This window comes from Olleya sp. AS48, from assembly GCF_038900355.1.
Lineage (GTDB): Bacteria > Bacteroidota > Bacteroidia > Flavobacteriales > Flavobacteriaceae > Olleya.
The window spans coordinates 57,672-115,342 of record NZ_JBBMRD010000004.1 but is presented as its reverse complement, the minus strand read 5'-3'; the positions used below and the strand labels follow the sequence as shown (position 1 = coordinate 115,342).

At 32.4% G+C, this 57,671-nt stretch carries 54 protein-coding genes (2 of these 54 cut by a window edge); 30 read left to right on the top strand and 24 right to left on the bottom strand.

Annotated elements, in window-relative coordinates:
- Positions 1-460, bottom strand: the 5' portion of a protein-coding gene (locus WNY60_RS06735; protein WP_342861920.1) for a hypothetical protein. It extends 218 nt beyond the left edge of the window; the window shows 460 of its 678 coding nt (coding positions 1-460); the start codon lies at positions 458-460; the stop codon falls past the left edge of the window.
- A 249-nt stretch (positions 461-709) separates the two neighbouring features.
- On the opposite strand from WNY60_RS06735, the gene WNY60_RS06730 reads away from it, so the two are divergent.
- The 17 genes from WNY60_RS06730 (at position 710) to WNY60_RS06650 (ending at position 16,502) form a co-directional block, all read left to right on the top strand.
- On the top strand, positions 710-3,256 hold the full coding sequence (locus WNY60_RS06730) for a hypothetical protein (RefSeq protein WP_342861919.1): 2,547 nt from the start codon (positions 710-712) through the stop codon (positions 3,254-3,256).
- Positions 3,257-3,267: 11 nt separating this feature from the next.
- Positions 3,268-3,654, top strand: a complete 387-nt coding sequence (locus WNY60_RS06725; protein WP_051437449.1) for a polymer-forming cytoskeletal protein — start codon at positions 3,268-3,270, stop codon at positions 3,652-3,654.
- Complete coding sequence (locus tag WNY60_RS06720) at positions 3,623-3,865, top strand: AtpZ/AtpI family protein (protein WP_191099556.1); 243 nt, start codon at positions 3,623-3,625, stop codon at positions 3,863-3,865. The genes WNY60_RS06725 and WNY60_RS06720 overlap by 32 nt, the downstream gene beginning before the upstream one ends.
- The gene (locus WNY60_RS06715) at positions 3,858-4,229 is read left to right on the top strand and encodes a DUF6168 family protein (RefSeq protein ID WP_342861918.1); all 372 of its coding nucleotides are present in this window, start codon (positions 3,858-3,860) and stop codon (positions 4,227-4,229) included. Before WNY60_RS06720 ends, WNY60_RS06715 begins: the two co-directional genes overlap by 8 nt.
- A 135-nt stretch (positions 4,230-4,364) precedes the next feature.
- A complete protein-coding gene (gene atpB, locus WNY60_RS06710; RefSeq protein WP_342861916.1) occupies positions 4,365-5,480 on the top strand; it encodes a F0F1 ATP synthase subunit A in 1,116 nt (371 codons plus the stop codon).
- Positions 5,481-5,520: 40 nt separating this feature from the next.
- Positions 5,521-5,709 carry an ATP synthase F0 subunit C gene (gene atpE, locus WNY60_RS06705; RefSeq protein ID WP_090837241.1) on the top strand — a complete coding sequence of 63 codons (189 nt, stop codon included), beginning with the start codon at positions 5,521-5,523 and terminating at the stop codon, positions 5,707-5,709.
- Positions 5,710-5,801: 92 nt separating this feature from the next.
- Positions 5,802-6,302 (top strand): F0F1 ATP synthase subunit B, encoded by a 501-nt coding sequence (locus WNY60_RS06700; protein WP_145004803.1) that lies wholly within the window; start codon positions 5,802-5,804, stop codon positions 6,300-6,302.
- 9 nt (positions 6,303-6,311) lie between these two features.
- A complete protein-coding gene (gene atpH / locus WNY60_RS06695) occupies positions 6,312-6,848 on the top strand; it encodes an ATP synthase F1 subunit delta (protein WP_292948715.1) in 537 nt (178 codons plus the stop codon).
- Positions 6,849-6,890: 42 nt separating this feature from the next.
- The gene (gene atpA / locus WNY60_RS06690) at positions 6,891-8,471 is read left to right on the top strand and encodes a F0F1 ATP synthase subunit alpha (protein ID WP_145004797.1); all 1,581 of its coding nucleotides are present in this window, start codon (positions 6,891-6,893) and stop codon (positions 8,469-8,471) included.
- Positions 8,472-8,575: 104 nt separating this feature from the next.
- Positions 8,576-9,436 carry an ATP synthase F1 subunit gamma gene (gene atpG, locus WNY60_RS06685; protein ID WP_145004794.1) on the top strand — a complete coding sequence of 287 codons (861 nt, stop codon included), beginning with the start codon at positions 8,576-8,578 and terminating at the stop codon, positions 9,434-9,436.
- Positions 9,437-9,552: 116 nt separating this feature from the next.
- Entirely contained in the window at positions 9,553-10,026 is a 474-nt protein-coding gene (locus WNY60_RS06680) for a hypothetical protein (protein ID WP_145004791.1), read from the top strand.
- Between the two features lie 64 nt (positions 10,027-10,090).
- Positions 10,091-11,518, top strand: a complete 1,428-nt coding sequence (locus WNY60_RS06675) for an oligosaccharide flippase family protein (RefSeq protein ID WP_339807560.1) — start codon at positions 10,091-10,093, stop codon at positions 11,516-11,518.
- A 41-nt stretch (positions 11,519-11,559) separates the two neighbouring features.
- Positions 11,560-11,994 carry a dUTP diphosphatase gene (gene dut / locus WNY60_RS06670; protein ID WP_145004786.1) on the top strand — a complete coding sequence of 145 codons (435 nt, stop codon included), beginning with the start codon at positions 11,560-11,562 and terminating at the stop codon, positions 11,992-11,994.
- A gap of 85 nt (positions 11,995-12,079) precedes the next feature.
- The gene (locus tag WNY60_RS06665) at positions 12,080-13,099 is read left to right on the top strand and encodes a sugar phosphate nucleotidyltransferase (RefSeq protein WP_342861914.1); all 1,020 of its coding nucleotides are present in this window, start codon (positions 12,080-12,082) and stop codon (positions 13,097-13,099) included.
- Between the two features lie 29 nt (positions 13,100-13,128).
- The gene (locus tag WNY60_RS06660) at positions 13,129-14,493 is read left to right on the top strand and encodes a tetratricopeptide repeat protein (RefSeq protein WP_145004780.1); all 1,365 of its coding nucleotides are present in this window, start codon (positions 13,129-13,131) and stop codon (positions 14,491-14,493) included.
- On the top strand, positions 14,493-15,266 hold the full coding sequence (locus WNY60_RS06655; RefSeq protein WP_342861913.1) for a DUF4292 domain-containing protein: 774 nt from the start codon (positions 14,493-14,495) through the stop codon (positions 15,264-15,266). The genes WNY60_RS06660 and WNY60_RS06655 overlap by 1 nt, the downstream gene beginning before the upstream one ends.
- Positions 15,267-15,269: 3 nt before the next feature.
- Positions 15,270-16,502, top strand: a complete 1,233-nt coding sequence (locus WNY60_RS06650; RefSeq protein ID WP_145004774.1) for a peptidoglycan DD-metalloendopeptidase family protein — start codon at positions 15,270-15,272, stop codon at positions 16,500-16,502.
- A gap of 53 nt (positions 16,503-16,555) precedes the next feature.
- On the opposite strand, the gene WNY60_RS06645 is transcribed toward WNY60_RS06650, so the two are convergent.
- Together WNY60_RS06645 and WNY60_RS06640 are read right to left on the bottom strand one after the other, a co-directional pair.
- On the bottom strand, positions 16,556-17,065 hold the full coding sequence (locus WNY60_RS06645) for an acyl-CoA thioesterase (protein WP_028282450.1): 510 nt from the start codon (positions 17,063-17,065) through the stop codon (positions 16,556-16,558).
- A gap of 134 nt (positions 17,066-17,199) precedes the next feature.
- Complete coding sequence (locus WNY60_RS06640) at positions 17,200-18,135, bottom strand: SPOR domain-containing protein (RefSeq protein ID WP_342861912.1); 936 nt, start codon at positions 18,133-18,135, stop codon at positions 17,200-17,202.
- Between the two features lie 106 nt (positions 18,136-18,241).
- Between WNY60_RS06640 and dprA the strand changes: the two genes are divergently transcribed.
- Positions 18,242-19,345, top strand: coding sequence for a DNA-processing protein DprA (dprA, locus tag WNY60_RS06635; protein WP_145004768.1), 1,104 nt, complete (start codon positions 18,242-18,244; stop codon positions 19,343-19,345).
- An 8-nt stretch (positions 19,346-19,353) separates the two neighbouring features.
- On the opposite strand, the gene trpS is transcribed toward dprA, so the two are convergent.
- Positions 19,354-20,322, bottom strand: a complete 969-nt coding sequence (gene trpS, locus WNY60_RS06630; protein ID WP_342861911.1) for a tryptophan--tRNA ligase — start codon at positions 20,320-20,322, stop codon at positions 19,354-19,356.
- A gap of 78 nt (positions 20,323-20,400) precedes the next feature.
- On the opposite strand from trpS, the gene WNY60_RS06625 reads away from it, so the two are divergent.
- Positions 20,401-21,138 carry a lysophospholipid acyltransferase family protein gene (locus WNY60_RS06625; RefSeq protein ID WP_339807568.1) on the top strand — a complete coding sequence of 246 codons (738 nt, stop codon included), beginning with the start codon at positions 20,401-20,403 and terminating at the stop codon, positions 21,136-21,138.
- An 82-nt stretch (positions 21,139-21,220) separates the two neighbouring features.
- On the opposite strand, the gene WNY60_RS06620 is transcribed toward WNY60_RS06625, so the two are convergent.
- The 4 genes from WNY60_RS06620 to recA form a co-directional block, all read right to left on the bottom strand.
- Positions 21,221-22,777 carry a hypothetical protein gene (locus tag WNY60_RS06620; protein ID WP_342861910.1) on the bottom strand — a complete coding sequence of 519 codons (1,557 nt, stop codon included), beginning with the start codon at positions 22,775-22,777 and terminating at the stop codon, positions 21,221-21,223.
- The gene (locus WNY60_RS06615; protein WP_145004756.1) at positions 22,777-23,319 is read right to left on the bottom strand and encodes a sigma-70 family RNA polymerase sigma factor; all 543 of its coding nucleotides are present in this window, start codon (positions 23,317-23,319) and stop codon (positions 22,777-22,779) included. Before WNY60_RS06615 ends, WNY60_RS06620 begins: the two co-directional genes overlap by 1 nt.
- A gap of 29 nt (positions 23,320-23,348) precedes the next feature.
- Positions 23,349-23,753, bottom strand: coding sequence for a hypothetical protein (locus WNY60_RS06610; RefSeq protein WP_145004754.1), 405 nt, complete (start codon positions 23,751-23,753; stop codon positions 23,349-23,351).
- 100 nt (positions 23,754-23,853) lie between these two features.
- On the bottom strand, positions 23,854-24,858 hold the full coding sequence (recA, locus tag WNY60_RS06605; protein ID WP_145004751.1) for a recombinase RecA: 1,005 nt from the start codon (positions 24,856-24,858) through the stop codon (positions 23,854-23,856).
- A 431-nt stretch (positions 24,859-25,289) separates the two neighbouring features.
- Here recA and WNY60_RS06600 point away from each other — a divergent pair, with 431 nt between their 5' ends.
- From WNY60_RS06600 to WNY60_RS06570, 7 genes are all read left to right on the top strand, one after another.
- On the top strand, positions 25,290-26,354 hold the full coding sequence (locus WNY60_RS06600; protein WP_339807571.1) for a rhodanese-related sulfurtransferase: 1,065 nt from the start codon (positions 25,290-25,292) through the stop codon (positions 26,352-26,354).
- 189 nt (positions 26,355-26,543) lie between these two features.
- Complete coding sequence (gene ricT / locus WNY60_RS06595; RefSeq protein ID WP_342861909.1) at positions 26,544-27,911, top strand: regulatory iron-sulfur-containing complex subunit RicT; 1,368 nt, start codon at positions 26,544-26,546, stop codon at positions 27,909-27,911.
- On the top strand, positions 27,898-28,380 hold the full coding sequence (locus WNY60_RS06590; RefSeq protein ID WP_342861908.1) for a gliding motility lipoprotein GldH: 483 nt from the start codon (positions 27,898-27,900) through the stop codon (positions 28,378-28,380). Before ricT ends, WNY60_RS06590 begins: the two co-directional genes overlap by 14 nt.
- Before the next feature lie 15 nt (positions 28,381-28,395).
- The gene (locus tag WNY60_RS06585; protein ID WP_145004739.1) at positions 28,396-30,756 is read left to right on the top strand and encodes a transglycosylase domain-containing protein; all 2,361 of its coding nucleotides are present in this window, start codon (positions 28,396-28,398) and stop codon (positions 30,754-30,756) included.
- 88 nt (positions 30,757-30,844) lie between these two features.
- The gene (locus tag WNY60_RS06580; protein ID WP_145004736.1) at positions 30,845-31,546 is read left to right on the top strand and encodes a CoA transferase subunit A; all 702 of its coding nucleotides are present in this window, start codon (positions 30,845-30,847) and stop codon (positions 31,544-31,546) included.
- A gap of 12 nt (positions 31,547-31,558) precedes the next feature.
- Positions 31,559-32,215 (top strand): CoA transferase subunit B, encoded by a 657-nt coding sequence (locus tag WNY60_RS06575; protein ID WP_145004731.1) that lies wholly within the window; start codon positions 31,559-31,561, stop codon positions 32,213-32,215.
- Complete coding sequence (locus tag WNY60_RS06570; protein WP_342861907.1) at positions 32,215-32,841, top strand: hypothetical protein; 627 nt, start codon at positions 32,215-32,217, stop codon at positions 32,839-32,841. Before WNY60_RS06575 ends, WNY60_RS06570 begins: the two co-directional genes overlap by 1 nt.
- Before the next feature lie 283 nt (positions 32,842-33,124).
- Here WNY60_RS06570 and WNY60_RS06565 read toward each other — a convergent pair whose 3' ends face one another.
- Positions 33,125-34,813: an ABC transporter ATP-binding protein gene (locus WNY60_RS06565; protein ID WP_342861906.1), complete on the bottom strand. Its 1,689-nt coding sequence runs from the start codon at positions 34,811-34,813 to the stop codon at positions 33,125-33,127.
- Between the two features lie 182 nt (positions 34,814-34,995).
- Between WNY60_RS06565 and WNY60_RS06560 the strand changes: the two genes are divergently transcribed.
- Positions 34,996-37,650, top strand: coding sequence for a GEVED domain-containing protein (locus tag WNY60_RS06560; RefSeq protein ID WP_342861905.1), 2,655 nt, complete (start codon positions 34,996-34,998; stop codon positions 37,648-37,650).
- A gap of 91 nt (positions 37,651-37,741) precedes the next feature.
- On the opposite strand, the gene WNY60_RS06555 is transcribed toward WNY60_RS06560, so the two are convergent.
- The 14 genes from WNY60_RS06555 to hemA all read right to left on the bottom strand — a co-directional run bounded on the left by WNY60_RS06555 (position 37,742) and on the right by hemA (position 51,594).
- The gene (locus WNY60_RS06555; RefSeq protein ID WP_339807576.1) at positions 37,742-38,455 is read right to left on the bottom strand and encodes a 3'-5' exonuclease; all 714 of its coding nucleotides are present in this window, start codon (positions 38,453-38,455) and stop codon (positions 37,742-37,744) included.
- Between the two features lie 6 nt (positions 38,456-38,461).
- Positions 38,462-40,672, bottom strand: coding sequence for a S41 family peptidase (locus WNY60_RS06550; protein WP_342861904.1), 2,211 nt, complete (start codon positions 40,670-40,672; stop codon positions 38,462-38,464).
- Positions 40,673-40,745: 73 nt separating this feature from the next.
- Entirely contained in the window at positions 40,746-41,903 is a 1,158-nt protein-coding gene (locus tag WNY60_RS06545; protein ID WP_342861903.1) for a serine hydrolase, read from the bottom strand.
- A gap of 52 nt (positions 41,904-41,955) precedes the next feature.
- On the bottom strand, positions 41,956-42,474 hold the full coding sequence (locus tag WNY60_RS06540; RefSeq protein ID WP_145004711.1) for a DUF4442 domain-containing protein: 519 nt from the start codon (positions 42,472-42,474) through the stop codon (positions 41,956-41,958).
- A complete protein-coding gene (locus WNY60_RS06535) occupies positions 42,474-42,947 on the bottom strand; it encodes a methylated-DNA--[protein]-cysteine S-methyltransferase (RefSeq protein ID WP_342861902.1) in 474 nt (157 codons plus the stop codon). Before WNY60_RS06535 ends, WNY60_RS06540 begins: the two co-directional genes overlap by 1 nt.
- Before the next feature lie 3 nt (positions 42,948-42,950).
- Complete coding sequence (locus WNY60_RS06530; protein ID WP_145004705.1) at positions 42,951-44,024, bottom strand: hemolysin family protein; 1,074 nt, start codon at positions 44,022-44,024, stop codon at positions 42,951-42,953.
- Positions 44,025-44,054: 30 nt separating this feature from the next.
- Positions 44,055-45,044 carry a porphobilinogen synthase gene (hemB, locus tag WNY60_RS06525; protein WP_342861901.1) on the bottom strand — a complete coding sequence of 330 codons (990 nt, stop codon included), beginning with the start codon at positions 45,042-45,044 and terminating at the stop codon, positions 44,055-44,057.
- A 7-nt stretch (positions 45,045-45,051) separates the two neighbouring features.
- Positions 45,052-45,441: a YchJ family metal-binding protein gene (locus WNY60_RS06520; RefSeq protein WP_342861900.1), complete on the bottom strand. Its 390-nt coding sequence runs from the start codon at positions 45,439-45,441 to the stop codon at positions 45,052-45,054.
- A 1-nt stretch (position 45,442) separates the two neighbouring features.
- Positions 45,443-46,345, bottom strand: a complete 903-nt coding sequence (hemF, locus tag WNY60_RS06515) for an oxygen-dependent coproporphyrinogen oxidase (RefSeq protein WP_342861899.1) — start codon at positions 46,343-46,345, stop codon at positions 45,443-45,445.
- Positions 46,335-46,874, bottom strand: coding sequence for a GNAT family protein (locus WNY60_RS06510; RefSeq protein ID WP_342861898.1), 540 nt, complete (start codon positions 46,872-46,874; stop codon positions 46,335-46,337). Before WNY60_RS06510 ends, hemF begins: the two co-directional genes overlap by 11 nt.
- Positions 46,874-47,626: an EI24 domain-containing protein gene (locus WNY60_RS06505; protein ID WP_342861897.1), complete on the bottom strand. Its 753-nt coding sequence runs from the start codon at positions 47,624-47,626 to the stop codon at positions 46,874-46,876. Before WNY60_RS06505 ends, WNY60_RS06510 begins: the two co-directional genes overlap by 1 nt.
- A 30-nt stretch (positions 47,627-47,656) precedes the next feature.
- Entirely contained in the window at positions 47,657-48,682 is a 1,026-nt protein-coding gene (gene hemE / locus WNY60_RS06500) for a uroporphyrinogen decarboxylase (RefSeq protein WP_292948782.1), read from the bottom strand.
- Between the two features lie 79 nt (positions 48,683-48,761).
- Positions 48,762-50,339, bottom strand: coding sequence for a hydroxymethylbilane synthase (hemC, locus tag WNY60_RS06495; protein WP_342861896.1), 1,578 nt, complete (start codon positions 50,337-50,339; stop codon positions 48,762-48,764).
- Positions 50,332-51,594, bottom strand: a complete 1,263-nt coding sequence (gene hemA / locus WNY60_RS06490; protein WP_145004678.1) for a glutamyl-tRNA reductase — start codon at positions 51,592-51,594, stop codon at positions 50,332-50,334. The genes hemC and hemA overlap by 8 nt, the downstream gene beginning before the upstream one ends.
- A 195-nt stretch (positions 51,595-51,789) precedes the next feature.
- Here hemA and WNY60_RS06485 point away from each other — a divergent pair, with 195 nt between their 5' ends.
- Entirely contained in the window at positions 51,790-52,683 is an 894-nt protein-coding gene (locus WNY60_RS06485; RefSeq protein WP_145004675.1) for an AraC family transcriptional regulator, read from the top strand.
- A 37-nt stretch (positions 52,684-52,720) separates the two neighbouring features.
- Here the strand turns inward: WNY60_RS06485 and WNY60_RS06480 are convergent, their stop codons facing one another.
- Complete coding sequence (locus WNY60_RS06480) at positions 52,721-56,203, bottom strand: TraB/GumN family protein (protein WP_342861895.1); 3,483 nt, start codon at positions 56,201-56,203, stop codon at positions 52,721-52,723.
- Between the two features lie 152 nt (positions 56,204-56,355).
- Here WNY60_RS06480 and hemH point away from each other — a divergent pair, with 152 nt between their 5' ends.
- The gene (gene hemH, locus WNY60_RS06475; RefSeq protein WP_342861894.1) at positions 56,356-57,387 is read left to right on the top strand and encodes a ferrochelatase; all 1,032 of its coding nucleotides are present in this window, start codon (positions 56,356-56,358) and stop codon (positions 57,385-57,387) included.
- Positions 57,387-57,671, top strand: partial view of an MATE family efflux transporter gene (locus WNY60_RS06470; protein WP_342861892.1) — the beginning only. It continues 1,056 nt past the right edge of the window; only the first 285 of its 1,341 coding nucleotides appear in the window; the start codon lies at positions 57,387-57,389; the stop codon falls past the right edge of the window. The genes hemH and WNY60_RS06470 overlap by 1 nt, the downstream gene beginning before the upstream one ends.

Here is a 57,671-nt window from a genome sequence, read left to right as displayed (position 1 = left end):
CTACAAATTCCTCTGACTCAATTATTATGTTTTCAATTAAAACACCATTACTTGCCAATGCGTTAAACTCAACTTTATTATTACTAAGTCTATTATTTTTTCTTAATAAAATAGTATCATCACTTTGATCTAACTTAATTAGTAAACCAGTTTCATTATTTCCAATAGCAACCTCCTCGTAAGATAGGCTTCTATTGTTATAATCTACATCTAAGTTATACTCAAGTGTTAGGTCTTTATTATTTTTCTGTAATATATTATTATTTACTTGGTAAATAAAATCACCTAAATAAATTTTATCATTAGAACCGTTTCTTTGATTAGTGAAATCTTGTTGATTTTCAATTTCAGATTTTAAAGATTCTTTTGAAGTTATTTCCTCTCTTTCACAAGATTGGAAAAAATAACTAGTAAAAAGTATAGCTAAAAGCATTACTAAATTTGATTTGGTTTTTTTCATGTTTTTTAAAATTGGTTTGATAATTAATTTGATATAGTTGTACACTATTTGATAGAGCTAATCAAAAAAAAAAAAAATGAAAAATCAAAACCAAAGTGAATTTATTTCTATTCAGTTAAAAACTAAACACTAGAAATTTTAAAAAATTAATCTATTAAAAAAAAGATGCTTATTTTTACGCACCTGTCAATAATTATAAATAATAATTATGGCATTAATTAGTTATGTATTACACTAAATACAACCGCATTGAGAATAGCATTAAAAATTTGTATAGTTTCTGGTTTGATCTTAGCAACAATTACTAGTTGTTCAAGAAAAAAAAACAGTTTTATAAATCGTAATTTTCATGCAGTTACTGCAGAGTATAACGCTTTGTTTAATGGTTACGAGGCTTTAAAACAAGGACAAAACAGTCTTAACGAAGGTTATAAAGACAATTATTGGGACATCTTACCTGTCGAGCGTATGCAAGTTAGTGATGAGATTGTTTTACCAGGACAATCAAAAAACGAAAGTTTTACTAAAGCAGAAGAAAAAGCGGTAAAAGCCATCCAAAAACATGGGATGAATATTCAAGGTAAAGAGTATAACCCTCAAATTGATGAAGCCTATTTATTGTTAGGAGAAGCTAGATATTTTGATCAACGCTTTGTGCCAGCTCTAGAAGCTTTTAATTACATCCTTTACAAATATCCTGCTTCAGATAAAATAAACACTGCAAAGGTTTGGCGAGAAAAAACTAACATGCGTTTGGATAATGACGAGTTAGCCATTAAAAATCTAAAACGTCTAATAGAACAAGAAGAGTTAGAAGGTCAAGAACTAGCGGATGCGACGTCCATTTTAGCACAAGCCTACATCAATACTAAAGCTTTAGATAGTGCTTTAACGCAAATTAAAATTGCAGCTAAAGCAACTAAAAATAATGACGAAAAAGGACGTTTTGGTTTTATAACAGGACAACTATACAACGTACTTACTTACAAGGATAGTGCAAATATTGCATTTGACGAGGTTATAGATTTAAACCGAAAAATTCCACGTCGTTACTTAATGGCTGCACATGTTGAGAAAGCTAAAAACTTTGATTACGATAAAGGCGATAAAATTGCATTTTTAAAGTACCTAACCAAATTAGAAAAAGACCGAGAAAATCGTCCGTACCTAGATAAGATATATCACCAAATTGGCGAGTTTCATTTAACTAATAAATCGGATTCTTTAGCAGTAGTATATTACAATAAATCACTAAGAGAAAAATCTACAGATAAAATTTTAACAGCCAAAAACTACGAAACTCTAGGCGATTTTTATTTTGATAGAAATAACTATAAAGTAGCAGGAGCTTATTTTGATAGTACAATGACTAGTATGGTTGAAAACAGTAAACCTTACAGAACCATTAAGCGTAAACGCGAAAACTTAGATGATGTTATTTATTATGAAGGCGTAGCCGAAGTTAATGATAGCATACTTAAACTAGTTAGCATGTCTGATGCAGATCGTGTCACATTTTTTACAGACTACACCAACAAGCTTAAGATAGAAGCTGAAAAAGAAAAAGAACGTTTAGAAATCGAAGCTAGAAAAAAAGGATTAGCAACAACAAATACGCCAACAAATAATGTCACTAAGCCAAGAGGTGGATTACCAGGTGTTGGTAGTAATTTTTATTTTTATAACCAAAGCACAGTTGCTTATGGTAAAAACGAATTTACGCGTATTTGGGGAGACCGTAAAAATCAAGACGATTGGAGATGGTCATCTGCAAGCGGAAACGCAATTGGCAATCAATCCAATTCTGATATAGCAGCAGTTTTAGAGCAAGATCAAGAGTTTTTAGATCCGCAATTTTATATAGCGCAAATCCCTACAGCACAAAAAGAACTTGATAGTTTAAAAAAGGATCGTAATTATGCCTATTATCAGTTAGGTCTGATTTATAAAGAAAAATTTAAGGAATATAATTTGTCTAAAAGCAAGTTTTTAAACCTGTTAGCTAGTAATCCTGAACAAAAATTAATTTTACCTTCTAAATATAACTTATATAAAATATATGAGATTTTAGGCGAAAACGACGAAGCACAAATCACCAAAACAGATATTATAGCCAACTATTCAAGTTCTAGATATGCCGAGATTTTGAAAAACCCAGAATTAGCAGCAACTAGAGACAAAAGTAGTCCGGAAAGTCTATATGAAGCAACCTATAAATTACTAGAAGAACAAGATTATGCTCAGGTCATTGAAAAGTCAAATAAATATATTAAGTTTTTTGATGGCGAGCCAATAGTAGCAAAATTTGCACTTTTAAAAGCAACAGCAAATGGTAGGTTAAATGGATATCAAGCCTACGTAGATGGACTTAATGACGTAGCATTAGCTTATGCAAACATGCCAGAGGCTATTAAAGCGGAAGCTATAGTTAACAGCTTAAAATCTGTAAGTGATAAAACGTTTAAACCAAATACGGAGTCTACGTCCTTTAAAGTATTGTTTCAATTTGAAAAAAATAACACTGAAGCGATAGCTTCATTTAAAAAAATGTTAGACGAGGTAACCCCTAAAATTCAATATTATAATTTATCCACATCTGTAGATGTATATAATCCAGAAATCTCTTTTGTGGTTGTTCATGGTTTAAAAAGTGTAGATGGTGCAAAAGGATTTGCAGATATATTAAAGGCAGAAGATAAATCTAAGATAGATAGACCTTATTTTGGAATTTCTTCTGACAACTATCAAATTCTTCAAATACATAAAAATCTAAACCAATATTTAGAAAATCAATAATTTCCCTTAAAATGAAAAAAAAGCAACAAGAGCAATTTTCTATTCAAAATATAATAGCAAAAGGTACTAAAATAGTAGGAGATTTTTTTAGTGAAGGAGACTTACGTGTGGATGGATTAATCGAAGGTAATGTTGAGGCGTCTGGTAAAGTAGTCATTGGTAAAGAAGGCGAAATAAAAGGGACTCTTAAATGTAGTAACGCTTATTTTGAAGGAAAGCTAACTGGAGCTTTAGAGTTAACCGAAACCTTAACTTTAAAGTCTACAGCGCATATAGAAGGTGAAGTAGTCACACAAAAACTGGCTGTAGAACCTGGAGCAACATTTAATGTATCGTGTGTTATGAAAACGACTGTAAAAGATATAAATGGCGGATCAAAAACAAAAAAAACAGCTTAATCCATATATTAGGTTTACATCTATTGCCATACAAATGGGTTTGACTATTTGGTTAGGTAGCCAATTAGGTAGTTGGTTGGATAGCAAATATGGCGATGGTAGTCAATTATATTTTAAAATAATTACATTATTATCTGTTTTTATTGCAATGTACGCTGTAATCAAGCAAGTTGTTAAAATAACTAACGATCAAAAGACTAAAAATGAATAAACGCATACTATATGTAGTTGTTATAATATTAGTATTATTAGCAGTTGCTTACAACCTTCAAAATTATCTAACAGAAGATAATCTACCTTACTCGTTACAAAAACTATATTTATTTCATGGTATAGCAGTATTGATAGTATATCTAAGCATAGAGTTTATTTACGATAAAATGCCCAATCAAATAGGTGCAGCATACCTAACAATGATGTTTTTAAAAATAGGAATTTTCATACTATTGTTTAAATCCACGATATTTACTGAGCAAGATTTAGCGATACAACATCGCTTAGGATTATTAATTCCATTTTTTTTATTTTTAATAGTAGAGGCTGTTTGCATAGCAAAATTATTAAAAAGTAAGTAAGTGCTTGAAATAAAGAATAATAGTGGTTATTAAAACCTTAAAAAAAATCTAATTAAAAAAAGCGTTTACCTTTTTAAATTATTACTTACATTTGCACAAAATTTACAGACCATAAATTTATTAGTTACAAAAAGTATGATGTTGGCAAAAAAATCTATCAATTTTATAGCGATATTAGTTCTGACTTTATTTTCAGTGTCCTCTTATGGAAGTGATGATAAGCAAGAACCAGGAAATCCGGTGAATACTGCTCAAGAAATTAAAGAGTATATCAAACATCACTTAAAAGATTCTCATGACTTTCATTTGTTTACACACAATGAGTCTGGAACGCCTATCAGTTTTCCATTACCAGTTATCGTTTGGACTAAAGATGGTTTAAAAACATTTATGTCTTCAGCATTTCACCATGATGATAGTGGAAGTGTAATTGTAGAAAAAGGAGACACACGTTTAGTAAAGCTACATAGTAAAATTTACGAGTTAGATAATGGCGCAACAACAGTAGCTTTTGATGATGCACACCATCCAACAAATGCGCATAAAGTTATAGATTTTTCAATTACAAAATCTGTATTTGGAATGTTGTTAACTGGAGTGTTAATGCTATTAGGTTTTACAGCGTTAGCAAGAGGATACAAAAAAGGACACGCTGTGCCAAAAGGATTTAGTAGAGTTTTAGAGCCTTTAGTAATATATGTTAGAGATGATATTGCTAAACCAAATATTGGAGAGAAAAAGTACCGTAAGTTTATGGGCTTTTTATTAACTGTATTTTTCTTTATCTGGATCTTAAACTTATTAGGATTAACGCCAATTGGGTTTAATGTTACAGGTCAGATTGCAGTAACAGCTTGTCTAGCAATTTTTACAGCAGTTATATATTTATTTAGTGGAAGTAAAGACTTTTGGAAACACACCTTATGGATGCCAGGAGTACCAGTAATTTTACGTCCAATATTAGCAGTAATAGAGTTAATAGGTTTTGTGTTAATTAAACCTTTCTCATTATTAGTGCGTTTATTTGCAAACATGACAGCAGGTCACTTTGTGGTAATGAGCTTAATAGCATTAATGATAACAATGAAAGAATCATTTGGAGCTGTTGGATCAACAGGGATGTCTTTAGTGTTAGCTTTGTTTATTTCGGTTATTGAAATTTTAGTAGCCTTTTTACAAGCGTTTATTTTCACGATGTTATCATCGTTATTTATAGGAATGGCAGTCGAAGAACACGACGATCATCACTAACAAGAATTTGTTTAATTAATATTTATAAAACCAAATTAGTATGTACAATTTAATTGGAGCAGGATTAATCGTAATCGGTGGAGGAATCGGATTAGGTCAAATTGGAGGAAAAGCAATGGAAGGTATTGCTCGTCAACCAGAAGCAGCTGGAAAAATCCAAACTGCGATGATCATCATCGGAGCCTTATTAGAAGGTTTAGCATTCGGTGCGTTAATCTTAGGAGCATAATCCTAAAACAAAAAGAAACAGCTTTCTGCAACGGTTGGTTGCAGGAACTGTTTTAAATTAAACAAACAAAGAATTACAGTAATCTATATAGTATGGAAACTTTATTAAATGACTTTTCGGTAGGTTTATTCATTATGCAAGGTGTTATCTTAATAATACTAATTGTATTAATGAGAAAATTTGCATGGAAACCTATTTTAGACGCTTTACAAACTCGTGAAGACGGTATACAAAATGCTTTAGACTCAGCTGAAAATGCTAAGCTAGAAATGCAAAATCTTCAAGCAGATAACGAGAAGTTATTAAAAGAAGCACGTGCAGAGCGTGAGTCTATGCTTAAAGAAGCAAGAGAGTTGAAAAACAAAATGATCGAAGACGCTAAAACGGAAGCTCAAGCTCAAGCAAACAATATGATTGCTCAAGCACAAGCAGCTATTGAAAGCGAAAAGAAATCAGCTATGGCAGAATTAAAAAATCACGTAGCAGGATTATCTTTAGACATTGCAGAAAAAGTAGTACGTCAAGAATTATCTAACAAAGACAAACAATTAGAGTTAGTTGAGTCTATGTTAAATGATGCTAAATTAAACTAAGTTTAAGTTATGGCAGGAGAAAGAGCAGCAATACGTTACGCAAAAGCAGTTTTAAGCTTAGCTACAGATAATAATACAACAGACGTTGTAAACAATGACATGGAGCTAATTAATAATACAGTAGCGCAAAGTAAAGATTTAAAAGATATGCTTTACAGTCCTGTAATTAGTTCTAGCATTAAAAAATCTGCATTATTAGAAGTTTTTAAAGGTATTAATCCAGCAACGGTAAACCTTATAGATACTCTAATTACAAACAAACGTACAGATTTATTACCAGAAGTAGCTTCAAAGTTTATAACTTTATTCGAGCAACAAAAAGGTAGTCAAATTGCTACAGTTACAACAGCAGTTCCTTTAACAGAAGCTTTAGAAGCTAAAGTTTTAGCAAAAGTTAAAGAACTTACAGGTAAAGATGCAGCAATAAAAAATATAGTAGATGAAAGCATTTTAGGTGGTTTCATTTTACGTGTTGGAGATACGCAGTATAATGCTAGTATCGCTAACCAATTAAGCAAGTTAAAAAGAGAATTTACAATAAACTAAGACTTACCCTGAGTTTGTCGAAGGGTCTAAATATCAATAAAGATGGCAGAAGTAAAACCAGCTGAAGTATCAGCAATCTTAAAACAACAACTTTCAGGTTTTGAAGCTAGCGCTTCATTAGACGAAGTTGGAACAGTATTAACAGTAGGTGATGGTATTGTACGTGCTTACGGATTAGCTAACGCACAATATGGTGAGTTAGTAGAATTCGATGGTGGTTTAGAAGGTATCGTACTTAACCTTGAAGAAGATAATGTAGGTATTGTACTTTTAGGAACTTCAGTAGGAGTTAGAGAAGGATCTACAGTAAAACGTACTAACCGTATTGCTTCTATTAAAGTAGGAGAAGGTATTGTTGGACGTGTCGTAGATACACTTGGTAACCCAATTGATGGTAAAGGACCAATCACTGGAACAACTTATGAGATGCCTTTAGAGCGTAAAGCACCGGGAGTTATCTACAGAGAGCCAGTAACTGAGCCATTACAAACAGGTATTAAAGCAATTGATGCTATGATCCCAGTTGGTAGAGGTCAACGTGAGTTAGTAATTGGTGACAGACAAACAGGTAAGACTGCAGTTTGTATTGATGCTATCTTAAACCAAAAAGAATTTTTTGATGCAGGTGAGCCTGTATATTGTATATATGTTGCAGTTGGACAAAAAGCGTCAACAGTAGCACTTATCGCTAAAACTTTAGAAGAAAAAGGAGCTTTAGCCTATACTACAATAGTAGCTGCAAATGCATCAGATCCTGCTGCAATGCAAGTTTATGCACCTTTTACGGGAGCTTCTATTGGAGAGTATTTTAGAGATACTGGTAGACCAGCTTTAATTGTATTTGATGATTTATCAAAACAAGCTGTTGCTTACCGTGAGGTATCTTTATTATTACGTCGTCCACCAGGACGTGAGGCGTATCCTGGAGATGTATTTTACTTACACTCAAGATTATTAGAGCGTTCTGCAAAAGTTATTAATAATGACGCGATTGCTAAAGAGATGAATGATTTACCAGAATCATTAAAACCAATCGTAAAAGGTGGTGGATCTTTAACTGCATTACCAATTATTGAAACACAAGCAGGTGACGTATCAGCATATATCCCAACTAACGTAATTTCTATTACAGATGGACAAATCTTCTTAGATGGAGATTTATTTAACTCTGGTGTACGTCCAGCAATTAACGTAGGTATTTCTGTATCTCGTGTAGGAGGTAATGCACAGATTAAATCAATGAAAAAGGTATCAGGTACTTTAAAGTTAGATCAAGCACAATATCGTGAGCTTGAGGCGTTTGCTAAGTTTGGTTCAGATTTAGATGCAGTAACTTTAAACGTAATTGAAAAAGGTAAACGTAACGTAGAGATCTTAAAGCAAGGTCAAAACGATCCATTTACTGTTGAGGATCAAGTAGCAATCATTTATGCTGGATCTAAAAACTTATTAAAAGACGTACCTGTAAATAAAATTAAAGAATTTGAAAGAGATTATCTTGAATTCTTAAATGCTAAGCACAGAGGTGTTTTAGATACTTTAAAAGCAGGTAAATTAACTGACGAGGTTACAGATACACTTATCGCTGTATGTAAAGACCTTTCAGCTAAATATAGAGCATAACAATTATAAATTTATAGTTATAGATTAGTCGTCTATAACTATAAATTTGAATTATTAAACTAATGTCACTCGGAGCGTGTCGAAGAGTCTTTATAATATAAAGAATGGCTAATCTAAAAGAAATACGTAATAGAATATCTTCAGTATCTTCAACGATGCAGATTACTAGTGCCATGAAAATGGTATCTGCTGCTAAGTTAAAGAAAGCTCAAGATGCTATTACTGCTATGCGTCCTTATTCAGATAAGTTAACTGAACTTTTACAAAGTTTAAGTGCAACTTTAGATGAAGATGCTGGAAGTAAATTTGCAGAACAACGCGAGATTAATAACGTTTTAATCGTATCTATAACTTCTAATAGAGGTTTATGTGGTGCTTTTAATTCTAACATTATCAAGCAAACACAACACTTGATTTCTAATGTCTATGCAGGTAAAAAAGTATCTGTCTTAGCTATCGGAAAAAAAGCGAATGATGCATTTGCTAAAAAAGGAATTGTAATTGGTAACCAAAGTGCCATTTATGACGACTTAACCTTTAACAGTGTTGCAGATATTGCAGAAATGTTAATGGATAAATTTACTAAAGGCGAATTTGATAAAATCGAAATCGTTTATAATAAATTTAAAAATGCAGCAACACAAGAAGTAATGACGGAACAGTTTTTACCAATTGTGCCGATAGAAGGTGAAGCAGATAACAATTCTGATTATATCTTTGAACCATCTAAACTAGAAATAGTTGAAGAACTTATACCTAAGTCTTTAAAAACGCAGTTATATAAAGGAATTAGAGATAGTTTTGCTTCAGAGCATGGTGCACGTATGACTGCTATGCATAAAGCAACAGACAACGCAACAGAGTTAAGAGATCAACTTAAGTTGACATATAACAAAGCGCGTCAAGCAGCAATTACTAACGAGATTTTAGAGATTGTTGGTGGTGCAGAAGCATTAAATAACTAATACAATTTTTCTACTTTAGTAGAATGTTTTATACATTAAAACCTTATTCAAATTGGATAAGGTTTTTTTTATGGAATAGCTTTTGATTAATTACCTTTATACAAATTCCTACAATTATGAAATTTATACAGTATTTAAGCCTTTCGATAGTATCAAGTTTTTTATTTATGCAATGCTCTAGCGCACAAAAACTTCAAAAGGAAGCAGCTTTTCAAACAGATAAAGCCTACTATCAAAAATGGGTAGCAGGTCTTAAGGATGGTGGTTCTGGTATAAATGTGTTTATTCCTATAGACTCTAATTCTAAAAATTTAAAATTAGACAGTTTATATTTTAGAGGACATATAGTAACCTTACAAACTAAACCTAATTTTCCTGATTTATACATTGGACGTATAACAACTAATGCCAATCAGCCAAAAGATTATAGTGTAGATACATCAGATATTCCTTTTGACTTAAAGGATAACGAAGCAGTAGTTAGCTATACAGAAAATGGTACAACTAAGTACTTAAAGATTGAGAATCTAGTCGAAAAACAAATGGAGCAATACCCAAGTGCACCACCAAGAAATCTGAATAAACAATAATAAAGCTTAAACCTTATTTTTGTTAACTTCACACGGACTCTTATAATTCAAATTGTAATATACCTTGAGCGTACTAAAAAAGTTTTTTAAAGACACTATAATTTATGGTTTAGCAACTGTATTACCTCGTCTTATGAATTTTGTTTTAGTGCCTCTTCACACAGGTAACTTAAAAACCACAAGCTTTTCTGATAACACAACCTTTTATATTTACGCTTCATTTTTTAATGTGTTGCTTACCTATGGAATGGAAACAGCTTTTTTTAGGTTTTTTACAAAATCTAAAGAAAAGGACAAGATATTTTCTACTACATTTATCAGTTTAGTTGTTACTACTTTTTTGTTTTTAATAGCGATGCTACTTTATAGTCAACAACTATCTAGTATGTTTGGCATTTCTCAAAAATACTTTAATTTATTAATTGGTGTCATTGTGTTAGACACATTGGTAGTGGCTCCTTTTGCGTATTTACGGGCAACAGGACGACCAATTAAATTTGCAGCAATTAAAATTAGTAACATATTAATTTATGTTTTGCTTAATTATTTTTTCCTTTGGTGCATTCCAAAATTTAATATGTCTTTTTCTTGGTATGATACTTCGGATTTAGTCCAATATATTTTTATCGCAAATTTGGCAGCAAGTGCAGTAACATTATTATTGTTGTTACCTTACTTTTTCAAAACCAAGTTATACTTTAGTAAGACCATTTTTAAACAATTAATTAATTATGGTTGGCCAATTATGGTTGCTGGTTTAGCATATGTTATTAATGAGAATTTTGATAAATGGATCATTCCTAATTTATTAGACAAAGACATTAATGGTGCTTACAGTGGTTGTTACAAAATAGCAATGTTCATGACTATTTTTATACAAGCCTTTAGGTTAGGTGCAGAGCCTTTTTTCTTTTCTCATGCAAAAGAAAAAAATGCAAAACAGACCTACGCTTTAATCATGAAGTATTTTGTAATAGCAGGTAGCTTAATGTTTGTCTTTATAATTGCATATTTAGATATTTTTAAAGCCTTGTTAGTTACAGATTCTAGCTATTGGCAAGCCATACAAATCGTACCAATAGTATTATTAGCTAATTTATGTTTAGGTATTTATTTTAACTTAGCTATTTGGTACAAACTTACGGACAAAACCAGATATGGTATGTACTTATCTATTGTTGGTGCAATTGTTACAATTAGTTTAAATATTACTTTAATACCTAAATTTGGTTTTATAGCAGCAGCTTGGACAACTTTGGTAGCTTACGGGATTATGATGATATTGTCTTATTTGTTGGGACAAAAACATTATCCAGTACCTTATAATTTAAAGCAAATTTTAGGCTATTTATTTATAGCTGTAGCGCTATCTATTGTAGCATTAAGTACAAAAGCCAACTATTATATTAATACTATTATAGTTTTAGTATTTTTGGGTTTAATAGTTCTTTTTGAAAAGAAAGAAATAAAACGTTTATTAAAAAGAAATTAAATTAACCTGAAACTCAGGTTAAACAGAAGCAAATAAACAATATGCAAATTAAAATAATTAATAAATCCAATCATGCATTACCACACTATGAAACCATAGCGTCTGCAGGAATGGATTTAAGAGCCAATATTACTGAAGCTATACAATTGCAGCCTTTACAACGTACTATCGTTAAAACAGGCTTGTTTATAGAATTGCCTATAGGATTAGAAGCTCAAGTTAGACCTAGAAGTGGTCTTGCAGCAAAAAACGGAGTAACTGTATTAAATGCACCAGGAACAATTGATGCTGATTACAGAGGAGAAATTGGTGTTATTTTAGTAAACCTTTCCAACGAAGATTTTATAATCCAGAATGGCGAGCGTATAGCACAATTAGTAATTGCAAAACATGAACGTGCAGAATGGGTAGAAGTACAAACACTTTCTGAAACCGATAGAGGTGAAGGTGGATTTGGTAGTACAGGCACAAAATAAAAGTAATGTAAGCCAAAAATTTAATTTAAAATAAAATATTAGTTTAACTATAACAAGATTCCTGCTTAGGTAGGCATTTAATAACATGAAAATAATAGTTCCTATGGCAGGACGAGGTTCTCGTCTAAGACCACACAGTTTAACAGTACCAAAACCTTTAATTCCAGTAGCAGGACAACCAATAGTCCATAGATTGGTTAAGGATATTGCTAAAGTTTTAAATCAACCTATTACAGAGATTGCTTTTGTTTTAGGCGATCCAGCTTGGTTTGGTGACGACGTGGTATCTAGCCTAAAGGATTTAGCAAAAAGCTTAGGTGCTAAAGCATCTATTTATAGACAAGACCAACCTTTAGGGACAGGTCACGCTATAATGTGTGCTAAGGACTCATTATCTGGTCCAGCGGTAATTGCATATGCAGACACGTTAATTAGGGCAGATTTTAATTTGGATCCAGAAGCAGACGCTGTAATTTGGGCTAAGCAAGTAGATCAACCGGAAGCTTATGGTGTTGTTAAGCTAAACGATAACAACGAAATTATTGAGCTTGTTGAAAAACCAGAACAGTTTGTTAGCGATTTAGCTGTTATTGGTATCTATTATTTTAAAGAAGTAAGCCAACTTAAAAAGCAACTTCAAACTGTTTTAGACAACAATATTATACATGGTGGAGAATACCAAATTAATGATGGTATTAAAGGGATGATGTCTGAAGGCAAAGTATTTAAAACAGGTGTTGTTAGCGAGTGGATGGACTGCGGAAATAAAGCCATTACCTTAGAAACTAATCAACGCATGTTAGGCTTTTTAAAAGCAGATGGAGAAGAACAGTTAGTGTCAGACACGGTTAAAACCGAAAATGCAACCATTATTGAACCGTGTTACATTGGCGAGAATGTAGTGCTTAAAAACACAACAATCGGACCATACGTTTCGGTTGGAAACAACTGTGTTATTGAAGACTCAACCGTTAAAAATAGTCTAATACAAAACCATACGTCTATTAAAAATGCTAATTTAGACGAAGCTATGATTGGTAACCATGTTAAGTTTGATGGAAAATTCACCAAAATTAGTATAGGAGATTATTCTGTATTAGAATAAATTTTAAAGCAAAGCGAAGCTTCAAATTAATGAAAAAACAAGGTTACATACTACTTATCATATTAGGGATATTTCTATTTCCGCAGGTTAATACTGCGCAAATTGATTTTGACAAAAAACCTGATGATGATTTAGGAGATGTTTCAGACGCTTACCAAGAGTACTTTTTTGAAGCCCTAAAACAAAAAGGAATAGAGAACTACCAACGTGCTATAGATAACTTATTAAAGTGCATAGAAATTGATGATTCTGAAGCTATTTTATATTTTGAATTAGGTAAAAACTATAACCAACTTAAAAATTTTGGTGCAGCAGAGGATGCGCTAAAAACAGCTGTCAACAAAATTCCTGATAACGAGTGGTTTTTAGACGAATTGTATAGTACTTATATTCATCAAAAAGAATATAAAAAAGCCATAAAAACAGTTAGGCAATTAGTCAAGTATCATCCAGATTATAAAGAAGATTTGGCTAATATATATATGCAAACTGGAGATTTTAAAGAGGCACTTAAAATTTTAGATGAATTAGATGAAGAGCTTGGTATTAATAAGGATCGTGACTTGTTACGTAACAGGATTTATAACGCAACAGGTCGTAAAAAAGATCAAATTGAAAACCTAGAAGAACGAGTAGATAAAAACCCAGACTCTGAAGACACCTATTTAAGATTAATTTATCGTTACAGCGAAAGTGGAGACACCAAAAAAGCATTTGAAACCGCAAAAAAATTATTGGAAGTTAACCCTAAATCAGAGCTAGTACATTTAGCTTTGTATAAGTTTTATTTAGAAGCTGGAGAAAATGAAAAGGCTATTCAATCCATGAAAGTCACTTTGCAAAGCTCACAAATTAACCCAGAATCCAAAATTAAGGTATTGGCAGATTTTGTAAAATTTGTCAGCATAAATCAGCAATACGAGCAAGATTTGGTAGAGGTCACGTCCATGCTTACTAAAATAGAATCTAGCGGAAAAACTTTAGTAGAGCTGGCACAGTATTATTTAGTAAAAGGCGAAAAGCAAAAAGCATTAAATTTTTACGAGCAAGCGTTACAAAAAGAAGAAGAAAACTTTGGTATTTTACGAAACATTATTTTACTTCACATAGACTTATCACAGTTTGATCAAGCACATCAAAAAAGTGAAGAAGGTTTAGAGGTTTTTCCATCACAACCCGTTTTATATTTAGCAAATGGTGTCGCTTTAAATTATTTAAATCGTCCTAAAGACGCAATAAATAGCTTGGAAGTAGGTGTGGATTATATAATTGAAGACCCAAAAATGGAGATTGATTTTTACAAGCAGTTAGCCAAAGCTTATACTGCTACTAACAATTTTTCTAAAGCAAAAACGTTTACAGATAAAGCAAAAAAACTAGAAGGTTTAAACTAATGGCATTTAAAACACGCATATCTTTTGTAATACTATTAATCACTATGGTAGTATCTGGCTGTAAAGGGTCTAAAACTCTAGTGACTAAAGGAACGGTAGATACTAAACTATCAGTCAAACAACTTATTAAAAATAGTACAAAAGCTAATATAGATTTTACGTCTTTAACAGGAAAGCTAAAAGTAGATTACACACAAAATCAAAAATCAAAAGGTGTGTCTTTAAGCTTTAGAATGGAAAAAGATAAAACCATCTGGATGAGTTATTTAGGGATTGCTAAAGTACTTATTACGCCAGTAAGAGTTGCCTTTTATAACAAATGGGATAATACTTATTTTGATGGCGATTTTACGTATTTAAGTAACCTATTAGGTACAGATTTGGATTTTAATAAGGTGCAAAATATGCTATTAGGTCAATCGCTTTTTGACTTAAACGATGATAAATATAACCTGTCGGCTAATGACAAATCTTATATTTTACAACCTAAAAAACAACGCGAACTATTTGAGTTGTTTTTATTTGTAAACCCGTCGCATTTTAAAATGGACGCTCAAGAAATCTCTCAACCTAATGATAAGCGCATATTACATATTGATTATTTAGCTTATCAAAAAATAGACGACAAAACCTTACCTGAACTAACCAAAATACTAGCAATAGAAGATGAAGAGCAATTAGAGATTAATCTAGAGCTTAAGTCTGTAAAATTAAATGAAGACGTACGTTTTCCTTTTACAATACCTTCTGGCTATAAAAAAATAGAGTTGTAATTTATGAAGTATCGTCAATTACTATTACTAGTTTCTTTTTTTGCAATATTAGGCACAACTTCCGCTTTAGCGCAAAAAAATAAAATTGATCAATTAGAGGCTAAACGTATTGAAATTAAAAACCAAATAAAGCAAATCAATGCTTTACTGTTTCAAAACCAGTCCAAGCAAAAAAGCCAAACAACACTAATTGAAGATTTAAATTACAAATTAAGCGTTAGACGTAACTTGATTAAGGTTACCAACCAACAAGCTAATTTGATTAACAGAGAAATTGCTGTAAACCAAAAAAAAATATCTGGATTACGTGATGAGTTGGTTATTTTAAAGGACAATTACGCTAAAACAATATTGAATACATATAAAAATAAAAGCAGCCAAAGTCGTGTTATGTTTTTATTGTCTTCCAACAATTTTAGACAAGCTTACAAGCGTTTACAGTACATGAATCAGTACTCTAAATATCAAAAGCAACAAGGAGAAAACATTAAAGAAAAAGCATTAAAACTTCAAAATTTAAACCTTGAACTTGGTAAGCAAAAAGCAGCTAAAGACAAGTTGATTGCAGAAAACAGAGAGGTGCAAAAAGCTTTGGAGGTAGACATGAAGCAGCATGAAACCATCATGGCTTCTATTAAAAAAGATTTAAATAAGTATGCTGCTCAGATTAAAGAAAAGCAACAAGAAGCCAGAGAGGTTGATCGCGAAATTGATCGTATTATTAAAGAGGCTATTGCAAATTCTAACAAAAAAGCTGGCACAAAAACCACAACAACTAAAGCGTCTAGTACGTTTGCATTAACTCCTGAAGCAAAACTATTAGCAGCAGATTTTTTAAGTAACAAGGGTAAATTAGTTTGGCCTGTAGAAAAAGGTTTGGTTAAAGTTAAATATGGTGTGCAACGTCATCCGACAGATGCTTCACTAACTATAAACAGTAGTGGTGTACGTATTGCTACAGAGCAAAATGCTATTGTTAGATCTGTTTTTAAAGGAGAGGTTTTAAAAATTATAATTCAAAAAAGAGGTAATCCTACGGTTTTAATAAAGCATGGTAATTACATATCTGCTTACCATAATTTAAAGAAAATATCGGTTAAAACAGGAGATAAAATAGTAACCAAACAAGAAATAGGAGAGGTATTTACTAATAGCGAAGGCGAAACACTTTTATGGTTTAGTTTGTATAAAAATGATGCTTCAGTGGATCCAGCAGAATGGATTTATAAGATGTAAAACGTGTAAAAACAAAAAAAACCAATGCTTTGCATTGGTTTTTTTGTTTAATGTTATTCAAACAAAGCTTTAAGCTCTGTAGCATCGTTAGGTTTTATTTTTCCTGCTAGTAGTAGACTTAATTGTTTACGTCTTAAGGCAGCAGCAAAACGTTCTTTTTCTAAGTCAGTTTCTGGGATTAATTCTGGTATTGCAACTGGTGTTCCAGTTTCATCCACTGCAACAAAAGTATAAATAGCTTCGTTAGCTTTAGATCGGTTTCCAGACTCTCTGTCTTCTACCCAAACATCAATAAATATTTCCATTGAGGTTTTAAAGGCTCTAGATACTTTAGCTTCAACTGTAACTACACTTCCTAAAGGGACTGCTTTGTTAAAGGCTACGTGATTTACAGATGCTGTTACAACAATACGTCTTGAGTGTCGTCTTGCGCTTATACTTGCTGCACGATCCATTCTAGCTAGTAATTCGCCACCAAAAAGGTTGTTTAAAGGATTAGTTTCACTTGGTAAAACTAAATCTGTCATTACGGTTCTAGAGTGTTCAGCTGTTCTTGCGTTCATCATAATTTTTTCTTTTCAGGCGCAAAGGTAAACTGATTTTAAGATTTAGTTAGTGCATTTTAGAATAAATTAAGAATTAAAAAACCTCGTAAATTTACACTTACGAGGTTTTTGGTATACTTAATGGCTTAGTTTTAGTCCAAAGACTTAATTAATAACCAAGCGTCTTTATTCTGTTCTGTTCTTATACTGTTTAAAGCGTTATTAGCCTCTTCTCTGGACGTATAACTTGCATAAGCTACTTGATGTAGACCATATTGGTTTACACCAACTTTACGCGCTTTAAAACCTTGTTCTTGTAATTCTGCAACTTTTTTATCAGAGTTTTCTTCGACTCTAAAAGCACCAGCAACAATATGATAATTTCCTGTTTGCTTATTTACATTTAAAGTAATAGCAGGTAATGGGTTGCTAATTACAAAAGTAGCTTCTTGTATTTGACTATCTAATTGTGTGTTTGCCTCTTCTTGTGCAATTTGATTGTGTTGCGCTACTGTATTAACGTAGTTATTAAAACCAAAACCAGCTAAGCCTAAAGCAACAACTGCAATAGCAGCATACTTAAGGTATGATTTGCTTTGACGTTTTTCTGGTGTTACCGCAATTGGGATAACACGCTCAATGGTTTCGGCTTCTTCTTTGTAAACAACTCTAGTTACTGCAGGAGATACAAATTGTGATAAACCAAAAGCATCAGTTAAATAATTTAAATGGTAAGATGGATTAAATTCTATTTTACCTTCATTATTTAAAATTAACTCACCAATGTTTTCAAAACTTAACGTTTCACCTTCAACTAAGTAAGACTTTAAAGACTTAACGCGTTTAGATAGGTTTTGTGCAGCAGTTTCAAAAGGTATTTTTTCAATATCTGCTATATAACGTACCAATAAACCGTCGTTATTTTGTATTTGCTCGTTAAAAGACAATTGCTTTTTAGGAGGATAAAAGGCATTGGTACTATCGTGTACTTGCGCAGATTTACGTTGTGTTAAAAACGATCCAAATTCTGGAACCGTAACACAATCATATCTGTATAATAAATCGCTTATGTAATGTTCTAATTGCATAGTAACAAAGTTAGAAAATTTTAAAAACCAAGAAAATTTAGTGCGTATTAGTTATTAACAGACTTAAATTTCTTTTCTTGTAGTTTCAAAATCAGTGCAATAAAAAATGAATGACGACCAATTACGCTATATTTTAGCCTTACAACACGTCTCTAAAATAGGAGATACTACCGCAAAAAAGCTAATTAACCATTGCGGAAGTGCAGAAGCTGTGTTTAAAGAAAAGAAACAAAACCTTTTAAAAATTGATGGTATAGGTGAAATTATTTTAAGTGAATTATATCAATCTAGTCATTTTGAAGAAGCAGATAAAGAACTAAAATTTATTAAAGACGAAAACCTAAAACATCACGTTTTTACTGACTCAACGTATCCATCAAACCTAAAACATTGCATTGATAGTCCTATAGTTTTGTTTGAAAGCGGAAACATTAACCTTAATAATAAACATATTATTAGTATTGTTGGAGCCAGAAAAATCACAACATCAGGTATTGCATTTTGTGAAAAATTAATTGAAGAGTTAGCCATATATAAACCAATTATAATTTCGGGATTTGCTTATGGTACAGATATTACAGCACACAAAGCTGCCATTAAAAATAAATTACAAACTATAGGTTGTTTAGCACATGGCTTAAACCAAATTTACCCTAAAGTGCATAAAAAGTACGTTGCAGAAGTTGAAAATAATGGAGGCTTTTTTACTGATTTTTGGAGTAGCGATACTTTTGATCGTAACAATTTTTTAAAAAGAAACCGCATTATTGCAGGCATTAGTCAAGCGACTATAGTAATTGAATCTGCAGAAAAAGGCGGTAGTCTGGTAACAGCAGATATTGCAAACTCATATAACAGAGATGTGTTTGCAGTCCCTGGACGTGTCACAGATAGTCAAAGTATTGGTTGTAATAATCTAATTAAACAACAAAAGGCACATTTGCTATCTACGCCTTTAGATGTGCCTTATATTTTAAACTGGCAATTAGATAACTTACAAAAACCTCCTGTACAAAAGCAGTTGTTTATTGAGTTAGATCCTGACGAAAAGATTGTTTATAATTACCTAAAAGAAAATAATAAGGCTTTGTTAGATAGTATTGCTATTAAATGTAATATGCCAACCTATAAGCTAGCTGGCATATTACTTAATATGGAATTAAAAGGTGTGGTAAGACCACTTCCTGGAAAATTATTTGAAGTTATTTAAATATTATATTAATACCCAACTTTTGCTCTAACTCTTGCTAATACATCATTAGCAATTTTTCTAGCTTTTTCAGCTCCTTTTTCTAAAGCAGCATCTACTTCATGTAAGTTAGCCATATAATGGTTGTAACGTTCACGTTCCAATTTAAAAGTAGTTAACATTAACTCATATAATGCTTGTTTAGCATGACCATAACCATAATTACCGTTTTCGTAATTAGCTTTCATGGTTTCAACTTCGCTCTCTGAGGCTAATAATTTATATAAAGCAAAACAGTTGCAAGTTGACCAATCTTTAGGGTCTTCTAATGGTGTGCTATCCGTTTCAATACTCATTATTTTTTTACGAAGTTGCTTTTCTGGTAAAAAGATGTTAATGTAATTGTCTCTACTTTTACTCATTTTTTCGCCATCTGTACCAGGAATAAGCATAGTGTTTTCTTGCAGTTTTTCTTCTGGTAAAACAAAAGCTTCGCCCATTTTTGCATGAAAACGAGAGGCTACATCTCTTGTAAATTCGATATGTTGAAGTTGGTCTTTACCGACAGGGATAACTTCTGCATCATACAATAAAATATCTGCAGCCATAAGCATTGGGTACATAAATAAACCAGAGTTTACGTCTTCTAAACGGTCTGCTTTATCTTTAAAACCATGTGCTAATTGCAATCTATTGAATGGAAAAAAACAGTTTAAATACCAAGCAAGTTCTGTAACTTGAGGGATATCACTTTGTCTGTAAAACACTGTTTTTTCTATGTCTAATCCAAAAGCTAACCAGGTTGCAGCAACAGAGTAGGTATTGTGTCTTAATTCTTCTGCATTTTTAATTTGTGTTAAGGTGTGCAAATTTGCTATAAACAAATATGATTCGTTATCACTGTTTTCTGATAATTTTATAGCAGGTAAAATTGCACCTAGTATATTACCTAAATGTGGTGTTCCTGTACTTTGAATTCCTGTAAGTATTCTTGCCATGATTAAATTTAATTCTGAATAGCAAAGGTACTTTTTTTAGTAGAATACCTCAATTAATTTAGTTAGTTTTGACAGCAAATGATAGTATTTAAGTATATTTTTTGGGTATTATATCGTATTTGGTTCTACATATTAGTAGCAGTGCCAATTATAATCCTATTTCCGTTATTGATTGTTTCTATTTTAAAAGAATCTTGGTATCCTTATTTTTTCAAATTAGCTCGTATTTGGGCTAGATTTATTTTAATAGGTATGGGATTGCCAACTAAAACAGAGTATTTGCAAAAACCGGAACGTAGCAAAAGCTACATGTTTATAGGTAATCACACCTCTATGCTAGATATTATGTTAATGTTGGTTACTGTTAAGAATCCTTTTGTTTTTGTTGGAAAAGCTGAGTTGGCTAAAATACCATTGTTTGGATTTTTCTATAAAAGAACATGCATATTAGTGGATAGAAATAGCGTTAAGAGTAGGCAAGCCGTTTTTTTAAGAGCGCAAAGACGACTTAAACAAGGGTTAAGCATTTGTATTTTTCCTGAAGGGTTAGTCCCAGAAGAACATATAATATTAGACCAGTTTAAAGATGGTGCTTTCCGTTTAGCGATAAACCATAAAACGCCTATTGTGCCAATAACTTTTGCAGATAATAAAAAACGTTTTTCTTATACTTTTTTTAGTGGTGGACCAGGAGTATTAAGAGCTAAAGTGCACCATTTTATACCCACAAATGATTTAACTATAGAGGATACTAAATCTTTAAATAAAAAATCTAGAGAGATTATTTTAAAGCAATTAGAGATTTATAACGCATAAAAAAAAAGCTGCTCTTGGCACAGAGCAGCTCTTACAGTATTAATTCCCTACTTAAAGGGACACTTAAAAACTAAATCAATACTTAAAATCTATAACTAAACCCTGTGTAAACTCCTATAATATAAGGATTGAAGTTTCCAGAGGTGTTGGAAAATGCATTTAATTGATATTTAAAGGTTGGTTCAAAATTAAAAATGACAGATTCTGAAAATTTATAATTTAAACCCACACCAAAATTGGCACTAAAACTTAAGTTGTTAATATTATTAGCACTACCAATCTCCATTTTAAAACCATCAAATTCTGAAACTAGTTTATTATCATCTAAAACAAAAGTACTTAGACCTCCAATTAGGTTCAAGCTAAATTGATTATTAACTACAGCATATTCAATTTCTACAGGGACTTCGTAATAAGATATTCTCTGACTAAGCCCAACATTTTTGATTAAACTGGAGTTGTTATTACCCAATAGCAAGCTATTACTACTTATAATATTGATTGATTGGTTGTTTTCTGGATTAAAATCTATGTTTCTAATTTCTTTAGGACTAGGATTAGTACTAACGTTTTGATATACAATAACGTCGTCTGTGTCGTAGCTTAAATTTAACTTATTAATACCAGATCTAATAGTTAATTTATCATTTAAAGTATAACCTACTTTAACGCCATAACTTGTATTAACCTCTCCTGATTTGTTGTTTTTATTAAACTGTTCATCTATATGTGATCCTTCTCCAAATGCATTGTAATAAACAGGCGCAATGTTAGCATAAACATTCCACCTGTTATTAGCCTCTTCTTCTTCTTCTTCTTCTTTTTCAATAAGGTCTTTAATAGCTTTATTATTTGCAATTGCATCTTCAATAGATGGTTTTTGCTGTTGTATAGTATCCTTTACAATAGTGCTTTTTGCTATGTTTTCTTGTGTTATAGCTTTAGTTATATTGTCTTTGTTTGTAATATTAGTAGGTTGTTTTTTAGGATTCACCTGGTTTTTAACTACAGATTTTTGTAATAGTTTAGTTTGATTATCTGTTGTTGTTTTGTTTGAAGAAACTGAGAATTTATTTTTTTGAAGAGTATAATTACCTTTTGATACCTTATTGTTGTTCTGAATAGTGTTAGTAGCAATAGAAGACTTGGTATAATTTGAAGCTGATTGCTGTTGGATTAAATTAGCTTTGTTGTCTTTTTTGCTATTACCTTTAGTTATCGTGTTTTTAGGGTCTTGGTTATTAGTAACTATGGTGTTGTTCTCTTTGTTTATAGTTTCTGATGCATCAGTAGTTGCTTCATTAATATTGGAATTATTTTGTTGCAGCTTTTGCTTTTCATTTAAAGTTGGGCTGTTTTTTATGGTGTTGTTATTTGGACTTGGATTATCTACTGTTGTTGGTGTATTTACAGCAGAAGGACTACTAAAAATGGTGTTTCCTAAAACTAACAGTAAGACAAATGTGGCTGCAATACCACTTAATTTTAACCACAACGGAAGGATAGCAATAGGCTTGTTATCTTCCTCTTCTTCTTTTAATTTTGAATGTATATTCTGCCAAACCTTTGGGTCGGGTTTAGCTTCAAAATCCTTGAATTTTTCCTGAAATAGGCGATCTATATTCTTTTTACTACTCATTATAACAATTGGGATTTTTGTCCCGTTTTATAGGCTACTATTTTTTCTTTTAATAATTGTCTAGCTCTAGCTAAATTTGATTTTGTTGTTCCTGTTGTTATTGCAAGCATTTCTGCAATTTCTTTATGCGAATAACCGTCTAAAACATATAAATTAAAAACCAAGCGATACCTATCTGGTAACTCTTGTATACATTGCAACAAAAAATCTATCCCAACATCCTCGTCATCTATGTCAATGCTTTCGTCAACTATAGCTTCTTCATTAATTATTTCAAAAACTTTTTGACTTCTGTAGCGTTGCATTATGGTATTAATGGTTATTCTTTTTAACCAACCTTCAAAACTACCTTTGTTTTTATACTGTTTTATTTTTGCAAAAATGGTTATAAATGCATCTTGTAAATTGTCTTCAGCTTGCACATAAGAGCTTGAATACTTTAAGCTAACAGAGAATAATTTGCTTGAAAAAAGCTGGTATAATTCGCTTTGCGCTTTAGTATCATTAGACTTACATTTATGTATGAGTTGTTCTAAACTCAAATTTAAACAAGGTGTTAGTTAATAATTATTTACTCAACAGTAACTTCCATTAATAGGTACATATCTTGTCCATCTTCATCTTCGCCTTGCCAGAATTTAAAGATATGTAATCCAGTAGTATTTGCTTCAAAGTTAAAAGACGTTTGGGCTTCTAGATTTGTTGTTTCGCAATTTCCGTTATCTACTACTGTATTTAAAATAGCAACATGACTTGTGTTTCCTTCTAGGTCATAATAAATATCATTAAAATAATGACATGTGGTAGGAGCTAAGTAAGTTATTTCTATTTGATAAGTTTCGCCGTATTCAAAGTATTGAGGCATAGAGACGCTTGCAATAGGCAAAACTGCTATGTAGCTATTTGTATTATCTTCTTCTTCAATACTACAAGAAAAAGCAAAAAGAGCTATTAAACAAATAAAAAATGGCTTCATTGTTTTGTGTAAACTAACGTTGTTTAAAGTGTAGATGCTTAATAAGTTAAAAGGTTGCGTCTTAAAATAAAAAAATCCCGATTTATCGGGATTTTTTGTTTTAAAGACTGTCTTTAATAGCTTGTTTAATTTTCTGTTCTAACTCTTCAAATAATTCTGGATTATCTTTAATTATTAGTTTAACAGCATCTCGACCTTGACCAAGTTTAGTGTCTTCATAGCTAAACCACGAACCGCTTTTCTTGACAATTTCTTTTTCAACTGCTACATCTAATATTTCTCCAACTTTACTTACGCCTTCACCATACATGATGTCAAATTCAGCCATTCTAAAAGGTGGAGCTACTTTGTTTTTAACCACTTTAACTCTGGTTTTATTACCAAGTACTTCTCCATTGCTATCTTTTATTTGTGTAGATCGTCTAATATCCAACCTAACAGAAGCGTAAAACTTTAAAGCATTACCACCAGTTGTTGTTTCTGGGTTACCAAACATAACACCAATTTTTTCACGTAATTGGTTAATAAAAATAACAGTACAATTAGTTTTACTAATAGATGCAGTTAATTTTCTAAGTGCTTGAGACATTAATCTTGCATGAAGTCCCATTTTAGAGTCTCCCATTTCACCTTCAATTTCGCTTTTAGGTGTTAAAGCTGCAACCGAGTCAATTACTACTATATCAATTGCTCCAGATCTAATTAAATTGTCAGCAATCTCTAAAGCTTGCTCACCATTATCAGGCTGAGATATAATTAAGTTGTCAATATCTACGCCTAATTTTTGTGCATAAAATCTATCAAAAGCATGTTCTGCATCAATAAAAGCAGCAATACCACCAGCTTTTTGCGCTTCTGCTATAGCGTGTAATGTTAAAGTAGTTTTACCAGAAGATTCTGGTCCATATATTTCAATGACTCTTCCTCTAGGGTAGCCACCAACGCCTAAAGCAATATCTAAACCTAAAGATCCTGTAGGGATAGCTTCCACATCCACTACTGCAGCATCACTCATTTTCATTACTGTTCCTTTACCGTAAGCCTTATCTAACTTGTCTAAAGTTAGTTGTAGTGCTTTTAGTTTTGCTTCGTTTTCTTTACTCATCGTCAATAGTTTATTAAAAATTCTATGCTAAAATACTACTTTTTTTAACGAATTTTAATTTTATGACGCAACCTTTTTAAAGTTTTTGCATCTACTTATTGAAGTGGAAAAAATATGCTATGAAAAAGAAAATTTAATCCGCTTTTAAAATGTTAATCCTTTAATAATTAGAGGCATGAGATATTTAAAAAGACTAGTATTTACAAAAACATTAGGCGTTTCAGTTGCTGTTTTACTTAATAGTAACTGTAAAGCCGATGGAGGTTAACTCGTAACATTTTTTAATTAATATTAAAAAATTATTAACGAGTTAGTCTATTAAAAGTCCTTTGCAAAGCGCAAGGGACTTTTTTTTGGATGTAAATTGGCTAATTCATTTTAAATAATACCTTTGCAAAAACTTTTTATTAACACTTAAAACTAAGTATAGCATGCAACTGTACAACAAATTAAGCGCTATTGAAAGAGCAGAACTTATAGAAAAAGCTGGAAAAGACCGTCTAACGTTATCTTTTTATCAGTATGCTCAAATTAGCAATCCACAACAATTAAGAGACCAATTATTTATTAAATGGGATAGTTTAGACGTCCTAGGTCGTATTTATGTCGCTACCGAAGGGATTAATGCACAACTATCATTACCAGCAGATCAATTTGACGCCTTTAAAAACCATTTGGATAGCATCGATTTTTTAAAAGATGTTAGATTAAATATAGCTGTAGAACAGGACAACATGTCTTTTTTAAAGCTAAAAGTTAAAGTGCGAGATAAGATAGTAGCAGACGGATTAAACGACGCTACTTTTGATGTTACCAATAAAGGTGTACACTTATCCGCTAAAGAGTTTAACGACATGTTAGCAAATCCAAACACAGTATGTGTAGATATGCGTAACCATTATGAAAGTGAAATTGGGCATTTTGATGGTGCAGTAACTCCAGATGTAGATACTTTTAGAGAATCTTTGGATATAATCGAAGCAGATTTACGCGAGCATAAAGAAGAAAAAAACCTACTAATGTATTGTACAGGAGGCATCCGTTGCGAAAAAGCAAGTGCTTACTACAAACATAAAGGATTTAAAAATGTCTATCAGCTAGAAGGTGGTATTATTGAATACACCAGACAGGTTAATGAAGAAGGTATAGATAATAAGTTTATAGGAAAAAACTTTGTATTTGACGAGCGACGCTCAGAAAAAATTAGTGATGACGTTATCGCAAAATGCCACCAATGTGGTACCTCATGTGATACACATGTAAATTGTGCTAATGATGCCTGTCACCTACTTTTTATACAATGCGAAGATTGTAAGACCGAAATGGATAATTGCTGTTCTACAGCTTGTAAAGAAATACATGCGTTACCATTTGAAGAGCAAAAAGCACTAAGAAAAGGACAAGGTAATAGTAACGATATCTTTAAAAAAGGTCGTGCAGATCATTTACCATATAAAAAAGATTTACGTAATATATTTGAAACTTTTAAAAAGTAAAAAACACTATTTTAATATTGCAAAAAGCGTGGTAAATTTTACTGCGCTTTTTTTATATTTTAAAGTCACCTAAATAATCTTATCTTTACACATTAACAGGAGTTGGTATGCGCTTTCGCGGAAACAACTAATTATTAATCTTCATCTTTGGGTTAACACCTTAAGATTCAATATATACATATAAATAGTATGGCTTGTCAAAGTTGCGCTACAGGAAAAGACGGACAACCAAAAGGTTGCAAAAATAACGGAACATGTGGTACAGATAGTTGCAATAAATTAACCGTGTTTGATTGGTTAGCAAATATGTCTGTCCCAAATGGCGAGAAACCGTTTGATTGGGTTGAAGTTAGATTTAAAAACGGACGTAAACATTATTATCATAATTCAGAAAATTTAACACTAAGTATTGGAGACATTGTTGCTACTCAAGCACAATCTGGTCATGATATTGGTATGGTTACCCTTACGGGAGAATTAGTTCGCGTACAAATCAAACGTAAAAAAATAGATACTAAAAACGATGTATTAAAAATATACCGTAAAGCCTCTCAAAAAGATATAGATATCTGGAGCGAAGCACGTGATAAAGAAGAACCTATGAAGGTTAAAGCACGTCAATTTGCTATCGATTTAAAACTATCCATGAAAATCTCTGATATCGAGTTTCAAGGTGATAGTAGTAAAGCTACATTTTATTACACAGCTGAAGAGCGCGTAGATTTTAGAGAGCTTATTAAAATATATGCCAGAGAGTTTAGAATACGTATCGAAATGAAACAAGTCGGTTTCCGTCAGGAAGCCTCTAGACTTGGTGGTATTGGATCTTGTGGTCGTGAGTTATGTTGTTCTACTTGGTTAACAGATTTTAGGTCTGTAAGCACAAGTGCTGCACGTTACCAACAATTATCACTAAACCCTCAAAAATTAGCAGGTCAATGCGGTAAGCTTAAGTGTTGTTTAAATTACGAGTTGGATTCGTACTTAGACGCCTTAAAAGCATTTCCAAAACCAGACACTAAATTATACACAGAAAAAGGAACTGCTGTGTGTCAAAAAACAGATATTTTTAAAGGACATATGTGGTATGCCTATGAAGGAGAATGGATGAATTGGCACTTAATTACTACAGATCAAGCTAGAGAAATTATTGCAATAAATAAAAAAAGAGAAAAGGTAGCAAGCCTTGAAGAATACGCTGTAGAACTGCTTGTAGATACTAAAACAGAGTTTGAAAACGTTGTAGGTCAAGATAGTTTAACACGTTTTGATAGTCCAAAAAGCAATAAAAAACGTAAAAACAATAGAAGTAGAAACAAAAAGCCTGTTCATAACAAAGCTGAGGTTAAAACTACTGATAACAAAAAAGCTAAACCTAACAAAAGGGTTAATACAAATAATAAAAATCAGGCTAATAGCAAAGCGCAACCAAATAAAAACCAACCAAATAAAAGTCAGGCAAATAGTGCTAAGCCAAAACCTAAACCTAGGCCAAAACGTAAGCCAAACAAAAAAAGACCTGAAAACAATAACAATTCAACTAATGAAAATAAGTAAAATTCTAGTTGTCTTATTGCTAGTACTGCTAACGTCATGCGATGATAAAGCGGTGTTTGATCAGTATCAAAGTGTTTCAACATCTTGGAACAAAAAAGATGTAGTTAATTTTAAAATAAACGCGCCAGACTCTATCAATCCTTATAATTTATTTGTTAACGTTAGAAATACAAATGATTATAAATTTAGTAATTTGTATTTAATCGTCGAAATGAATTTTCCTCACGGAAAAACTTTAACAGATACTTTAGAGTACGATATGACTAAAAAAAATGGTGAGTGGTTAGGTGAAGGGTTATCATCCGTAAAAGAAAATAAATTGTGGTACAAAAAAGGTGTTATTTTTAATGAAAGTGGTACATATAACGTTAATGTGCAACAAGCTATGAGAGGTAGTGGTCAAGTTAATGGTATCGTTAATCTAGAAGGTATTACAGACGTAGGATTTAGAATAGAAAAAACAGAATAATCAAGTCAGATAGATATGGCAAAAACAAAAAAAGCAGAAGCAACAAACTTTGATAAGTATATTAGATGGTTTTGGATGCTGTTTTTAGGAGGTTTATTATCAGTAGTGTTATTGTTTCTACTAGCATCTTGGGGAGTGTTAGGCGAAATGCCAGATCACACACAATTAGAAAATCCAAAAACAAACTTAGCTACAGAAATTATTTCATCTGACGGAAAAACATTAGGTAATTTTTATTTTCGTGATAATAGAACACCAGTTAGTTTTGACGAGTTACCAGAGCATTTAGTACAAGCATTAATTGCAACAGAAGATGTAAGGTACATGGAGCATTCTGGTATTGATGGACGTGGTACTTTACGTGCAGTTTTAAAGCCTGGAAGTGGAGGAGCAAGTACAATTACGCAACAATTGGCTAAGCAACTATTTACAAAAAGAGCCTCTAGCAATAAAGTAAAAAGAGTCCTTCAAAAATTTAAAGAATGGATTATAGCTATAAGATTAGAGCGTCAATATACCAAAGAAGAAATTGTAGCGCAATACCTTAATATTGTAGATTTTGACAATAATGCAGATGGGATTCGTTCAGCTTCAAGGATTTATTTTGGAGGTAAAGAGCCTAAAGAGTTAACACTTAAAGAGTCAGCAATGATTGTTGGGATGCTTAAAAATCCATCACTTTTTAATCCACTTAAAGATAAGGGACAACGTGCAATTAGGACCAAACAACGTAGAAATACGGTGTTTGATCAAATGGCTAAATATGGTTATATCACAGATGTTGAAAAAGATTCGCTTCAAAAAACAGATTTAGGTATAAATTATACACCTGATAGTCATAGTTCAGGATCTGCAACTTATTTTAGAGGTTATCTAACAGAATTTATGAAAGAATGGATCGCAGATCCAAAAAACAGAAAAGCAGATGGCTCTAAGTATAGTTTGTATAATGATGGTTTAAAAATCTATACAACCATAGACTCACGTATGCAAAAATATGCTGAGTTAGCTGTTGCTAGACATATGCCAAGACTTCAGGCAGAGTTTTTTAATCAAAATACACCAGAGCGAAATAAAACTGCTCCTTTTTTAGATTTATCTTCAGATGAAGTTGATAAGTTATTAAATACAGCAATGAAACGTGGTGAGCGTTGGAGAATCTTAAAAAATGCTGGTAAAAATGATAAAGAAATTAGAGCGTCTTTTTATAAGCCAGCTCAAATGACCCTTTTTAAATGGGAAAAAGATGGTAGTCCAGGAGAATTTGATACCATAATGAAGCCTATTGACTCTATGCGTTATTACAAGTCTTTCCTGCACCCAGGAATGATGAGTATGGATCCACAAACTGGTCATGTTAAAGCATGGGTTGGTGGTATGAATTATAGACATTTTCAATACGATCACGTAAAACAGGGTAAACGTCAAGTAGGTTCTACATTTAAGCCTTTTGTTTATGCAACAGCAGTAAATCAATTGCATATGTCGCCATGTGACAAATTACCATTAGCGCCTTTAACTATTGAGGCTAATAAATATGGTAATCCAGAGCCTTGGGCTCCTAAAAATGATGATAATAATTATAGTGGAGACCTAACATTAAAGGAGGCTTTAGCAAAATCTGTAAATACAATTACAGCAAGGTTAATGGATAAGGTTGGTCCACAACCAGTTGCCGAATTAGCTAAAAATTTAGGAATAACATCAGATATACCATTAGTGCCATCTATTGCATTAGGTACACCTGACATTAGTGTGTATGAAATGGTAGGTGCATATTCCGCTTTTGCTAACCAAGGGGTTTACACAAAACCGGTTATGGTAACGACAATAGTTGATAAAAATGATACAGTTTTATATCAATTTGTACCCGAAACTAAAGATGTTTTAAGTGAGGAAACAGCATATGTAACCGTTAAGTTAATGGAAGGTGTTACGCAATCGGGATCAGGATCAAGACTACGTAGAACATGGATGCCTAAAACTGGTGTGTATCCAGAAATTATTACAGGTTATCCTTATGAGTTTAAAAACCCAATAGCAGGTAAAACAGGTACTACGCAAAACCAGTCAGATGGTTGGTTTATGGGAATGGTACCAAATTTGGTAACAGGTGTCTGGGTTGGAGCAGAAGATAGAGCTGTTCATTTTAAAAGTATTACTTACGGTCAAGGAGCAGCTATGGCATTACCAATTTGGGGAATGTACATGAAAAGTTGTTACGAAGATGAAACTCTAGACGTCTCTCAAGGTAGTTTTACACGTCCTTCAGAATTATCTATCGCAGTAGATTGTGAAGGATATGTTCCAGATGGAGGAGATTCACAAGGATTAGATTTATTAGATGACGAAGTCCCAGATGAGTTAGAAATGTAACTTATAATATATCTTTAAAATTAAAAGCCATTCTCTTCAGAATGGCTTTTTTATTTATTAAATTTAAACCACAAAAAATTAGAAAATAATGATTCTAAAAACAGTTAATTCAGTTTCAGATGCGTTAGAAGGCGTACAAGATAATATGACCTTTATGTTAGGTGGTTTTGGTCTTAGCGGTATTCCGGAAAATGCGATAGCAGAGCTGGTAAAGCGTAATGTTAAAGGTGTAACTTGTATTTCAAATAATGCAGGTGTTGACGACTTTGGTTTAGGTTTGCTACTTCAAAAAAAGCAAATAAAAAAAATGGTATCCTCTTACGTAGGAGAAAATGATGAGTTTGAAAGACAAATGTTGTCTGGCGAATTAGATGTAGAGCTTATTCCACAAGGGACTTTAGCCGAACGTTGTCGTGCTGCTCAAGCAGGATTTCCAGCTATTTTTACACCAGCAGGTTTTGGTACAGAAGTAGCCATAGGAAAAGAAACTAGAGAGTTTGATGGTAAAATGTATGTGCTAGAGCACGCTTTTAAAGCAGACTTTGCTTTTGTAAAAGCATGGAAAGGTGATGCAGCCGGAAATTTAATTTTTAAAGGTACAGCTAGAAACTTTAATCCGTGCATGGCTGGAGCAGCTAAAATTACCGTTGCTGAGGTTGAAGAGTTGGTTCCGGTTGGTGAGTTAGACCCTAATCAAATACACATTCCAGGTATATTTGTACAACGTATTTTTCAGGGTGAAAAATATGAGAAAAGAATTGAGCAAAGAACAGTTAGACAAAGAAGTTAAAAGACATACATTATGTTAGATAAAACAGGAATAGCAAAGCGAATAGCTAAAGAAGTGCAAGATGGCTACTATGTTAATTTAGGAATTGGTATTCCAACCTTAGTTGCCAATTATGTGCGTGAGGATATAGAAGTTGAATTTCAATCAGAAAATGGAGTTTTAGGTATGGGACCTTTTCCTTTTGATGGAGAAGAAGATGCAGACATTATTAATGCAGGAAAACAAACCATTACAACTTTACCAGGAGCTAGCTTTTTTGATTCAGCGATGAGCTTCTCTATGATTAGAGGACAACATGTTGATTTAACTATTTTAGGAGCTATGGAAGTGTCGGAAGATGGTGATATTGCCAATTGGAAAATACCTGGTAAAATGGTTAAAGGTATGGGAGGAGCTATGGATCTTGTAGCTAGTGCAGAAAATATTATTGTGGCAATGATGCATACCAACAGAGCAGGCGAATCTAAGCTACTTAAAAAGTGCAGTCTTCCTTTAACAGGTGTTGGTTGTGTTAAAAAAATTGTTACCAACTTAGCTGTTATTGAAGTTACAGATAGCGGTTTTAAACTATTAGAACGTGCACCAGGAGTTACTGTAGATCAAATTCAAAAAGCTACTGAAGGTCATTTGATTATTGAAGGAGATATCCCAGAAATGGATATATTATAATGCGTATTAAGACCTTAAGTAATCAGTTTATAGACTATCATTATGTATTAGATAGAAATCATGATATAATTGAAGATCGGTTTTTAAAAAATGTGACCATTGCTTTGGATTTTTTAGTAAAAAGTAGTGCGCTTACCATAACTTTTAAAGAGGACAATCAAACATATAATGTTGATGTCATTGACGTGTTAATTCAAGACGTCGATAATAATATAACAATTGTTTCAGGTCAAAAAAATGCTTACAGCCCTAAATATAACACCATTATGTTTTACGATACACATGGTGTTATTTTTAGGAAAAATCATAAAAAAAGATGGTTTAAACGCAATAAAGGATACAATTCTCCTGTATCCTTATTATCTCATGAATTAATTCATTGTTATAATGAGTTATATGATACAGAAGATTATCTGGCTAGAAAGAGAAACCATACGTCTAAAGGTCAAAAAATAGATGCAGATGGACGCGATTTGTCGTTTCCAAATGCTGAGGAGGTTTTTGTAATTAAAATGACTAACCAAGTGGCAGCTAGATTAGGTGAGGATAGACGTTCTAATTACGGTAGAAGTTACTATCCTACTAGAGGTGTTTTGACTACTAAGCCAGCTAAAAAAACAAAGTAAAAAAGGTTTAATAATACACTAAATGTTAAAATTAAGTGTATTTTATCGAATAATTATGCTTTTTGTCTGATTATTATCAAAAGAGGTTGTATGTTTACAATCCCAAACCTAACCATTAGAAATAAACCAAGTCTACCATGACTTAATCTATTTTTAATACTTTTTTGTTTCAAATTTATCAAAAACTTGACCTACTATGTTTTTTAAGAATTTAAGAAAAGGATTTAAAAATGCTGTTAATTTTATTAGCAGCGTTTTCTATTTAACAAAAAAAGTATTTATGCTATAGTCCCTTTGGGATGGCAGCAATTAGCTTTTTTGTGTAGGCTTTTTGAGGTGTGTTGTATATTATATCAGCATCAGCTAATTCTTCTATTTTACCCTTATTCATTACTAAAAGTTGATCACTCATGTATTTTACTACAGCTAAATCGTGAGAAATAAAAATGTAGGTAAAACCAAACTTTTCTTTTAGTTCATTTAATAAATTTAAAACTTGTGCTTGTACAGATATGTCCAAAGCAGACACAGACTCGTCACAAACAATTAATTTAGGCTGTAATGCAATAGTACGCGCTATTCCTATACGTTGTCTTTGTCCTCCAGAAAACTCATGTGGATATCTATTATAGGCAGTGTCATCCAGTCCAACACGATTTAATATCTCTAAAGTTTTTGCTTTTCTTTCAGTATCATTAGCGTATAAATTATGCACCTTCATAGGTTCCATGATTGCATTACCAATAGTTAACCTTGGGTTTAGTGAGGCGTAAGGATCTTGAAAAATGATTTGAATATCTTTTCTAATAGCTATTGTTTCAGCTTTAGTTAAATTGGTAATGTCTTTGCCTTTATATAAAATTTGACCTTTAGTGGCTTTATCTAATAGTAGGATGGCGTTTCCTAAGGTAGATTTACCACAGCCGGATTCCCCTACTAGTCCTAAAGTTTCACCTTCGTACAAATTAAAACTAACATTATTAACTGCTTTAAATGTTTCTGCTTTAGCAAAAAAAACTGATTTAGAAATATATTCTTTTTCAAGATTTTTAACTTCTAATAATGGTAATTTAGCATATATTTTTTTATGCTGAATTTGACGCATAGCACTAGTCACGACTACTTCCGAAACTTCATTTTTTAATACATCAGCTATTGTTGGTAGTGTTTTAAGTCTAACATCTAATGATGGTCTAGATTTAATAAGCGCTTTAGTATAATTGTCTTTTGGCTTATTAAAAATTGTGTTAGCAGTATTTTGCTCTACAATTTGACCTTTATACATAACAAGCACTCGGTCTGCAATTTCTGATATTAAACTTAAATCGTGAGTAATAAAAATAATACTCATTTTAGTTTCGGTTTGTAGCTCTTTTAATAGACTAATTATTTCTTTTTGAACCGTTACATCTAAAGCAGTGGTTGGCTCATCAGCAATAAGAAGTTGAGGTTTACATGCAATTGCCATAGCAATCATGACGCGTTGTTTTTGTCCACCAGAAATTTCGTGAGGATAAGCTTGATAAACGCGTTCAGGATTTGGAAGTTTTACTTTTTCGAGTAATACTAGTGTTTCTGCTTTAATTTGTTTTTTAGTTAAAGATGTGTGTTGATGTAAGATCTCTTCAACTTGCTTACCACATGTCATAGATGGATTTAAAGAGCTCATTGGTTCCTGAAAAATCATTCCAATTTTGGCGCCTCTTATGGTTTGCAGATTTTTATTACTTAAAGTTGTTAAGTCTTTATTTTCAAAAATTATACTTCCTGAAGTTATTTTAAAAATAGCCTTAGATAACAACCCTAAAATAGCTAAAGATGATACGGATTTACCAGAACCAGATTCTCCTACAACACCAACAATTTCGTTAGTATTAATATGGTATGAAATGTTATTAATAATGGTCTTGTAGTCAGATCCATTTTTTACGTCAATTGTTAGACCTTCTGTTTTAAGTAAAATCTCGCTCATATAGGGTAAAAGTAATTAATTTCTTTCAAATGATTGCGGGTTAAACCACACATAAAAGCGAATGTTTTTTAATACGTTGTTTTTAATCGAAAAACAAATAGTTAAAAATGATTTATTGTTAAAGTTTTAATAATTTAACCATCAAATTAATAATTATTATCTTAATCCATTAATTAATTAGCATGAAAAAAACAATTACTTTATCATTATTAAGTTTTTTATTAACGCTTTCTGTTTTTGCTCAGCAAGATAGAAATTGTTCAACAATGGAGAACTTAGAATACAGAAAACAATTAGATACAACATTAGAGCAAAGAATGGATCAGATCGAAGCTTTTACGCAACAACGTGTTGCACAATCCCAAAATGCCAGAATTGATGGAAGTATAATTACTATACCAGTCGTAGTACATGTTTTGTATAGAAACAGTACCGAAAACATTAGTGTAGCTCAAATCCAGTCACAATTAGATGTTTTAAACGAAGATTTTAGACGCACTAATCCGGATGCAGATAATACGTGGTCACAGGCAGCCGATTCTGAAATTCAGTTTTGTTTAACAACCATTGATCCAAACGGAAATACAACAACAGGTATTACTAGAAAACAAGTGACACGTCAAGATTGGGGAACGTCTGATGATATGAAGAGAACTTCCACTGGAGGTGTTAACCCATGGAATACTAGTGAGTATTTAAACATGTGGATTGTACCACAAATGACAAGTGGAGGAAATACTATTTTAGGTTATGCTCAATTTCCTGGTGGCAGTGCAGCAACAGATGGTGTTGTAATGGGCTACAATTATTTTGGTAGAGTTGGTAATGTTAGTGCACCTTTTGATGGTGGAAGAACAACAACACACGAAGTAGGTCACTTTTTAAATTTACGTCATATTTGGGGAGATGCTAATTGTGGTAATGATTTTGTAAGTGATACACCTACACATCAAACGTCAAATGGTGGATGTCCAGTAGGACAAGTATCTTGTGGGTCTACAGATATGGTGCAAAACTATATGGATTATACCAATGACTCTTGTATGAATTTATTTACACAAGGACAAAAAGCGCGTATGCGAGCAACGTTACTTAGTGGTGGACCTCGTGCAGCTTTAGGATTATCTGATAAGTGTGGAGGAGGTGGAACTACACCAACTTGTACAGATGGTGTTCAAAATGGAGACGAAACAGGCGTTGATTGTGGTGGTTCTGCATGTACACCTTGTACAACAGGTACGCAATATTGTGCTTCGCAAGGGAATAGTGTTAGTGACGAGTATATTAGTCGTGTTCAAGTAGGATCTATTAACAATGCCTCAGGAGCACAATTATATTCAGATTTTACTAGCATAACGACTAATTTAACTAAAGGATCTTCTAATACTATTACAATTACTCCAACTTGGACAGGAACCACTTATGCAGAGGGTTATGCAGCTTGGATTGACTATAATAACGATGGTGATTTTACAGATTCAGGAGAACAAATTTTCTCTAAAGCTGCATCAACAGCAACTCCAGCAACAGGAAGCTTTACAGTGCCAAGTAGTGCTGTTACAGGTAGCACAAGGTTAAGAGTATCTATGAAATATAACGCAGTGCCTACATCTTGCGAAACTTTTTCTTATGGAGAAGTGGAAGATTATACTATTAATTTAACGGTTGGAGCTGCAGATACGGTTAAACCAGTTATTAGTTTAATTGGAGGATCTACAATTAACTTAACTGTTGGTGATACATATACAGAACAAGGTGCTACTGCAACGGATAATGTTGATGGAAACCTTACTTCTAGTATTGTAATTTCAGGAACAGTTAATACTAATACAGCAGGAACGTATACAAGAAACTATAATGTAAGTGATGCAGCAGGTAATGCAGCAAACCAAGTCACTAGAAGTATTGTAGTAAGTCCAGCAAGTACAACAGGTTGTTCTGGAGCAATTTCTTCTTTTCCTTATAATGAAGGTTTTGAATCAGGTTTTGGCGCTTGGACACAAGGTAGTGGTGACGACTTTAATTGGACTAGAAGAAGTGGGTCTACTCCGTCAAGTAACACTGGACCATCTAGCGCAAGTGAAGGATCACAATATGTATTCATGGAGTCTTCAGCACCAAATTATTCTACTAAACGTGCCTTATTAGTATCGCCTTGTTTTAATTTATCTGGAATTAATAACGGAAGCTTTAGCTTTAAATATCATATGTATGGTACATCTGCAATGGGAAGTTTAAGTTTGGCTATTAGTACTAACAATGGATCAACTTGGTCAACAATTTGGACACGATCTGGTAATCAAGGTAATTCTTGGTTAGATGCAAATGTAGATTTGTCTTCTTACTCAGGAAATTCAGTAAAATTAAGATTTGATGGGACAACAGGTACAACTTGGCAAGGTGATATGGCAGTAGACGCTGTAAGTTTAGCCAATGGATCTGCAGATAAGTGTGCAGGAGTTGCAGAATATAATGGTAGCCAATCTTACTCGGTGGGAGATCAAGTAACCTATTTAGGTAATTTATATGAAAGAACAGCAAGTGGATGGACTAATCTAGGTGCTTGCGGAACAGCAAGAACATCTAACGAAGGGTTTGTACAACATTTAGGAGTAGAAATTTCTATATATCCAAACCCAGTAAAAGGAGATGCCTTATTTGTTAAAACTAATATAGAGAATCTACCATTTACGGTAATTAATATGATAGGACAACAAGTAGTTAAAGGTGTTACAACATCAAATGGTATTAATGTAAGTAAGCTTGAAGCTGGATTATATTTAATACAATTTGAAGTAAATGATACTATTGAAACAAGAAAATTTATAAAGCAATAACAATTAGTCTTAATTAATCAATCATTTTTTTATTGCTAAAAGCCTCAACGAAAGTTGAGGCTTTTTATTTATATTATACCCTTATGTTTATTTAAATATGAATGATTTCATCATCAGTAAGAATGGAGTCGCCACGTAAACGTAAAAATATTTGTGCTACTGCAATGGTGTCTTTTTCGCAATAAATAATAATACGATCAATGTCATTGTCTTCATAGTAAGTTTTATAAACTTCGCTACCATCTATATCATCTTTTGGACTAGGAATACCCAAAACGTTAGTCATTAACTTTAATGATGTATACGTTTTGTAGTCACCAAACTTCCATAATTCCATGGTGTCTAAGTGCGGAATTTCCCAAGGTTTTTTACCAAAAAGATTTAATTTATAAGGTAATTCTATGTTATGAATAATCATACGTCTAGCGATGTATGGAAAGTCAAACTCCTTACCGTTATGTGCACAAAGTAAATGCTTTGTTTGACTAAAATGAGAAATTAAAAGGTTTTTAAATTCGACTAAAAGTTTACGTTCTTCTCCATAAAAGGATGTTGTTCTAAACAGGCGTGTGTCGCCTTTAATGGTAAAATATCCAACCGAAATACATACTATTTTGCCAAACTCAGCCCAAATACCAGCACGATCGTAAAACTCTTCTGCTGTAAACTCTTCCTTGCGTTGGTAACGTGATTTAGCGTCCCAAAGATCTTGCTTAGTTTTGTCTAAATCTGAAAAATATTGTGTTTCCGGGACGGTTTCTATGTCTAGAAATAAGATGTTTTCAAGGTTGAGTTTGGTTATCATTAGTGGTCAATCTTTAGCGTTTATTGGTGCAATTTTAGCGTCATCAATGATTTCGATTGCTTTTTCAATCAATTCATCACGTTCTTCTATTAGTCCTTTAATCGTTGGTTTTACCTCAATATCTGGTACGATTCCAACACGTTGGGTTGGAGTGCCATCAGGATAATATACGCCAATTCCAGAAATCATAGTTCTTAATCCTCCTGGAAGATAAATTGTAGATACATTACCATCTGCTCCAGCTGTTGTGCTACCTATTATAGATACATTATCTCCTGCTCTAAATGCCATAGCTGTATATTCAGCTGCGCTCTGAGATATTTCGTTTACTAATACTATTACTTTACCTTGATATGTTTTTCCTTTTGACGGAATGTATAAATTGTCACCAAACGTGAATTCTCCAGGATAATCTATATTACCTGTTGTAAATTTAACAAAAGGTGTTTTAGATGAGGTAAAGAAGCTACCTAAGGTAAAAGGCATAAAGGCAGATGGATAGTTTCTAATGTCTACAATAATCCCTTTGGTGTTTTTTAATTCTTTTTTTATTTTATTCACGTCCTCATCTTTAATGTTTTTAAGTGAAACATATCCAATGTTATTTTTAAGTAGTCTATAACTACTAATGTTTTCTTCTTTTGTGTACCATTTGTAAAAGTCCTTAATGTCTTTTTTGTTGTATACAGGTATTGTTTTAATTAATTTGATACCATTGTCTTCTACCTCAATATCTAAGCTATTGCTTGTAGTACGTAATAAATTAAAACTAATATCTCTTAAACGAGTTGGCTGGTTTGACGCTGGATAAAAATCTTGATTATCTGTAACGATGTCTTCAACTTTTTTTCCGTTAATACGCGTAATAATATCTCCTATTTTTAAACCGTTTCTAGGACTGTCTTCATTATAAAAGTTGTCTATAACCAGCTTGTTTTCAATAAATGAAACATGGAAATTTGGATAGTTGTCACCAAGTATTTCGTTAATTTTATCTTTTCCTCCCCAAAGATTAGCATGAGTGTCTTTAATGTCTGCAATCATCTTTAAAGCTGCTAATTCATATTCTAATTCGTTTTTAGCATTAATAAATGGTGGAATATTTTCTTTTAAACTTTCATTCCAGTCTTTATCCATTATATGTTTATAAGGAAAAAAATAATTAATCATATTCCAGTATTTATAAACCGATAATAATCTAAAACCATCATCTGGATATGGCATGTTAGCATAGGGATTTTCATTTTTAAACTCTGGATTTCCAACACCGCGAACCATATCAATATAATAATGGTTACCTTGGTGTCTGTTTTGGGTAATAAACTGTAGTTTGTTAATTAAATTTTTAGATAAATTACCATCTGTAATCCAACTTAAATTAGGTTTTAAAACAGCATTTTCGTCTAATGGTTTACATTTTTTACAGATTTTTACAGTTCCTAAATTATCTATCCAATTACTAAGGGTTTTATCTCGATCTGTATTAGATTTAGCTTTTTGATAATCTGGTAATATTCTAAATAATTCGTAATCCCAATTAAAATTTCCTTTTCCAACTTCTGGATGGTAGTATTTTAAGAAACCCCAAATGCGTCCCAGAAGCGTTAAATTTTCTATTTGATTTTTTTGAGATAAATCTATTGTGATTTTAGAACCTTTATCAAATTCTTTGTCCAATTCTTTCTCAGGAGCTTGATCCAGAGGTTTACCATCAACTGTTATTTTAAAATTATCTACCCATATTTTTCCTGTTCCAACTATTAAACCACCAAAGGAAATAGATGTTGCATTGTTATTAGTCTTTAATTCTACTTCGTATTTTTTCCAATCTGTAGTACCTTGGACCTTTCTTGATTCCATGTTATCAATACTTATATCTGGATCAATACGCATCCATAAACCAGCCCAACCATTAACTATATTTTCAGTTTTTAAATAGCCAGTTAGCTTTATTTTTTTTCCTCCAAAATCTGCAGGAATAGTATATGTTAAAACTCGAAACTCATCAGTATTACCATTACCCTCTATGGACGCAGATGTTACTCCGTTTTGAGAAATTGCGGTGTCATAAACAATATTATATTCTTTGTTTCCAAAGGAAGACCATCCAACAGCCTCTTTCTCTTTCAGGATTTCAAAGTCAAAATTTAATGAGTCTTGTGCATACATACTGTTACACAATAAGAGTACATAAAATGTAAAAATTAGTTTTTTCATGGTTGATTAGTTTACTCAAAAAAATGAATAAATTAAAAGCGTATTAACTAACACTATGTTAAATAACAAAATATTAAGGTTTCATATTTAGCATTTTATAAGCTTCATCAATGTATAAAGCAATATCATTAGTAAATACACCAACACCAGCATCTGGAGATTTTTGATGTCCTAAACGTACAATTATAACATTGTCTTCTGGTTGTACAATTACATATTGTCCTAAATGTCCACGCATCATGAAAAAGTCTTTACCAATCTGGTTTTTTAACCACCAACCATAGCCATATTCTGGACTAGCTGTAAAACGAGGTTTTAAGGATTTAGCAACAAAAGCAGAATCTAGAACTTGTTGTCCATTCCATTTTCCATGGTCTTTGTATAGTTTACCAAATCTTGCAAAATCTTTAGCGTTACTAGCTATACAGCAATAGGCTTTTACTAAATCGTGTGTTTCACTATCGACTTGCCATAAGGTTTCGTTTTCACTACCTAATGGTTTCCAAAAGCTTTCGGTTAAATAATCGTACATTTTTTTACCTGTTGCTTTTTCAATAACCATTGCTAACATTTGTGTGTCTCCACTAGCATATTTAAAAGCTTGACCAGGTTGGTCTACAACTTTTAAACCATTCATAACTTTAGCTAAGTCATCGTCAAAATAAGCACGTGTAGTGATAGATAAAGGCGAATAGTATGCTTCATCCCAATTGGTACCAGAGGACATGCTAGACAAATCTCCAACAGTCATTTTTGCTGCTTCGCCATCACAAAATGCTGGTAAAAAGTCACAAACTGGCTGATCTAAACTTTTAATGTAACCTTCCATTAGCGCTTTTCCCATAAGCCCAGAGACATAACTTTTAGCCATAGAAAATGAGTTAGATTTAGAGTCTTTGTTGTAACCATCATAGTAGTTTTCAAACCAGATACTATCGTTTTTTATAATAACGTATGCTATTGTTCCCCAATCTTTATTGGCTTTTTGCAATGTTTCGGTTTCTGTTACTGTATTGTATTTAATATGATTAGGCCAAGGTTGAGGTGTTCCATTTTTAACCTCTTGGTTATCAAATTTTTTGTAGTCATCTAAAAAGGCGGTTGTATAACCACGCATGTAAATGGTACGTACAGCTTTAATTAAGTAGTCTGTGTCTGTTATGTAAAGGGTTGCGATTAGTAATCCAAAAAGAACTACAAGTACTTTAAGAAGCTTTTTTAAGAATTTCATTTATTTTATTAGTTTAGATTTTAAATATAATAAAATTATGAATCAAAATTTATTATTTGCTAAGTCTTAGCGCAAGCTTTTTCTTGTAGTATGCTTTTTGCGCGATGTATAGCGTTTTGGAAAATTCTGCAATAACTTCAGCTTTGGTATTTACCAATTGCATTGTTTTGATAATATCAACTTGTTGTTTTGTTTTTAATTGATTTTTTAAGGCTTCGATTTCTTCTTTAGTAAAAACAAACTCACCATAAATAGTGCTTTTACCAGGTCGTTTATATTTAGCAGTAACTGCTTTATCCCAAACGACATAGTCGTCACCTAAAATTTGAATAAGTTGTATCATGTAAATAGGGTCTGTTGCAGATAGCATGCTACCACCAAACATAGATCCAGCGTAATTACGATTTTTATAATTAAGTTTTAATCGTATTTTGACGTAGTGTAAATCGTCGCTAACCTCTGTAAGTCTTGCGGTTGTGCGTCTATACATTGGTGACCAGTTAAAACCGTATTTATATATTGTTGCAGGTTTAACAAAACGCGTTAAAAATTGGGTTACTACTTTGTACATTAAAATAAAGATTGCTGTTTATATGGGCTTTCATGATCTAACAACCATTGTTTGCGGTGTAAACCTCCTGCATATCCTGTTAAGCTTCCGTCTGTACCTATAACTCTATGACATGGTATTATAATCCATAATGGATTTTTACCATTAGCGTTAGCAACAGCTCTGATTGCTTTTACATCGCCTAGTTGTTTTGAAAGTTGAAGATAAGATGTGGTTTTGCCAAACGGAATGTTTAGTAAGGCGTCCCAAACCTTGTTTTGAAAAGCGGTACCTTTTGGGTTTAGCTTTAAGCTGAATTGTTCTCGTGAACCTTCAAAATATTGGTTAAGTTGAAGGACGCAGTCATTTAAAACCTTGGGTATTTTTACAGAAACTTGTTCTTCTGAATTTAAAACGATTACTGATGCAATACCATTAACATCACCTGTTATTTTAGTAAAACCTAAAGGCGATTTGATAATGCATGTGTCCATGTATTATTCAGGATTATTTTCGTCTATGATACCTAATTTTTTTGCACGCGCTTCCCAGCTTTTTCTTGCTAAGTTTTGTAGGTCACTAACATTATCGCTTTCGTCCATAATTTCCATACCTAAAAGTGTTTCTATGACATCTTCCATAGTAACAATTCCGCTAACAGATCCATACTCGTCTACCACTAAAGCCATATGATTTCTAGTTTCTACAAGTTGTTCAAAAAGTGTTGGAATAGGTAAGTTACGATCTACGATAATAATGTCTCTTTTTAATTCGACTAACTTTTTAGATCCATTGCCTAAAGCCATTTCTTTAAAAATTTCGTCTTTTAAAACTAATCCTTTAATATTATCTTCTGTTTTAGAATACACAGGAATTCTTGAAAAACGAAGGTTCATATTTCTATTAAAAAAGTCTTCCACAGTTGTGGTTTCATTTTCAGATTGCATTACAGTACGAGGTGTCATTACGTTTTTAGCAAAAACCTCTTTAAATGTTAACAGGTTTTTTATAATCCTACTTTCGTTACCCTCAAAAACACCTTCTTCATGAGCCATATCTGCCATAACCAAAAACCCTTCGCGACTTAGTACGCTACCATGACCTTTACCACCAATTAACTTTGTTGTAAGTTGCATTAACCATAGTAATCCAGTCCATTTTAATGGGAAAATTAAAATATTAAGTGCTGTTGTTGTAAAACCAGCTAAACTTTTCCAATAGGTTGCACCAATTGTTTTTGGAATAATCTCTGAAGCGACTAATATTAAAATAGTCATAACTGCAGACACTACAAATACTCCGTATCCATCACCATTTCCGTAAAGTCCTTCTGCCTCTTTCCCGACTAAAATTGCACCAACAGTGTGTGCGATTGTATTTAGTGTTAAAATAGCAATTAAAGGTCGATCTACATCTTTTTTAAGATTTTCTAAATTTGTTGCAAACGCTTTACCTTCTTGCTTTTTTAGGTTAATAAATGTTGGAGTAACACTTAGTAAAACAGCTTCTAGAATAGAGCATAAAAACGAAAAAAATATTGATATAACTCCGTAAAATAGTAATAATCCCATGGATAGATTTTTAATTAATGTACTGCGAATTTACGATATTAATTTTACAATATCTTTAGCAAAATAACTAGCAATTACATCTGCACCAGCACGTTTGATAGCTGTAACTTGTTCCATCATAACTGCATCGTGGTCTAGCCAACCTTTTTCGGCAGCAGCTTTAAGCATTGCATATTCTCCAGAGACTTGATATACAGCAACAGGTACGTCAACTTCGTTTTTAATTTCTCGGACAATATCTAAGTAGCATAATCCTGGTTTTACCATTACAATATCTGCACCTTCATCTATATCCATTTCGGTTTCGCGTAGCGCTTCAAAACGATTAGCATAATCCATTTGGTAGGTTTTTTTATCCTTCGGAATATCTTGTGCATCCACAGGAGCTGAGTCTAAAGCATCACGGAAAGGACCATAAAAAGCTGAGGCATATTTAGCTGAATAGCTCATAATCCCTGTATCTGTAAATCCTTCGTCTTCCAAAGCTTCGCGAATGGCTAGTATACGACCATCCATCATGTCACTTGGTGCAACAAAATTTGCTCCAGCTTGAGCGTGTGATACACTCATGTCTGCTAAAACGTCTACAGTGTCGTCATTGACAACTATTCCGTTTTCAATAATTCCGTCATGTCCATAAACTGAATAAGGATCCAATGCTACATCTGTCATCACTAGCATGTCAGGACAAGCATTTTTAACTGTTTTTATGGCACGTTGCATTAATCCATCAGGATTAATAGCTTCTGTCCCTTTATTGTCTTTTAAATGGTCCGGAACTTTTACAAATAGTAATACCGATTTTAAACCTAGTTTCCACAGCTCTTTAACTTCGGCTTGTAATAAATCTAAGCTGTAACGATGGTAATTTGGCATAGAAGCAATTTCTTCCTTAACACCTTTTCCTTCGACAATAAAAAGAGGTACTAAAAAATCGTTTGGAGAGATTATTGTTTCTCGTACCAAGCTTCTAATGGCTTCGTTTGTTCTTAATCGTCTATTTCTTTTAATTGGATACATAATTATATTAGTTTTTGGCATAACCTAAGTAATACCATTTGTTGTTTTCTTTTATGAAGGCAGAGTTTTCATGTATTACATCAACGTTTCCGTTGTCATAAAAATAGGCATTAAACATTACTGTACCCTCTTCATTATTACTTAAACCTTCAGTTGTATTTAAAATCTCAAGTTTTATCCACTCTACAGATTTAGCCCATTTTACAATTGCTTTTTTTTCTGAAATTGGTCTAGTAGAAATATGGTGTGTTTGCATTAAATAATCGCCATTTGCTAATACAAATGCGCTATATCTTGAGCGCATTAATTGCTCTACTGTTTCGGTTTTTCCATTATTTAAATGAAACACTTCACAACAGTTTTTATAACTCTTAGTATTTCCGCAGTAGCAATCCATTTTAGACCCAATCTTTAGGGTTTTGCAATATTTTAATTAACCTTTCCTCTTCGCTACCAGCTTCTGGATGATGGTCATAAACCCATTGCACATGTGGCGGAAGACTCATTAAAATACTTTCTATACGTCCATTTGTTTTTAAACCAAAAAGGGTTCCTTTATCATGTACTAAGTTGAACTCAACATAACGTCCACGTCTTATTTCTTGCCAATCACGTTGTGCTTTGGTATAATCTAAATCTTTTCTTTTTGCTACAATAGGTGCATATGCTTCTAGGAAACTATCACCAACTTCTGTTACAAAATCGTACCAGTTTTGCATATTCATGTCTTCTGAAGCTTTACAGTAATCAAAAAACAAGCCTCCAATACCACGACCTTCATTACGATGTGTATTATAAAAATACTCGTCACAACGTGCTTTATATTTTGGATAAAATTCTGCATTGTGTTTATCGCAAGCTGTTTTACATGTTTGATGGAAGTGTGTTGCATCCTCATCAAATAAGTAATAAGGTGTCAGGTCTTGTCCTCCTCCAAACCATTGGTCTACAATATTACCGTCTTTGTCATACATTTCAAAATAACGCCAATTTGCGTGTACAGTAGGTACCATTGGATTTTTTGGATGTAAAACTAGACTTAATCCACAAGCAAAAAAATCGGCATCTTCAACACCAAAATATTTTTGCATGCTGTCAGGTAATTTACCGTGTACACCAGAAATATTAACACCACCTTTTTCAAAAACATTTCCGTTTTCTATAACTCGTGTGCGTCCTCCACCACCTTCTGGTCGTTTCCAAATGTCTTCTTGGAAAGTTGCTTTGCCATCTATTTTTTCTAATCCAGCAGTTATGCTGTCTTGTAATTGATGTATGTATTCAAAAAATTTATCTTTCATTATATAATTCGTATAACTCCATATCAAGCGGGTTTTCACCAATTGGAGTAAATTCGTTTTTTAAGGTTTTAATCCATTTAAAATTAGTGTTATTTGCCACTTTAACACTGCTAATATTGTCTTTATATACAATGATTTGTAGTGTGCTTAGATCTAAATTTTTAAAGGCGTAAGATGATAATGCAGCAACAGACTTTGTGATTAGTCCTTTGCCTTGAAAGTTGTAATCAATGCAATAGGCAAACTCACCTTGTTTGATGTGATGGTCGATTTCTTTTATATAAATTAGTCCTGCTAAAGTTCTGGTTTCGCTAAATTTTAAAGTGAATAAAAACTCTTCTTTATTATTATATTGTTTTACTTTTTTATCTACAAATAGTTGTGATAAAGTAGGTGTTAGGTTTTGTTGTAATGTTTTAGGAAAATAACGTTTTAATCTGTCTTGATTGGTAACCATGAAATCGCAAATTTTCCATGCATCTCCATTGTGTATGGGATTGATTTCAAAATTATCAAAAGTTGCAATCATTAGATTATGTTTTGATTTTCGGGTTTAAGACGTTTTGCAGTAGTAATTGTAGCTGCAGTTACACTTAAAGGTAGTACTAAAATTACACCAATAATTGGGATGAATAAAAACAGGATAAAAACGAGTCCGTTACCTATTGCTAGTCCACGATTATCTCTAACAAACTTTACACTGTCTTTGTAATTAAAGTGGCGCTCCAAAGTGTAATCCATATTACCAAAACCTGCATAATAGGATTGTACCATTATTAATAATGCTGTTGAAAAGATATTAATTACAGGAATAAATTTAAGCAATAAAATAGGCATAGTAATTAGTAGTTCGCGACCTAAGTTTCTGATGTTAATTCTAATGCCTCGCCAAAGCTGTTCTTGAAACGATGTTTGTCTGTGGTTGTGTTTTACCACACCAGTGAGATGCGTTTCTATTTTTTCTGACACAGGACTCATAAACGGAGCAGATAGTGCCATAATAATGTGTTTGTATAGTATTATGCCTAAGGCTATAATAATGATGGCTCCAATGACTGTTGATATAGTTGTAAAGGTTTGTTTACCCCATTCCCAAAACCAAATTTTTGCTATGAATTGTCCAACATTATCAGAAAGTCCATAAGTTGTAAATCCAATAACAGTTGCTGTTAGAATACTAATAATAATAGGAATAAAAAAATACTTCCAAAGTTTAAGTTTTGAAATTAGTGCAAATGCACCAGAGTATCCGTTTATTCCTTTTATTATGTTTTGTATCATAACTAATAAGACGCTAAGAGTAAGTTTTTGTTACGCTTTATATTCTTTTACAGCGTCTATAAATGCTTTTGCATTTTCTAGTGGTATGTTTGGTAAAATACCATGACCAAGGTTTACAATGTATTTGTCTTTACCAAACTCGTTAATCATTTGGTGTACCATTTTTTTAATTTCGGCAGGAGGAGAGAATAATCTAGTAGGATCAAAATTTCCTTGAAGTGTGATGTTTCCTCCAGTTAAATAACGTGCATTTTTAGCAGAACATGTCCAGTCTACACCTAAAGCAGATGCTCCAGATTTAGACATTTCTTCTAATGCAAACCAACAACCTTTACCAAATGCAATAACAGGTGTTTCGTCCTTTAATGCATCTATTATTTGTTGAATGTATTGCCAAGAAAACTCTTGGTAATCTACAGGAGACAACATGCCTCCCCAAGAATCAAATACTTGTACAGCATTAACACCTGCTTTTACTTTTTCTTTTAAGTAAGCAATAGTTGTATCTGTTATTTTTTGTAATAATTGGTGTGCAGCGATAGGATTTGTAAAACAAAACTCTTTTGCTTTATCAAAGTTTTTAGAGCCTTGACCTTGCACGCAATAGCATAAGATAGTCCATGGCGAACCTGCAAAACCTATTAATGGTACTTCATTGTTAAGTTTTTCTTTTGTGGCTTTTATAGCTTCGTAAACATAGTTTAAAGCTTCCTTTACGTCAGGTACTATAACATTATCTACGTCTTTTTGCGTACGAATTGGATTTGGTAAATAAGGACCAAAATTAGGTTTCATTTGTACCTCAATATTCATAGCTTGAGGAATTACTAAAATATCACTAAATAAAATAGCAGCGTCCATACCGTAACGACGGATTGGTTGTACAGTGATTTCGCTAGCTAATTCTGGCGTTTGACAACGTGTAAAAAAATCATATTTAGCCTTTATTTCCATAAATTCTGGAAGGTAACGACCTGCTTGACGCATCATCCAAACTGGTGGACGCTCTACTGTTTCTCCTTTTAATGCTCTTAAAAATAAATCGTTTTTCAACATATCCTTGTGTCCTTTCCGCGTAGACGGAAAATCTTTTAAATTATTATTACTTGATACTTTATGTTGTCCTTTTGGCGGACTATGACATGTAATGTTGGTTTACTAACTCTATTACACTTTCTACCGTTGGTACTTTTGCTATACGTACATCTTTAAAATGTTTGCTTGCTTCTTTAGCGGTAGTTTCGCCAATACAAAAAGCAATACCATTAGCATCATTTTCTTTTTTATAACTTTGTACTGTTGATGGGCTGTAAAACATAACACCTTCAACACTTTCTGGAAGACTGATGCTATCTAGCTTGGTTTGATAAGCTTCAACCTCGTTAACTGTGATATTGTTTTCTTTTAAAATTGATGGTAAATCATCTAATCTTAAGTCGCTACAAAAATAAGTTACTTCTGTGCCTTCAATAAAATCTACTAAATATTGCGCTAGTTTTTTTGCGTTTTTTTCAGTGTGAGTGACTTTACCAATACGCTTTTCAATCATTTTTTTGGTACGACGACCTACACAGTATATGTTTTTAAATTGAAGCTCTATGGCAGAATAATTATTTAATAATGCTTCAACAGCATTTTGGCTAGTTATAACTACGTTTTTTATTTCGTTTTTAACAAATCTTGGGTGTATTCTATTTAAACTAATCTTTACAAAATCAGAGCTTTCTGCTTTTACTTTTTCGTTAAATAAAAAGCGTTGATCTTCAGTTAATGATTTGGTAGAATATATGTTTGTTGGTATATGAGACTCTTTAAGCTCGTCCATTAAACGGTTACCACCACGATCTAAAATGTAATTGGCGCACCACTCTGCAATATCATGATGTTCTCCTACTGCTTTAACGCGTTTAACCTGTATTTTTTTAGTTCCGTCTTTGCTTAAAAGTATCCCTTCAAAAGTTAGTTCTTCATCTTTAATAAAGGCTAAAGCACCAATTGGAGCAGTGCAACCACCTTCAAGTTTGTTTAAAAAAGCACGTTCTATTTTGGTGCAAATTTCAGTTTCTTGATGATTTATTTGTGATAAGATTGTTAGGGTTTCTTCATCGTCAGCCAAAGCAGCAATCATTATTGCACCTTGTGCAGGCGCAGGAATCATCCAATCTAAATTAACAGCGTCTTCTGGTCTTAAGTCTAAACGACCAATACCTGCAGCCGCAAAAATAGCTCCATTCCAATCGCTATCTTCTAGTTTTTGTAATCTAGTGTTTACATTTCCTCTTAAATCTACTAAGGTGTGTGTTGGAAAACGGTTTAACCATTGTGCACGTCTACGTAAACTTCCGGTTGCTATGGTTGCCTCTCTTGACCCTAAAAACTCTTCGTTGTTTTTAAAGACTAAAGTGTCCCTAACATTACCACGTTTTAATACTGCAGCTTGTACAATGCCATTTGGCAGTAGTGTTGGTACATCTTTTAAGGAATGTACTGCAATATCAATATCTCCATTTAGCATGGCAATATCTAAAGTACGTGTAAAAATTCCTGTAATACCTAACTCGTAAAGTGGTTTGTCAAGTACGATGTCTCCTGTAGATTTTATAGGGACTAATACAGTTTGATGACCTAATGCTTGTAATTGACTTTGTACTGCTTTTGCTTGATATAAAGCTAACTCGCTATCACGAGTTCCGATTCTAATTATTTTAGACATGCTTTGCGGTGTTTTCTAATTGAAACACTTTTTTTATTAATTCCAAACTTTCGTCTGTTGAGAAAGCATCATCTTTTAGATGATGAGCGAAATGATTGGTTATTTTTTGAATAATTTTATTACTTATAATTTCGGCTTGTTCTTCGTTAAAGTTAGCCATTTTTTTGCGTTGCGTATCTAACTCGGCATTTTTAAAACCTTGTAGTTTATGTTTTAATGCCTTGATTGTTGGTGCAAACTTTCTAGTTTCTAACCAACCTATAAAGTCAGCTTTGATGTCTTCTATAATACTTTCTGCTAATGGTATTTGAAGTTTTCTGCGCTCTAAAGTCTCATCGGTAATTTGCGATAAATCGTCTAAATGTATACGTTTTACGTTAGGTAAATCTGTTACGTTTTCGTCTACATTTTTAGGAATAGATAAATCTAAAATTAATAAGTCTTTTTTAGATTGAATTAGTTGTTTATCAACCGTTGGGTTTTGTGCTCCAGTAGCTACAATTAAAATGTCAGCTTCATTTATTTCTTCTTGTAGGTTGGCATAATCCTTAACCACTAAATTAAATTTACCAGCAACAGCTTCTGCTTTTCCTTTGGTACGATTTATTAATGTGATTTGCTCGTTTTTAGTATGCTTAACTAAATTTTCGCAGGTGTTACGTCCAATTTTACCAGTACCAAACAATAGTATGTTTTTGTTGGTTACGTCTTCAATAGTATTTAAAATGTATTGAACAGAAGCAAAAGATACACTTGTTGCACCAGAAGAAATTTCGGTTTCGGTTTTAATGCGTTTGCTTGCTTGAATTACAGAGTTTACTAAACGCTCAATAAAAGGGTTTAGTAAGCCATGTTTTTTAGATTCGATGGTACTTTTTTTAAGCTGTCCAATTATTTCAAAATCTCCTAAAATTTGGCTGTCTAATCCAGAACCAACTCTAAATAAATGCGAAATAGCTTCTTTGCCTTTATAGATATATGCAAATTTTTGGAACTCTTCAACAGTTCCTTTTGTGTTATCGCACAATAGTTGAATTAATTGATATGGGTGTTCTGCAAAACCGTAAATTTCTGTACGATTGCAAGTTGACGTTACGATTAGGCTTTCTACTCCGTTTGATCTAGCTTGGTTTAAAAGGGCTTCTTTAGAAGATTCATCTAAACTAAAATGACCTCTAATTTCTGCATCTGCCTTTTTATAACTTAAACCTAACGCGTAAAAATATGTGCCTGTTGACATGTGATAGTGCTCCATTTACCTGACTGGGACTTTATTGTTAGCAAATTTATGTTGTATATTATTTAAAAAGTAACGCTAAAAGAACTTTTAATAACGATTGTGGTTTTTTAATCGTTATTTTAACGTAACAATGATATTTATCATATTTTTGTAGTGAAATCAATGGTTTTAAAGCTTGTTGTTTAGAATCAATCTAAATAAAATAATTTTATGGCACTTATTAAAGATCTTAAAAATGTCGCTGAAGGTTCGTTTAACGAAACACAGGTTGATCAGGATGTTTTTGTTTTAACTTATCAAAATGAAACGTCTAATAATCAGATTGTTGAGCGCTTTATTGATAGTGGTTTTATTCAATTTCATTTTTGTTTAAAGGGTAATAGTGACTTTATATTTAACAATGGTAACTACGTTTTAAATATTGCTGAAGAAACCTCATTGCTGCTTTATAATCCGCAAAAAGACTTGCCAATTAATCTACATGTAAAGCCTGATTGTTGGTTGGTTTCTGTTTTAATATCTATAAAAAAGTTTCATGGTTTGTTTTCTCAAGAAGCCGATTATATCACGTTTTTAAGTAGTGATAATAAGGATAAAAAATATTACAAGGATGGAAAGATTTCGCCATCTATGGCTATTGCATTAAATCAAATTATTAATTATAACTTAAACTCATCTATTAAAACCTTGTATTTTAAAGGAAAAGCATATGAGTTACTTAGCTTGTATTTTAATAGAGGAGAGGATGCTAATATTGATCAGTGTCCCTTTTTAGTAGATGAATCTAATGTTGCTAAAATTAAGCAAGCCAAAGATATTGTAATTGCTAGAATGGCAGAGCCACCAACTTTACAAGAATTGTCTGAAGAAATAAATTTATCGCTTAAAAAATTAAAAGAAGGTTTTAAGCAGATTTATGGAGACTCTGTTTTTAGTTTTTTGTTTGATTATAAAATGGAGGTTGCAAGAAAGCTTTTAGAGACAGGTTCGCACAATGTTAACGAGGTTGGTTTGCGTGTTGGATATAGTACGGCTAGCCATTTTATCGCTGCTTTTAAAAAAAAGTATGGTATTACTCCTAAAAAGTATATACAGTCCATATAAAAAAAAGCGCTTAATTTATTAAGCGCTTTTTGTTTGTTTAGTAACCACTATCGTCCAGTCGTCTGCGGTTTTTATGGATAACTAGGTCTAAAACATCTTTCATTAATTTATCTTCTTCCTCGTTTTGATCGATATAATTACCACTGTAACCAGAGTCGTAATAGACTTCAGTCTGGAGCCTGTCTTTTGTTTTAGATTTTAAAAAGCCTGCATAATATAAACGTTTGGTTTCATCCTTATCCTCTTTTTGTACTAACATATAAAAATACATGTCTCCCTCTTGATCGTCGTCTGTTTTAAAGGTTTTTTTGCCTAAAAAATGAATAGAATCTCTTTCTTTTTCGATAGTTGTGTTTCCAAACAAACTAGATTTAGCATACATTTCTTGACTAATTTTTTCTGTTAGATACGGTTTGTATAGCTTTTTACGATACATTTTGTCTACTAAGTTGGCTTGGTTTTTATAGTCGTCTATTGTTTTTTCTTTTAATTTTTCTGGTATTGCTTCTCCAGTTTCTTCTAATAATACATAATATGTTGTAAGTGCAGTAACATTGTCGCTATCTAATAGTTTGTTGAAAAAGTTTTTAGCTTCGGCTTCTTTTCTAAACGGAAAAATTAATTTTACAAAAGCATATAATGAGCTACTGTAAGATCTATAATTATAACTTGCTTTAGATTTTAAGCTTCGTTTAACTTCTATTTTACCATCTTTTATTAATTGCTTTCTGTATTTTTTATAAGCTTTTGTTTTAATAATACTACTGTCTTTTAATTTTGCTAACAGCTCGTAAATAGGCTCTTTATATTCCTCAATTGATGTGTATTCTAATAGGTCAGGAAAAAGTGTTTTTTTAAGCGCTAACGAGTCGTTATAATTATAAAACATTGAGCTAATAGATCCACTTAAGGGTAGGTCTTTATTAAGTAGATCTAAAAAAGTAGCATAAGATTTTTTTGTTGATTTATTTAAAAGTGACCTTAAAATAGTGTTTTGAATATCAGGTTTAGAGTAAGACTCTTCGTATAAATTATTTAAAAAAGCATCTGTTCTAGGGTCTTCAAGTTTTGCCAATTCTGAAATTAAAAAAGTTTTAAAATCTTCTTTATTATCCGGAAAATCAAAGTTTTTAATCAAATCTATCATAGTACTTGCGTTAGATTTATTAAACTTCACTTTGTTTTTTGCTTTAAATACTATGCTGTCGTTATCACGTAGTGCTTTAAAAAAACGTTCAGTTTTGTCACTAAAAACAGATTCTCCTAACAACGTGTCTAAAGGTTGAAATGTATTATAAAAATTAGCGATAAAAGGTGTTGGTTTTGATAGCGTGTCCGTTAGGCTTTTAATTTCAAAAAGAGCACCTTTATTAAGTATGTTTTTTACTAAGATTGCTTTTGCACTTAACGAGTCTTTTAAGGTGTACTCATAAACATACTGATTATCTTTTTTATACTTTTTCTTGTCAGAAATATTATATTTTTTGAATCCGTCAATTTTTTCAACAGCTTTTAATTCTGCATCAATTTCATTCCATAGGCTATCTACATTTTTGTACATCTGCAAATCATGAAATTTTAGTTTGCTTATGTATACTTGCTCATTTGATTTTGAATAGTAAGTGGTGCGCTTAGTTTTTTCTTCGTAATCTTTAGGTGTACTATAGCTGTAATAGTCGTATGGAGGCGTTGATTTTGTGTTAGTGACTACAGAAAAATGTAACGATGTGTCAATTATTTTTGTAAACCCTTCCTGATTAATAGGTGTAAATTTAAAGGATTTAAAAAAGTTATCTGCTAATTGTTTATTAGTACCAATATAGCCTAATAAAAAGTAGCTTCCGTCTTTTACTATACTTTTTAAGTGGATGTTTTCTAAAGACGTTGAGTCCTTTTTTGCTACACCTTCATAACTGTAATATTTGTTGTTTTTGTACTCTCCTGTAGAATCTTCAATTTCAAAATCTTTGAAAAAGTTGGTGACGATATATTTAGCTTCAAATTTATCTTCTTCAATATAGTATACATCGTTAAAAGCGACTTCTTTTACAAAATAATAATCGTCTTTTATTTTACCTTGGATTAATTTTTGTCCTGCATTTTGGACGTTATCTGTGGTATGGTATTCTGGAAAATTAACCTTGTATTTATTGTAAGCAGAGGTAAAGGTTGTTAATGTATTTGTTGGTGTTTTAAATTTTATAGATTTAAATATTGGTGCTTCATTTTTTAAAACATACTCTTTTTGACCAGCAAATTTTATCACGACTACTTCTAAAGGTGTTTTGTATATATGATATTTTTGATAGTCACCTTTTTTAGTTTTATTTAAAATACTGATACCTGGATACGGATTGGATAGTATTTCTTTTTTGATAATATCTCCAGGAATATCCTCAAATAAAAAATTATCTAATCTATCTAAAGAAATTTCTTTGTCGTTTGGTAAATAATCAAAAGTATTAAACCTACTAATAGTTAAATACGCACCATTGGTCATGTCTGGAGATATGTAATATTTTTGACCACCATAATAAAACTCATAAAGTTCCGTAAAAGCCTTTAGGGTTAAAAAACCATCAGGTGTACTTTGTTTTGTAATGCTAGTTGGTGCAATAAATGCTTCAATTTGTTCTTTTTTGGTTTGTGCGACAGTCGTTTGTTTAGATAGTAAAGGTTTTACTGTGTAACCTTTGTCTTCAAGCATTTTTAGCATCCCTTTATTTCCTGGTAAATGTGCAGCGCCAACACCTGCAAATACGGATTGTGATTGCATTAATGAGTCTAAAACATGTACCATATTGGCATTGCGTATGTACAACATGTTTTCTCTAAAATACTCAGTGTTGGAAGCAACTCCGATAGAGTCTAACAAAGCTAAATTGCGATCTCTATAAGTGTTTTCTTGAACTAGATATGGGTTTTCTTTTTCATACAATTTAGTTAACCAAGGGTCTATTTTGTTTTTTCTTGCGTTACGTTGTGCTTTCGATACTAAATAGCGAGACTCTTCAATATCTTCTAAGCTATAAATGGCTTTATTTTTCTTTTTACCAGCTTGATAAATAAACATATCCAAGTAGGTTTCTTCTTCAAAATTATCGGCATAACCATCTTTACGATACAGATAGCCATTAATCATTCTGTTATCAGATCTTATACTACCTCTAATGGCAACTTCCTCTGGATGTTCTATTCCAAAAAGTGTTGAGTAAAAATTTTTGTCATAACTCTGAGAGTAATTTTGAGGAGTTAAAGTCGTTGTCTGGTAATTAAAAGCTAACCAAGTGGAAGGGTCAGACTCTAAAGCAATGCTCTCACTGTTTTCTAAAGCCTTAAAAAAAACATCATCTAGTCTAAAAGCAACTTTTGCACTAACGTGCATTGTGCCATAAATATATGACGATTTAGTTAAATTGTTTCCAGAGATTTCCCAAAGCAAACTTTGATCGTTATTTTGATTTTGTGAAAGAGAGGTAAATGAAATTGCACAGAAAAGTGCAAATATGTAATTTTTCATATATTAATAATATCTACTCGTAAATATATCAAACTTAATTTTAACTGAAAGATTTTGATTATATTATAATAAGCTATAAGTATAATCAACGTCTTAAGTTTATTATATATTTTAAATTAGAGTTGTATTTTTGCATCTGAAAAAGATAACAGATGAAAAAAGGAATACTACTTGTAAATTTAGGGTCACCAGAAAGTCCGACTCCAAAAGATGTTAAAAAATATTTGGGAGAATTTTTAATGGACGAGCGTGTTATAGATGTTCCGCTTTGGGCTAGGACGCTTTTAGTTAAAGGAATAATTTTAAACACTAGACCTAAACAAAGTGCAAAAGCTTACCAGAAAATTTGGTGGGATAATGGGTCACCATTAATTGTGCTTTCAGAGCAGTTACAAGATAAGGTTCAGGAAAAAGTAGACTTTCCGGTAGCTTTAGCTATGCGTTACGGAAGTATGACTATTAAAAAAGGGCTTCAAGAATTGGTTGATAAAGGTGTGGAAGAAGTCTTTTTAATTCCGTTATATCCTCAATTTGCTATGGCAACTACCGAAACCATTTTGGTGTTAGCAGAGGAGGTTAGACAAGCCAATTTTCCTAATTTAAAAATTGATAGCTTACCAGCTTTTTATAACAAGCCTGATTATATTAAAGTGTTAGCCGAGTCTATTAAAGGTCATTTACAAGGTAAAAATTACGAGCATTTATTATTCTCGTATCATGGTGTTCCAGAGCGACATATTAGAAAAAGCGATATTACTAATGGACATTGTAAAATTGATGGTAGTTGTTGCGAAACCGCAAGTAAAGCACATGAGTTTTGTTATAGACACCAATGTAAAGAGGTTACCAGATTAGTTGGACAATATTTAGGTTTGGAAGACAATACGTATTCTACCTCGTTTCAATCTAGATTAGGTTTTGATCCATGGTTACAACCTTATACAGATCGTACTATAGAACGTTTAGGTAAACAAGGCATAAAAAATATGGCGATTGTTACACCTGCTTTTGTTAGCGATTGTTTAGAAACTTTAGAAGAAATAGCAATGGAAGGAGAAGAAATTTTTCATGAAGTTGGAGGAGAGGGCTTTACAACAATACCTTGTTTAAATACAGATCAAAATTGGGTAAACTTATTAGCAGATTGGATTAACGATTGGTCTAAAACTGCTGTTAAGGGATAATGCAGACAAGCAAATCTTCAAACTTAGGGACAGAAGCCATAAGCAAACTCTTGATAAAACAAGCAGTGCCTGCATCTATTGGTATTTTGGTAATGTCACTAAATATTTTAGTGGATACTATTTTTGTAGGTCAATGGATTGGGTCTACAGCAATTGCAGCTATAAATGTTGTACTACCAGTCTCTTTTTTTATTGCTGCCTTAGGGATGAGTATTGGTATTGGAGGTTCTTCAATTATTTCTCGTGCTTTAGGTGCAGACAATAAAGAAAAAGCTTTAAAAACC

Bases quoted from the DNA above. Each gene is read 5' to 3' on its own strand.
- WNY60_RS06650 (WP_145004774.1), top strand. From the start codon at position 15,270: ATGAAGTATCGTCAATTACTATTACTAGTTTCTTTTTTTGCAATATTA.
- WNY60_RS06680 (WP_145004791.1), top strand. From the start codon at position 9,553: ATGAAATTTATACAGTATTTAAGCCTTTCGATAGTATCAAGTTTTTTA.
- WNY60_RS06575 (WP_145004731.1), top strand. From the start codon at position 31,559: ATGTTAGATAAAACAGGAATAGCAAAGCGAATAGCTAAAGAAGTGCAA.
- WNY60_RS06725 (WP_051437449.1), top strand. From the start codon at position 3,268: ATGAAAAAAAAGCAACAAGAGCAATTTTCTATTCAAAATATAATAGCA.
- WNY60_RS06700 (WP_145004803.1), top strand. From the start codon at position 5,802: ATGGAAACTTTATTAAATGACTTTTCGGTAGGTTTATTCATTATGCAA.
- ricT (WP_342861909.1), top strand. From the start codon at position 26,544: ATGGCTTGTCAAAGTTGCGCTACAGGAAAAGACGGACAACCAAAAGGT.
- WNY60_RS06545 (WP_342861903.1), bottom strand. From the start codon at position 41,903: ATGAAATTCTTAAAAAAGCTTCTTAAAGTACTTGTAGTTCTTTTTGGA.
- hemC (WP_342861896.1), bottom strand. From the start codon at position 50,339: ATGTCTAAAATAATTAGAATCGGAACTCGTGATAGCGAGTTAGCTTTA.
- WNY60_RS06585 (WP_145004739.1), top strand. From the start codon at position 28,396: ATGGCAAAAACAAAAAAAGCAGAAGCAACAAACTTTGATAAGTATATT.
- WNY60_RS06565 (WP_342861906.1), bottom strand. From the start codon at position 34,813: ATGAGCGAGATTTTACTTAAAACAGAAGGTCTAACAATTGACGTAAAA.
- WNY60_RS06580 (WP_145004736.1), top strand. From the start codon at position 30,845: ATGATTCTAAAAACAGTTAATTCAGTTTCAGATGCGTTAGAAGGCGTA.
- WNY60_RS06590 (WP_342861908.1), top strand. From the start codon at position 27,898: ATGAAAATAAGTAAAATTCTAGTTGTCTTATTGCTAGTACTGCTAACG.
- WNY60_RS06720 (WP_191099556.1), top strand. From the start codon at position 3,623: ATGGCGGATCAAAAACAAAAAAAACAGCTTAATCCATATATTAGGTTT.
- hemA (WP_145004678.1), bottom strand. From the start codon at position 51,594: ATGGAGCACTATCACATGTCAACAGGCACATATTTTTACGCGTTAGGT.
- WNY60_RS06645 (WP_028282450.1), bottom strand. From the start codon at position 17,065: ATGAACGCAAGAACAGCTGAACACTCTAGAACCGTAATGACAGATTTA.
- atpB (WP_342861916.1), top strand. From the start codon at position 4,365: ATGATGTTGGCAAAAAAATCTATCAATTTTATAGCGATATTAGTTCTG.
- WNY60_RS06665 (WP_342861914.1), top strand. From the start codon at position 12,080: ATGAAAATAATAGTTCCTATGGCAGGACGAGGTTCTCGTCTAAGACCA.
- WNY60_RS06660 (WP_145004780.1), top strand. From the start codon at position 13,129: ATGAAAAAACAAGGTTACATACTACTTATCATATTAGGGATATTTCTA.
- WNY60_RS06655 (WP_342861913.1), top strand. From the start codon at position 14,493: ATGGCATTTAAAACACGCATATCTTTTGTAATACTATTAATCACTATG.
- WNY60_RS06625 (WP_339807568.1), top strand. From the start codon at position 20,401: ATGATAGTATTTAAGTATATTTTTTGGGTATTATATCGTATTTGGTTC.
- dprA (WP_145004768.1), top strand. From the start codon at position 18,242: ATGAATGACGACCAATTACGCTATATTTTAGCCTTACAACACGTCTCT.
- WNY60_RS06505 (WP_342861897.1), bottom strand. From the start codon at position 47,626: ATGATACAAAACATAATAAAAGGAATAAACGGATACTCTGGTGCATTT.
- WNY60_RS06555 (WP_339807576.1), bottom strand. From the start codon at position 38,455: ATGATAACCAAACTCAACCTTGAAAACATCTTATTTCTAGACATAGAA.
- WNY60_RS06550 (WP_342861904.1), bottom strand. From the start codon at position 40,672: ATGAAAAAACTAATTTTTACATTTTATGTACTCTTATTGTGTAACAGT.
- WNY60_RS06620 (WP_342861910.1), bottom strand. From the start codon at position 22,777: ATGAGTAGTAAAAAGAATATAGATCGCCTATTTCAGGAAAAATTCAAG.
- WNY60_RS06560 (WP_342861905.1), top strand. From the start codon at position 34,996: ATGAAAAAAACAATTACTTTATCATTATTAAGTTTTTTATTAACGCTT.
- recA (WP_145004751.1), bottom strand. From the start codon at position 24,858: ATGAGTAAAGAAAACGAAGCAAAACTAAAAGCACTACAACTAACTTTA.
- hemB (WP_342861901.1), bottom strand. From the start codon at position 45,044: ATGTATCCAATTAAAAGAAATAGACGATTAAGAACAAACGAAGCCATT.
- hemE (WP_292948782.1), bottom strand. From the start codon at position 48,682: ATGTTGAAAAACGATTTATTTTTAAGAGCATTAAAAGGAGAAACAGTA.
- WNY60_RS06535 (WP_342861902.1), bottom strand. From the start codon at position 42,947: ATGGACACATGCATTATCAAATCGCCTTTAGGTTTTACTAAAATAACA.
- WNY60_RS06510 (WP_342861898.1), bottom strand. From the start codon at position 46,874: ATGATTGCAACTTTTGATAATTTTGAAATCAATCCCATACACAATGGA.
- trpS (WP_342861911.1), bottom strand. From the start codon at position 20,322: ATGGCAAGAATACTTACAGGAATTCAAAGTACAGGAACACCACATTTA.
- dut (WP_145004786.1), top strand. From the start codon at position 11,560: ATGCAAATTAAAATAATTAATAAATCCAATCATGCATTACCACACTAT.
- atpA (WP_145004797.1), top strand. From the start codon at position 6,891: ATGGCAGAAGTAAAACCAGCTGAAGTATCAGCAATCTTAAAACAACAA.
- hemF (WP_342861899.1), bottom strand. From the start codon at position 46,345: ATGAAAGATAAATTTTTTGAATACATACATCAATTACAAGACAGCATA.
- atpE (WP_090837241.1), top strand. From the start codon at position 5,521: ATGTACAATTTAATTGGAGCAGGATTAATCGTAATCGGTGGAGGAATC.
- WNY60_RS06570 (WP_342861907.1), top strand. From the start codon at position 32,215: ATGCGTATTAAGACCTTAAGTAATCAGTTTATAGACTATCATTATGTA.
- WNY60_RS06530 (WP_145004705.1), bottom strand. From the start codon at position 44,024: ATGGGATTATTACTATTTTACGGAGTTATATCAATATTTTTTTCGTTT.
- hemH (WP_342861894.1), top strand. From the start codon at position 56,356: ATGAAAAAAGGAATACTACTTGTAAATTTAGGGTCACCAGAAAGTCCG.
- WNY60_RS06485 (WP_145004675.1), top strand. From the start codon at position 51,790: ATGGCACTTATTAAAGATCTTAAAAATGTCGCTGAAGGTTCGTTTAAC.
- atpG (WP_145004794.1), top strand. From the start codon at position 8,576: ATGGCTAATCTAAAAGAAATACGTAATAGAATATCTTCAGTATCTTCA.
- WNY60_RS06715 (WP_342861918.1), top strand. From the start codon at position 3,858: ATGAATAAACGCATACTATATGTAGTTGTTATAATATTAGTATTATTA.
- WNY60_RS06600 (WP_339807571.1), top strand. From the start codon at position 25,290: ATGCAACTGTACAACAAATTAAGCGCTATTGAAAGAGCAGAACTTATA.
- WNY60_RS06540 (WP_145004711.1), bottom strand. From the start codon at position 42,474: ATGTACAAAGTAGTAACCCAATTTTTAACGCGTTTTGTTAAACCTGCA.
- WNY60_RS06520 (WP_342861900.1), bottom strand. From the start codon at position 45,441: ATGGATTGCTACTGCGGAAATACTAAGAGTTATAAAAACTGTTGTGAA.
- WNY60_RS06480 (WP_342861895.1), bottom strand. From the start codon at position 56,203: ATGAAAAATTACATATTTGCACTTTTCTGTGCAATTTCATTTACCTCT.
- atpH (WP_292948715.1), top strand. From the start codon at position 6,312: ATGGCAGGAGAAAGAGCAGCAATACGTTACGCAAAAGCAGTTTTAAGC.
- WNY60_RS06640 (WP_342861912.1), bottom strand. From the start codon at position 18,135: ATGCAATTAGAACATTACATAAGCGATTTATTATACAGATATGATTGT.
- WNY60_RS06610 (WP_145004754.1), bottom strand. From the start codon at position 23,753: ATGAAGCCATTTTTTATTTGTTTAATAGCTCTTTTTGCTTTTTCTTGT.